Source organism: Lactococcus hircilactis, assembly GCF_009601015.1.
GTDB classification, from domain to species: Bacteria; Bacillota; Bacilli; order Lactobacillales; family Streptococcaceae; genus Lactococcus; species Lactococcus hircilactis.
Window position 1 is genome coordinate 115,344 of record NZ_WITJ01000004.1, and the last position, 57,671, is coordinate 173,014.

The 57,671-nt window shown below is 36.9% G+C and carries 56 protein-coding genes and 2 pseudogenes (1 of these 58 only partly in view); 14 read left to right on the plus strand and 44 right to left on the minus strand.

Translation table 11 applies throughout. From position 1 onward, the window contains the following. From gndA to GHI93_RS03625, 6 genes and pseudogenes are all read right to left on the minus strand, one after another. Positions 1–961 carry the 5' portion of an NADP-dependent phosphogluconate dehydrogenase gene (gene gndA / locus GHI93_RS03600; RefSeq protein WP_153495677.1) on the minus strand. The gene continues 464 nt to the left of window position 1, outside the view, so 961 of the gene's 1,425 nt are visible here — the first part of the coding sequence; its start codon is at positions 959–961; its stop codon lies beyond the left edge, outside the window. Between the two features lie 155 nt (positions 962–1,116). Next, positions 1,117–1,680 carry a YtxH domain-containing protein gene (locus GHI93_RS03605; RefSeq protein WP_153495679.1) on the minus strand — a complete coding sequence of 188 codons (564 nt, stop codon included), beginning with the start codon at positions 1,678–1,680 and terminating at the stop codon, positions 1,117–1,119. 106 nt (positions 1,681–1,786) lie between these two features. Beyond that, positions 1,787–2,179 (minus strand): annotated as a pseudogene (locus GHI93_RS03610) (DUF948 domain-containing protein); the annotation flags it as partial. Positions 2,180–2,351: 172 nt separating this feature from the next. Next, the gene (lgt, locus tag GHI93_RS03615) at positions 2,352–3,158 is read right to left on the minus strand and encodes a prolipoprotein diacylglyceryl transferase (RefSeq protein WP_153495681.1); all 807 of its coding nucleotides are present in this window, start codon (positions 3,156–3,158) and stop codon (positions 2,352–2,354) included. A 37-nt stretch (positions 3,159–3,195) separates the two neighbouring features. Continuing rightward, on the minus strand, positions 3,196–4,125 hold the full coding sequence (hprK, locus tag GHI93_RS03620; protein WP_153495683.1) for an HPr(Ser) kinase/phosphatase: 930 nt from the start codon (positions 4,123–4,125) through the stop codon (positions 3,196–3,198). Positions 4,126–4,150: 25 nt separating this feature from the next. Further along, complete coding sequence (locus tag GHI93_RS03625; RefSeq protein ID WP_153495685.1) at positions 4,151–4,330, minus strand: DUF3272 family protein; 180 nt, start codon at positions 4,328–4,330, stop codon at positions 4,151–4,153. A gap of 1,725 nt (positions 4,331–6,055) precedes the next feature. Between GHI93_RS03625 and GHI93_RS03630 the strand changes: the two genes are divergently transcribed. The 5 genes from GHI93_RS03630 (at position 6,056) to GHI93_RS03650 (ending at position 12,276) form a co-directional block, all read left to right on the plus strand. Next, positions 6,056–6,838 carry a replication protein gene (locus GHI93_RS03630; RefSeq protein WP_153495687.1) on the plus strand — a complete coding sequence of 261 codons (783 nt, stop codon included), beginning with the start codon at positions 6,056–6,058 and terminating at the stop codon, positions 6,836–6,838. Between the two features lie 540 nt (positions 6,839–7,378). Continuing rightward, positions 7,379–8,563 carry a hypothetical protein gene (locus tag GHI93_RS03635; RefSeq protein ID WP_153495689.1) on the plus strand — a complete coding sequence of 395 codons (1,185 nt, stop codon included), beginning with the start codon at positions 7,379–7,381 and terminating at the stop codon, positions 8,561–8,563. Positions 8,564–8,571: 8 nt separating this feature from the next. Next, the gene (locus GHI93_RS03640; protein WP_170272379.1) at positions 8,572–9,669 is read left to right on the plus strand and encodes a zinc ribbon domain-containing protein; all 1,098 of its coding nucleotides are present in this window, start codon (positions 8,572–8,574) and stop codon (positions 9,667–9,669) included. A gap of 11 nt (positions 9,670–9,680) precedes the next feature. Then, positions 9,681–11,057, plus strand: coding sequence for a hypothetical protein (locus GHI93_RS03645; protein WP_153495692.1), 1,377 nt, complete (start codon positions 9,681–9,683; stop codon positions 11,055–11,057). A gap of 619 nt (positions 11,058–11,676) precedes the next feature. Further along, a complete protein-coding gene (locus GHI93_RS03650) occupies positions 11,677–12,276 on the plus strand; it encodes a tyrosine-type recombinase/integrase (protein ID WP_153495694.1) in 600 nt (199 codons plus the stop codon). Positions 12,277–12,323: 47 nt separating this feature from the next. On the opposite strand, the gene GHI93_RS03655 is transcribed toward GHI93_RS03650, so the two are convergent. After that, a complete protein-coding gene (locus tag GHI93_RS03655; RefSeq protein WP_153495696.1) occupies positions 12,324–12,920 on the minus strand; it encodes a helix-turn-helix domain-containing protein in 597 nt (198 codons plus the stop codon). A gap of 370 nt (positions 12,921–13,290) precedes the next feature. Here GHI93_RS03655 and GHI93_RS12805 point away from each other — a divergent pair, with 370 nt between their 5' ends. The 3 genes from GHI93_RS12805 to GHI93_RS03670 all read left to right on the plus strand — a co-directional run bounded on the left by GHI93_RS12805 (position 13,291) and on the right by GHI93_RS03670 (position 15,536). Beyond that, entirely contained in the window at positions 13,291–13,812 is a 522-nt protein-coding gene (locus tag GHI93_RS12805; RefSeq protein WP_246177011.1) for a DUF3173 family protein, read from the plus strand. A gap of 12 nt (positions 13,813–13,824) precedes the next feature. Then, the gene (locus GHI93_RS03665; RefSeq protein ID WP_153495698.1) at positions 13,825–14,940 is read left to right on the plus strand and encodes a tyrosine-type recombinase/integrase; all 1,116 of its coding nucleotides are present in this window, start codon (positions 13,825–13,827) and stop codon (positions 14,938–14,940) included. A gap of 149 nt (positions 14,941–15,089) precedes the next feature. Beyond that, positions 15,090–15,536 carry a GtrA family protein gene (locus tag GHI93_RS03670; protein WP_153495700.1) on the plus strand — a complete coding sequence of 149 codons (447 nt, stop codon included), beginning with the start codon at positions 15,090–15,092 and terminating at the stop codon, positions 15,534–15,536. A gap of 16 nt (positions 15,537–15,552) precedes the next feature. Here GHI93_RS03670 and GHI93_RS03675 read toward each other — a convergent pair whose 3' ends face one another. Further along, positions 15,553–16,473, minus strand: a complete 921-nt coding sequence (locus GHI93_RS03675; protein ID WP_153495702.1) for a YihY/virulence factor BrkB family protein — start codon at positions 16,471–16,473, stop codon at positions 15,553–15,555. Between the two features lie 23 nt (positions 16,474–16,496). Then, positions 16,497–17,354 carry a methionyl aminopeptidase gene (locus GHI93_RS03680; RefSeq protein ID WP_343030307.1) on the minus strand — a complete coding sequence of 286 codons (858 nt, stop codon included), beginning with the start codon at positions 17,352–17,354 and terminating at the stop codon, positions 16,497–16,499. Between the two features lie 333 nt (positions 17,355–17,687). Between GHI93_RS03680 and GHI93_RS03685 the strand changes: the two genes are divergently transcribed. Continuing rightward, a complete protein-coding gene (locus GHI93_RS03685) occupies positions 17,688–18,131 on the plus strand; it encodes a flavodoxin (protein WP_153495704.1) in 444 nt (147 codons plus the stop codon). Positions 18,132–18,276: 145 nt separating this feature from the next. Here the strand turns inward: GHI93_RS03685 and GHI93_RS03690 are convergent, their stop codons facing one another. Continuing rightward, the gene (locus GHI93_RS03690) at positions 18,277–18,867 is read right to left on the minus strand and encodes a TetR/AcrR family transcriptional regulator (protein ID WP_153495706.1); all 591 of its coding nucleotides are present in this window, start codon (positions 18,865–18,867) and stop codon (positions 18,277–18,279) included. Positions 18,868–19,043: 176 nt separating this feature from the next. Here GHI93_RS03690 and GHI93_RS03695 point away from each other — a divergent pair, with 176 nt between their 5' ends. Continuing rightward, a complete protein-coding gene (locus tag GHI93_RS03695) occupies positions 19,044–20,594 on the plus strand; it encodes an MDR family MFS transporter (protein WP_153495708.1) in 1,551 nt (516 codons plus the stop codon). A 96-nt stretch (positions 20,595–20,690) separates the two neighbouring features. Here GHI93_RS03695 and GHI93_RS03700 read toward each other — a convergent pair whose 3' ends face one another. From GHI93_RS03700 to GHI93_RS03710, 3 genes are read right to left on the minus strand one after another with little or no spacing between them, the layout of a single operon-like run. Continuing rightward, positions 20,691–21,029: an inorganic diphosphatase gene (locus tag GHI93_RS03700; RefSeq protein WP_153495710.1), complete on the minus strand. Its 339-nt coding sequence runs from the start codon at positions 21,027–21,029 to the stop codon at positions 20,691–20,693. Then, the gene (locus GHI93_RS03705) at positions 21,017–21,784 is read right to left on the minus strand and encodes an HAD-IIB family hydrolase (protein WP_153495712.1); all 768 of its coding nucleotides are present in this window, start codon (positions 21,782–21,784) and stop codon (positions 21,017–21,019) included. The genes GHI93_RS03700 and GHI93_RS03705 overlap by 13 nt, the downstream gene beginning before the upstream one ends. Positions 21,785–21,793: 9 nt before the next feature. After that, positions 21,794–22,531, minus strand: coding sequence for a TrmH family RNA methyltransferase (locus tag GHI93_RS03710; protein ID WP_153495714.1), 738 nt, complete (start codon positions 22,529–22,531; stop codon positions 21,794–21,796). A 173-nt stretch (positions 22,532–22,704) separates the two neighbouring features. On the opposite strand from GHI93_RS03710, the gene GHI93_RS03715 reads away from it, so the two are divergent. Next, positions 22,705–22,995 (plus strand): acylphosphatase, encoded by a 291-nt coding sequence (locus tag GHI93_RS03715; protein ID WP_153495715.1) that lies wholly within the window; start codon positions 22,705–22,707, stop codon positions 22,993–22,995. A 98-nt stretch (positions 22,996–23,093) separates the two neighbouring features. Here GHI93_RS03715 and GHI93_RS03720 read toward each other — a convergent pair whose 3' ends face one another. The 13 genes from GHI93_RS03720 to GHI93_RS03780 all read right to left on the minus strand — a co-directional run bounded on the left by GHI93_RS03720 (position 23,094) and on the right by GHI93_RS03780 (position 32,797). Continuing rightward, positions 23,094–23,696: a lysozyme family protein gene (locus tag GHI93_RS03720; RefSeq protein ID WP_153495717.1), complete on the minus strand. Its 603-nt coding sequence runs from the start codon at positions 23,694–23,696 to the stop codon at positions 23,094–23,096. Between the two features lie 122 nt (positions 23,697–23,818). Next, complete coding sequence (gene glyA / locus GHI93_RS03725) at positions 23,819–25,066, minus strand: serine hydroxymethyltransferase (RefSeq protein ID WP_153495719.1); 1,248 nt, start codon at positions 25,064–25,066, stop codon at positions 23,819–23,821. Positions 25,067–25,142: 76 nt separating this feature from the next. Next, positions 25,143–25,745 carry an L-threonylcarbamoyladenylate synthase gene (locus GHI93_RS03730; RefSeq protein ID WP_153495721.1) on the minus strand — a complete coding sequence of 201 codons (603 nt, stop codon included), beginning with the start codon at positions 25,743–25,745 and terminating at the stop codon, positions 25,143–25,145. A gap of 10 nt (positions 25,746–25,755) precedes the next feature. Beyond that, positions 25,756–26,076, minus strand: a complete 321-nt coding sequence (locus tag GHI93_RS03735; protein ID WP_153495722.1) for a hypothetical protein — start codon at positions 26,074–26,076, stop codon at positions 25,756–25,758. A gap of 14 nt (positions 26,077–26,090) precedes the next feature. Next, a complete protein-coding gene (locus GHI93_RS03740) occupies positions 26,091–26,531 on the minus strand; it encodes a GNAT family N-acetyltransferase (protein ID WP_153495724.1) in 441 nt (146 codons plus the stop codon). Next, positions 26,528–27,349: a peptide chain release factor N(5)-glutamine methyltransferase gene (prmC, locus tag GHI93_RS03745; protein ID WP_153495726.1), complete on the minus strand. Its 822-nt coding sequence runs from the start codon at positions 27,347–27,349 to the stop codon at positions 26,528–26,530. Before prmC ends, GHI93_RS03740 begins: the two co-directional genes overlap by 4 nt. A gap of 47 nt (positions 27,350–27,396) precedes the next feature. Further along, positions 27,397–27,648, minus strand: coding sequence for a hypothetical protein (locus GHI93_RS03750; RefSeq protein WP_153495728.1), 252 nt, complete (start codon positions 27,646–27,648; stop codon positions 27,397–27,399). A 32-nt stretch (positions 27,649–27,680) separates the two neighbouring features. Continuing rightward, on the minus strand, positions 27,681–28,754 hold the full coding sequence (gene prfA / locus GHI93_RS03755; RefSeq protein ID WP_153495729.1) for a peptide chain release factor 1: 1,074 nt from the start codon (positions 28,752–28,754) through the stop codon (positions 27,681–27,683). Positions 28,755–28,836: 82 nt separating this feature from the next. Further along, positions 28,837–29,274 (minus strand): hypothetical protein, encoded by a 438-nt coding sequence (locus GHI93_RS03760; protein ID WP_153495731.1) that lies wholly within the window; start codon positions 29,272–29,274, stop codon positions 28,837–28,839. A 20-nt stretch (positions 29,275–29,294) separates the two neighbouring features. After that, positions 29,295–29,864: a thymidine kinase gene (locus GHI93_RS03765; RefSeq protein WP_153495733.1), complete on the minus strand. Its 570-nt coding sequence runs from the start codon at positions 29,862–29,864 to the stop codon at positions 29,295–29,297. A 295-nt stretch (positions 29,865–30,159) separates the two neighbouring features. Further along, the gene (locus tag GHI93_RS03770; protein ID WP_153495735.1) at positions 30,160–30,390 is read right to left on the minus strand and encodes a non-oxidative hydroxyarylic acid decarboxylases subunit D; all 231 of its coding nucleotides are present in this window, start codon (positions 30,388–30,390) and stop codon (positions 30,160–30,162) included. Next, positions 30,383–31,822: a non-oxidative hydroxyarylic acid decarboxylases subunit C gene (locus tag GHI93_RS03775; RefSeq protein ID WP_153495736.1), complete on the minus strand. Its 1,440-nt coding sequence runs from the start codon at positions 31,820–31,822 to the stop codon at positions 30,383–30,385. The genes GHI93_RS03770 and GHI93_RS03775 overlap by 8 nt, the downstream gene beginning before the upstream one ends. Before the next feature lie 96 nt (positions 31,823–31,918). Then, on the minus strand, positions 31,919–32,797 hold the full coding sequence (locus GHI93_RS03780) for a LysR family transcriptional regulator (protein ID WP_153495738.1): 879 nt from the start codon (positions 32,795–32,797) through the stop codon (positions 31,919–31,921). A 118-nt stretch (positions 32,798–32,915) separates the two neighbouring features. Between GHI93_RS03780 and GHI93_RS03785 the strand changes: the two genes are divergently transcribed. Next, positions 32,916–33,482, plus strand: a complete 567-nt coding sequence (locus GHI93_RS03785) for a flavin prenyltransferase UbiX (protein WP_153495740.1) — start codon at positions 32,916–32,918, stop codon at positions 33,480–33,482. An 8-nt stretch (positions 33,483–33,490) separates the two neighbouring features. After that, a complete protein-coding gene (lpdD, locus tag GHI93_RS03790) occupies positions 33,491–33,898 on the plus strand; it encodes a prenylated flavin chaperone LpdD (RefSeq protein ID WP_153495742.1) in 408 nt (135 codons plus the stop codon). 171 nt (positions 33,899–34,069) lie between these two features. Here the strand turns inward: lpdD and GHI93_RS03795 are convergent, their stop codons facing one another. The 5 genes from GHI93_RS03795 to GHI93_RS12995 form a co-directional block, all read right to left on the minus strand. Continuing rightward, entirely contained in the window at positions 34,070–35,857 is a 1,788-nt protein-coding gene (locus tag GHI93_RS03795; RefSeq protein ID WP_153495743.1) for a sortase family protein, read from the minus strand. Positions 35,858–36,012: 155 nt separating this feature from the next. Beyond that, positions 36,013–36,711: a pilin N-terminal domain-containing protein gene (locus GHI93_RS03800; RefSeq protein WP_153495745.1), complete on the minus strand. Its 699-nt coding sequence runs from the start codon at positions 36,709–36,711 to the stop codon at positions 36,013–36,015. A 21-nt stretch (positions 36,712–36,732) separates the two neighbouring features. Then, positions 36,733–38,607: a SpaH/EbpB family LPXTG-anchored major pilin gene (locus GHI93_RS03805; RefSeq protein WP_153495747.1), complete on the minus strand. Its 1,875-nt coding sequence runs from the start codon at positions 38,605–38,607 to the stop codon at positions 36,733–36,735. Positions 38,608–38,943: 336 nt separating this feature from the next. Next, a complete protein-coding gene (locus GHI93_RS12990) occupies positions 38,944–39,150 on the minus strand; it encodes an LPXTG cell wall anchor domain-containing protein (protein WP_211368877.1) in 207 nt (68 codons plus the stop codon). A gap of 140 nt (positions 39,151–39,290) precedes the next feature. Beyond that, entirely contained in the window at positions 39,291–39,542 is a 252-nt protein-coding gene (locus GHI93_RS12995; RefSeq protein WP_211368875.1) for a hypothetical protein, read from the minus strand. Between GHI93_RS12995 and GHI93_RS13000 the strand changes: the two genes are divergently transcribed. Further along, positions 39,533–42,403, plus strand: a complete 2,871-nt coding sequence (locus tag GHI93_RS13000) for a coiled-coil domain-containing protein (protein ID WP_211368876.1) — start codon at positions 39,533–39,535, stop codon at positions 42,401–42,403. The two genes, GHI93_RS12995 and GHI93_RS13000, sit on opposite strands and share 10 nt — an antisense overlap. A gap of 245 nt (positions 42,404–42,648) precedes the next feature. Here GHI93_RS13000 and GHI93_RS13270 read toward each other — a convergent pair. The 13 genes and pseudogenes from GHI93_RS13270 to secE all read right to left on the minus strand — a co-directional run. After that, positions 42,649–43,803, minus strand: a pseudogene (locus GHI93_RS13270) (lectin-like domain-containing protein); the annotation flags it as partial. Between the two features lie 442 nt (positions 43,804–44,245). Then, complete coding sequence (locus GHI93_RS03815) at positions 44,246–45,298, minus strand: glycosyltransferase (protein WP_153495748.1); 1,053 nt, start codon at positions 45,296–45,298, stop codon at positions 44,246–44,248. Beyond that, on the minus strand, positions 45,291–46,370 hold the full coding sequence (locus GHI93_RS03820; protein ID WP_246177012.1) for a glycosyltransferase: 1,080 nt from the start codon (positions 46,368–46,370) through the stop codon (positions 45,291–45,293). Before GHI93_RS03820 ends, GHI93_RS03815 begins: the two co-directional genes overlap by 8 nt. Before the next feature lie 6 nt (positions 46,371–46,376). Continuing rightward, positions 46,377–47,150, minus strand: coding sequence for an accessory Sec system protein Asp3 (gene asp3, locus GHI93_RS03825; RefSeq protein ID WP_170272380.1), 774 nt, complete (start codon positions 47,148–47,150; stop codon positions 46,377–46,379). Beyond that, on the minus strand, positions 47,143–48,738 hold the full coding sequence (gene asp2, locus GHI93_RS03830; RefSeq protein ID WP_246177013.1) for an accessory Sec system protein Asp2: 1,596 nt from the start codon (positions 48,736–48,738) through the stop codon (positions 47,143–47,145). Before asp2 ends, asp3 begins: the two co-directional genes overlap by 8 nt. Further along, a complete protein-coding gene (gene asp1 / locus GHI93_RS03835) occupies positions 48,735–50,309 on the minus strand; it encodes an accessory Sec system protein Asp1 (protein ID WP_153495754.1) in 1,575 nt (524 codons plus the stop codon). Before asp1 ends, asp2 begins: the two co-directional genes overlap by 4 nt. After that, positions 50,306–51,535, minus strand: coding sequence for a preprotein translocase subunit SecY (locus GHI93_RS03840; RefSeq protein ID WP_153495756.1), 1,230 nt, complete (start codon positions 51,533–51,535; stop codon positions 50,306–50,308). The genes asp1 and GHI93_RS03840 overlap by 4 nt, the downstream gene beginning before the upstream one ends. A gap of 24 nt (positions 51,536–51,559) precedes the next feature. Continuing rightward, the gene (gene secA / locus GHI93_RS03845; RefSeq protein ID WP_153495758.1) at positions 51,560–53,926 is read right to left on the minus strand and encodes a preprotein translocase subunit SecA; all 2,367 of its coding nucleotides are present in this window, start codon (positions 53,924–53,926) and stop codon (positions 51,560–51,562) included. Between the two features lie 21 nt (positions 53,927–53,947). Continuing rightward, positions 53,948–54,151 (minus strand): hypothetical protein, encoded by a 204-nt coding sequence (locus GHI93_RS03850; protein WP_153495760.1) that lies wholly within the window; start codon positions 54,149–54,151, stop codon positions 53,948–53,950. Positions 54,152–54,210: 59 nt separating this feature from the next. Next, the gene (locus GHI93_RS03855; RefSeq protein WP_153495761.1) at positions 54,211–55,536 is read right to left on the minus strand and encodes a glycosyltransferase family protein; all 1,326 of its coding nucleotides are present in this window, start codon (positions 55,534–55,536) and stop codon (positions 54,211–54,213) included. A 1-nt stretch (position 55,537) separates the two neighbouring features. Beyond that, positions 55,538–57,004 carry a glycosyltransferase gene (locus GHI93_RS03860; protein WP_153495762.1) on the minus strand — a complete coding sequence of 489 codons (1,467 nt, stop codon included), beginning with the start codon at positions 57,002–57,004 and terminating at the stop codon, positions 55,538–55,540. A gap of 155 nt (positions 57,005–57,159) precedes the next feature. Further along, positions 57,160–57,438, minus strand: coding sequence for a preprotein translocase subunit SecG (gene secG / locus GHI93_RS03865; protein ID WP_153495763.1), 279 nt, complete (start codon positions 57,436–57,438; stop codon positions 57,160–57,162). Between the two features lie 43 nt (positions 57,439–57,481). Continuing rightward, a complete protein-coding gene (gene secE, locus GHI93_RS03870) occupies positions 57,482–57,658 on the minus strand; it encodes a preprotein translocase subunit SecE (RefSeq protein WP_153495764.1) in 177 nt (58 codons plus the stop codon). Positions 57,659–57,671: the final 13 nt, after the last annotated feature.

Here is a 57,671-nt window from a genome sequence, read left to right on the forward strand (position 1 = left end):
CAATCGCTTCTTTTTTATCCCCAGTAAATGGAACTTGTGGACCTGAGAGCACTTTACTTGCTTTTTCACGTTCATCTTTAAACGCTGAAATAAAACGTGCAAAAACAGATTCTGTGATTAAAGGCAAGGAAACCCCAAGATCGAGTGCTGATTGTGAGGTCCATTTTCCTGTTCCTTTATTTCCAGCACGATCAAGAATCTTATCAACAATAAAGCCATCGCCAAGATCATCTTTGCGTTTCAAAACTTCTTTTGTGATTTCGATAAGGTAACTATCTAATTCCCCTTTGTTCCATTCTTCAAATGTCGCTTGAATTTCTTCGTTTGACAAGCCAAGCACGCGTTTCATGAGATCATAAGATTCTGCAATCAACTGCATGTCTCCATACTCGATTCCATTATGAACCATTTTCACAAAGTGTCCAGCACCATTTGGCCCCATATAAGCAACACAAGGTTTGCCATCTTGAGGGGCTTTTCCTGCGATTTGCGCAAAGATTGGTGCGACAAGATCATACGCTTCTTTTTGTCCGCCAGGCATCATTGATGGTCCTAAAAGCGCACCTTTTTCACCACCAGAAACTCCTGTTCCAATGAAATTAATGCCAGAATCAGCAAGTTCTGCGTTTCGACGCATCGTATCAGGATAGTGAGTATTTCCTCCGTCAATCAAAATATCGCCTTTATCTAAAAGTGGCAAAAGTGATTTAATCGTGGCATCTGTCGGAGCACCTGCTTTAACCATGAGCATAATGCGACGCGGTTTTTCAATCGCTCCAACAAATTCTTCTAGTGTTTTAGTGAAAATAAACTTTTTGTCTGGATGTTCTGCCATTACTTCTTGTGTTTTAGACGTTGTCCGATTATAGATGGCTACCGTATAACCACGAGATTCTACGTTAAGGGCAAGGTTTTTTCCCATAACAGCCATTCCGACAACACCAAAATTTGCTTGTGTCATAAAATTCTCCTTTTTAAATTTTTGGATATCTCTATTATAACGTAAATTTCTTACAATTTCCTTAATGAGAAATGAAAATTATTTTAAAATCACATAAAAAGCCATTCTACCCGATTCATTACTCCACAAAATGATCTGTAAAACAGCTTTATTTTTTAGTTTTCTTGTTGGGAAGCTTCTGTCTGCGCTTCTTTTGGCGCTTTAGCTTCGCTAGAAACATCTTCACTAATTTCTTGTGTGGTATCTTTCACATCATCAATAAGATCATCTGCTTTATCTTTGAGCGTTTCGGCAGTTTGATCTTCCGTGTTTTCCTCTTCATCCTCGAATAATTCATCGCTATCCGCTTTGATTTCATTGATTTTATCGACGATTGCGTCTCGTGTGGCATTGAAAAAAGCAATGACTGATTCTTTTGAAAGTTCACCTGAATCTACTTTTTCTTTAATAATATCTCTTTTATCCAGCAAGAAATCTTTTGCCTTTTCCGCAGAGATTTCACCTGAATCAAATTTATCTTTGACATCATTAAACTTTTCAGATGAATAATCCATCGCATTTTCTTTCCATTGATTCAATGCTTCTTGTGGATTTTCTTTAAAGTCATCAAAGAGTTTTCCTGCATCTTCACGCAATTCTTGACCTTTTTTAGGGGCAAGAAACAGCGCTGCTGCCGCGCCAACAAGGGCACCAATAATTAATCCTGATTTTTTAGACATGTTTGACCTCCGATTGTGTTTCTTTCATTTTAATGGTTGAGTTCTTTTGATTTTTTTTCAATGTTGCGTCAGATTTTTTTTGATTTTCTTTTGAAGAAATCGGCTGTTTGGATGTGTTTTTTCTGACAAAGAAACGCTTTGCCGTTTTAGCCGCAAGCACAGCAGAAGTTGCTGTTTTTGTTGTTGAGGAATGATTGACACGAGCTAATAAGCGACGCGTTGAGCCATTCACATCCGAAATACTTTCTGATAAGTCCGCAACTGCTGTAAATAATGGATCAATTGTTGCTACTTTTGTATTGACATCCTCAAGTAAGGTATTTCCTTTTGCCATCAAATTGTCCGCCTGATGAAGCAATAAGTCCACATCGCTTGAAACAATTTTAATGGTCCGATTTGCTTCTTCGATCGTTTTTGACACCTTCACCAAAACAATCACCAAGAACAAAACGAGTATCGCAAATGCGATTGCAATAATCATCAATGCTATATTTCCCACATGACCCTCCTTTTTAAGCTCACAAGCTTAGATTATAACCTTTTGAAAACGATTATATTTTAACATTATTATAACAAAAAATTCATTTATTTGATAATAATTTTATTTTTTTATCATAAAAAGCAGTCAGAACTGGCGTAAATTTTTGATTTTTACACTTCTGACTGCTCTTTTATTCATATTTTTTAACGCGTCTAAAAACAACTAAGGTAATTCCAACAAGGATGAGAATGAGCGACAACCATTGAGATACACGCGCTGGCCCTAACATTAAACTATCCGTTCGCATGCCCTCCACAATAAATCGAACACTGCCATACCAAACCAAGTAAAACGCGAAAATCTCTCCGCGCTTAAGTGCGCTTATCTGATGTCTGAAAATCATGATGATTAAAAATCCTATGAAATCTCCGATACTTTCATATAAAAAAGTTGGAACACGATAATGCCCATCAATGAACATTTGTTGTTTAATAAAATCAGGTAATCCATTGAGCTGTGAAACAATCTTACCATAAGCTTCTTGATTGACAAAATTTCCCCATCGTCCCATTGCTTGTGCTAAAATCACTCCAGGAACGGTAATGTCTAGCAAATCAAGTGGATGAATCATCCGATAATAACAAAAAACAAAAAGGACAAGCGCACCAGCAATCAAGCCGCCATATATTGCACCTCCACCATCCCAAAGCGCAATAATTTGACTGGGATGTTGACGATAATAAGACCATTGAAAGGCGACATAATATGCCCGAACACCAACAAGTCCCAAAGGAAACGCCAGTAGTACAAAATCAATCACATCATCAACTAAGATGGGCTGACCGTCGGCCTTCTTTTTTCGCTTTGCTTCACGGCACGCTAGCAATACAGCAATTGCAGCACCGGCAACAATAAATATTGCATACCAATGAATCGCAAAAGGACCAAGTTGCAGCGCAATCTTATCCAATGCTAAAAATGGAAATAATGGAGTCATAACTTCTCTTTTTCTAATTTTTGATGGAAGAATTCAATTATTCTTCACTGTTTTTTTCGATTAAATGAGAAAGACGATTCTCAAAAGCTTGTGTCGCATCAAATCCCATTTGTTTCGCACGGAAATTCATGACTGCTGCTTCAATGATTACAGAAACATTTCGCCCTGTTTTAACAGGGATTCTGGTTTGTGCTAATTCAACACCAGCAAGTGAGATGGAGGTGCTCCCATTACCAAGTCGATCAAATTGTTTATCCGTGTCATAATTTTCAAGATAAATCGCCATGTCAATGTCTGTTGATTCCTTTACAGCACCTGCACCAAATAACGTCATCACATCAATGATTCCAACGCCACGAATCTCAATCATATTTTTTAAAATTTCAGCTGGCTCACCTGACAAAGTGAACGCATCTCTGGGATAAACATCCACTCGATCATCAGCAACGAGGCGATGTCCGCGTTTTACAAGCTCAAGCCCTGTTTCTGATTTACCGATTCCGCTTGCGCCTTGAATCAAAACACCAACACCAAAAATATCCATCAGAACACCATGAACGGTCGTGCGTTCAGATAATTTTTCATCAAGAAAAGTCGTCAAAATAGAATTCAATCGGCTCGTTGATTCACGTGACTGTAAAAGAACAATGTCTTGCTTTTTAGCAGCAGCAATCATCTCTTTAGGGATCTCAAGCGTTCTTGCAACGATCACGCAAGGGGTAACATCTGCCATGACTTTTTTGAGTAAATCATACCGATTGTCCCCAACGATATCCATCATATAGGACCATTCTTTCATCCCGAAAAGCTGGATGCGCTCTGGCGTAAAATACTCAAAATAACCTGCCATTTCAAGTCCAGGTCGCATAATATCAGAAGTTGTGATCTCTTTTGACAATGCAGTTTCAGTAGAGTAAATAACATTAAAATGGACTTTTTTAATCAAGTCACTGACGGGAACTCCCATGATTTCTCCTTTTGAAAAATAGTTTTTATAACAATCCGCTTTTCTTCATAAACTGATCGAGTTTATAAGATACGGTGAGACGACGAATGAGGAACAATGCAAAAAAGCCAGCAAAAAGCCAATTTTGTCCAAAAAGACAAATTGAGAAAAAGATGGCTTCAATCGCTGTTCCAATGATAAATGATAAAAATCTTTGTTTAGGCATAGCACTATCATATCTTATTTTTACTGTAAAAGTCAATTATTAAAATTAATTCTCATCTTGTGATCAAAAAAGGGCTCAACTGATCTAAAGAGTAGCGACAAAAAAACATTTTATTTGCTATAATAAAAGCATTTCTATGCTGTTTGTAAATCAAGAGGAAAAGCTATCAAGAAAAATAAAACCTACCTGATTTAGGACAAGAAAGACGAATTAAAGTAGTCTCTTTTTGGAGATTTTTTGGCAACATGGCATTAGATAAGCTATCACTAAGCGTGATGGCTTTTCTTATGCCCTAGATAATAAGAAAATAGTGCAAAAAGTACAGAATATCAACTACTTTCCCTATCAATAAGCTATGAACTAATGGACAACAAGTATGATACCTATTTGTAACCAGTAAATAGGCTGTTCATCTCTAGATAATTACACTGTTAACAAGACCAATTTTTGAGGAGGCAACTTGTCAAATCAAGGTGCTTTCTATGTGTATTTCATTTTCATATTTTTGAGATGAAAATAAATTCACCCGAAATCAAGGTGAAGAATCAGATACCCTACACATTATTTTTATTTCAAGCACCTACTTTTACTAGGAATTTGCAAAATAATTGTGTGTGCATACAGGACAATGTTTACTTGTTCAGCTTGACAGAATAAACTCATTTAATTTTCATCAGAGATAAGATGAAGTGAGCAGATACCAAAAGAGTACCATCAAATAATAAATATAGAACACCTTTAAGGTTAATACCACCTAAACAAATAATGCGGCTCTACTTGTTCTTCTCCTTGTAGATAAATCATTGTTCTATAGGTAGAGGGATATTTTTTATAGACTTTGATAGTAAGATGAGGCTTGATAAGTGGAGTAGCAATAACTCGCTTTTAAGTGTAGGTATTACAGTTCACAGTAACAAGCTTTGGGGTACTTAGCTAAACTGATTTTCTGCTAGCATAAGCTTACGAGGGGATAGCTAAGCTGATTTTTATTAGACTATACGTTTAGAAGGGTCAAGATACCAGTACGAATAATTTAGATAAGAAAAGGGCTAAACAAGAAGAACATCAAAAGACAGATAAAAATATTTTAGCTAGATGATAGCCACCATCAGATAAATACACGATAAAAAAGTCAGCTATCCATTTATATGAGCTTTAACCAGACAAACTACGAAAAATCATAGTCAGAACCCTAAGCCAGACTGATTTTAGTCAGAGTCAAATATCAATTAAAGACGTTTAGAACCCCCACCCTAGATAAGTCAGTATTTTGCTTCTTTGCTTAAGTACCTTCGATAAAAATTTATGGAGTAAAAAAAAATTTTTTATTTATTTTTTCTGTAAAGTCCGCATAGTTAGACTGGATAAACATATAGGCTAATCTATTTTAAGAGGATATAGCTATCAAATAGAGATGGGAACATAGCAAAAGCAAAAACACCAGAACTCGAATGAACCCAGTCATACCAAGGCTGGAGGGGCTTTTGTTTTCCGAAATACTCTGATAGAATAGAGTTATGGAAGAGATTCATATCAACTCCTAGGTTTAGCCGAACTTTGTATCTCCGCCCTGTCAAGACCTACGACCCCCAATATAGATATTGGACGTGGTTAAAGATGGCTATCAAGCCAGTTGTTAACAACTCAGGGGTACTTTTCTAAGTATTAAATCGAGCAGTACAAAGGAAACAAGATAGTTTAAACTAATTGAAAAGGGGAATTTAAATGGTAACAAAGAACAACAAAAAAAGTGCAACACCAAGATGCCATAATTGGGGGCTCATAGTCTACTCTGAGTCAGCACCTGAGAATTGGAGAGACATTCTCAAAGAGGAGGGTGTACCTTTTGCTTATATCCTTCATGATAAAGATACAAAGATTGATGAAAATGGTGAGGTAGTACTTAAAAAACCTCATTATCATATTATACTTAAATACCGTAATCAAAAATCTTATCAACAAATGATGGTACTTACAGGAAGACTAAGAGCACCTAACCCTATGCGAATAGAATCTTTAGTAGGATACGCTCGAGACTTTCTGCACTTAGATGAGGAAAGTAAATATCAATTCAAATACCGTATCTCAGAAGTTCATGTATTTAGAGGTTTTGATTTTCAAGACTTGGTAAAACCCAACAAAACAGAACTTCATGACATTCTGAGAGATATAAGGAGTATTATAAGAAATGAAGGTATAACAGAAATCAAAGTATTGTATGATTACTTAGATGAGATAAACCATGATTACAGTAGGGTTTTAGATAGCAAATGCTACCCTATTGATCGTTATATCTCAAGTTCAAGACACAAACCTAAATCAAACCCCAAAGACGTTACACCACAGCTAAAGGAGGAGATACCGACTAGCAGTAACATGATACCTAATGCCTGTAGCTTGAAAAAGTCTAGACAGATTGAGGAGAGTAAGGCATTTGCACTTAGCCAATTAACAGAAGAGGACTATTTTGACCTATATGAAGTACCTTACTTTAACTATAGTTGTTAAAACCAAGATAAAATTAGTATGACTTAGATAGTCCCTAAAATTTAAGCACTTTAACTAGAGATTAAGTTCTTGGGTTTTGGATAAATAATACCCTAATCTCTAATGCCTATTTTCAAGAGGTAAACAAAGTTTTATATGACTTGTATACCTTAATACCCCTAGCTGATATATCAAACATCAGTAGGGGTATTTTTATATCATCTTTATCAAACACCAATCGTCATAGATAGCGAAGTTCCCCAACTCAAACCAGACAAAACAAGGTCTCTACTAGCCTCATCAGAAACAAAAAGCTTCTAAACCCGCACTATTCCCGATTTTCCACTTTGAAAACACTCCCCAAACCGACCATTACTAACTTAGCCCCACCCCAAACCGATGAACAAAAAGCCAATTGGGGGTCGTAGGGGGGTGATACTGTATTCGCTTACTTTAAATTATTGTATACTGGGTGTTATTCTGAAAAAGTTTGCTTTCTTATCTCTAATATAAGATAATAGTCAATGTGAGGAAAGGAGGTACGAAAGGAAACATACATAAATGAAAAAATTGGCAACAGGTCTTGTTGGTCTTGTTGGTCTCGCTACTCTCTTACTAATATTGAGCGGGTGTACCAAGAAACCTGAGGCGACAAAACATTCCTCTTCAAAGGAGAGTGTTAAAACTAGTCAGACTTCTACTAATAATTCAAAGCCTAAAGTCACCTTGACAACTAAGGAACTGGTCGCTACGATATACATAGAAAGTTATATGGCACAGCATTCAACTAAAGATATTCCAACTGCTGTAAATGAGATACTAAAACAACCTGAGTTTATGATTACAACTCCCCTCAATAATACCTTCTTAGCTAATGAACACATTGTATTAGTTGGTGGTGACTTAGGTACGACTATTACTATAACAGATGATAAAATTCATGTTCAGAGTTATAATGGTAATGAACAATTTAGTGATAAATATTACTCAGCTAAAGAACTGACTAGTAAATATACTACCCATGTAGATTTACTAAAAAAAGTTGTTACACTCTCTGATAAACACGTAGCTGAACGCAATAGTCTAACAAATGAAGAGTTGGCTTTATCAGCCTATGTTAAAAATTATGTAACCACTAATACAGAAATTAGTAGTTTCTTATCTGAAGGGTTAAGCAAAGATTTTTCTGTAGGACTTCAAGATAATTCTTATCATTTTAGTCAAGGTACAGGAAGCTCTTCAGAAGAAATCACAGTTTCTGATAATCGTGTTACCTGTATTGTACATAATGGAGCTACTCAAACTGATACAGTTAATTTTACCAAAGAAGAACTATCTAAGCTTTTTTTACAGTACAAACAACAATTGGATAATCTATTAAGTATTGGTAAAGATAACTATACTAAATTCGTTGATAGTCAGACCACGGCCACGTCTTCTACAGTAGACACAACCAAGCTATCAGAAGAACAAACTAAAACTTGGGTAAAAAACTATTTGCTACAATCGGGTGATATAGATAAGACTACCTTTGATGAGTTTACCAGTATTGGAACGTCTTTAGATGATGAAAATTGTCTGCTTTTATCACCACGAGGAAGATCTAAAGGCAATACGACGAATGACTCTTCTCTAGGATATTTTCGTATTAACTCAGATGGCGAACTACAGAAACAGAATCTATCTGAAGTTGATGGATATGGTGACTGGAAAACAGTCAGCACCACTTACTTAGGTTCGGAATGAGGTGTCTTATGTCAGAAATAACAACAATAAAACACCCAAACTCATGCCCTAATTGTAATATAGAGCTCTCTGATGAGACTAAATTCTGCCCTTCTTGTGGACAATCACTTACTGATGGTGCAAAAACATTTCCTGCTCTAAAGACGTCACTTACTTCTATATTAAAACAATTGAAGCCTACTAAAGAAAAAGTAGGGTATCTAAAGAGGTTTATAAAAAACAATTTTGAATTGGTGCATACTCTTTATGGGGTACTTTTTATCATTACGCTCTTCTCTTCCAAACGAGGATTTGAAAGTTTTCTAATATTATCAATTGTTAGCTATGTCTTGAGTGTACTTAGCAAAGGTGAGGAAATACAAGCCAATAAAAAGCTTACCTCTCTTTTTGCTAATACCTATACTCAATCTGGTATAGCTTTAAAGAATTTTCAAGCTGAATCTACTAAAATAGTAGGGCAATCTAGTAAAATTGTGGGAGATTTAGCTAAACCAGTTACAGATGAGGATAATGAGGAAGTATCAATAAATACTGATGTCTTAAATGACTTTTTTAGTAAGGAGAGTACTCCCGCTACAAATGAGACACAATCCAATAAACGAGGTTTTAGTGTAGCTAGTATTTTTCTGGTTATCTCTTGTCTTCTTGCATTCTATGGCATAATTGGTACCGGGTTCTTTAAGATGATGAACGGAAGTCTTTACGAAACTATAGGACAAATCAGTCGATATGGTGGGTACTTAAACAGTGCCAACGAGTTTCTTGGAGGTCAATCAAGCAATACTTCAAACATGATTCAATATGTCGGATATGCTTTGGTAGCTATTCCTATTATTACATCATTATTTGGTATCTTATCTTCTAAAATTCTACATGTCCTTGGTGTAATCGCTTCACTGATTGAGTTAGGCTTCTTCTTATTAGTAGGTTCTTATATCGGCGAACAGGCAAGCCAGCTCCTTGGCGGATATTCTGATAGCTTTATGGAAGTACTCTTCAATAACAAGGATAGCATAATTGGTTTTCCAGCTTATGCTTTACTGATTGGTTCTATAGGTATGGTTATCTTCTCTATAGGTAGATTGATTATTCCGCATAGAAAGTGAGAAAGATAAGAATGATAAAGAAAAGAAAAATAATCTATACCCTACTTGGGGTACTATTGATAGCTATTTGTGCAGGAGGTTTGTTCTTTTGGATAAATAAGAAGCAAGCTACTCAAGACTTATCTAAAAGCAACTTACCCAAGAATTATATAGAGTTAGATAAAAACTACAATAAAGCACAACGTATTATTAAATATGTTAAACCTTATGAACCTCTGCTTACAGCAGCAGCTCTTATCCCAAGTGATAACAAATCTGGAATTTATAAAGGTGATAACAAGTCGTTTGAAAAAGATGTAAAGGAATATGTAAAATCGCACTATCAAGAGGTCAAAATTAAAGGGTTAGATGATAAAAAGAAACAGGACTTCCTTAGTTATTGGATGTTGTTTTATCTTGGGGAATATGGTTTTTCAGCGGATAGCAATGACTATATGGGTCAATACAGTCGTAAAGGTGCAGATATAGAATCAGGTTTAACAGCTAAAGAATTAAAAAGTTTGTCAGAGTTTGTCACGCGTTTTGTATTAGAGGTTCTTAATGATAAATTAAAAGATGAAATAGGTAATTCTACTGACTATGATAGTATTGCCCAAGTCATGGGATATGATAGAGAAAAAACTATATCGGAGTATGCTAAGTATTCCAAGAAGGATAATTATAAAAGTACATACTTAGATAAAAAATTTGGTAGCTCTATGGTTTTAGAAACTTTACTATGTACTCCTGAGTTTCATTATTATTATGATGAAACAAATGATAGTGTTATCATGAAGGCTTACTTCACTCTTCCTAAATCTGGGGAAGTTCATGACTATATCAAGGACTCAAAGACTAGTCTTTTTGATTATGTTCCGAGCATGACTTTCTATTTTGACTCTCAAGGTAACGTATCTCTAGATAAAAAAGGAGGAATGAAAATAAAAGTAATTAACTCTAGTTCTAGCCCTCTAAACTTACCAAAGTTTACTCCTAATAATTTAGATCTTGATAAGCTCCCTACTAAAGAATATGTTACTCAGTTGTCAAATCAATTATTTAATATTAAATATGAACAAGAAGATACTGTGTTTGCTAATAGCTACCCTATTGGTGGAGATGTCGCAAAACAACTCCCTCATTATGAATCTTCTGACTCAGATGATGAAGAGTCTTCTGAGGACAAAGAGCTTGATAAAAATTCTGTAGTATCATTTAAAGATGAGAATAGTGGTTCTTCAACTATTGTTACTTCTGATAATGTTTTGCCAGAGTATGATAGTTTTACTAAGGACACTGCTAAGTATTTAGTTATGGCAGATAATGTAAGTTATACACTAACTTTTAAAAATAAAGTGTTAACTAATATTGAAAAGATACCTAGCGATGTATTTTATGGAGGATTCTAAATAAAACGGCTATTACAGCTAAAAACAGTACTGAGATACTAAATCAAATGAACAATACAAAATAAATAAACCACTCTTCCTCACACGAACAGGAGTCTTTATCTAAGAAAGACGACTAAGTGTTAGGAAACGCATGATACAGGGCTTAATGAGGTTAGGGAGTGCCCCGAAACGTGCAAAAAATACGTCATTTAGGTCGTTAATCGACTTGCCTATCTGAAACCCCTGCCGAGGAGAAATAGTCCTTAAATCGCAAATTTGAATCCTTTCTGATATGCACTAGCTAGCCCTAGTTAAGTACATAACATAAAGAAGTCAAACCAAAGAAAGTCCAACAAATAGGGGTATACCTCTGTTTGTTGGACTTTTTCTATGTCTTATGTATGGTAGATGCTTACCAGAGAACTGTCTAGATAAAATGGGTTGTCAGATAGTACTCAATCGTGGTTTAGGAGTTGTTAAACCTAAACCAGATTAAAATAAAAGTAAACAGGAGCCCTTATTAGATAAAGACTCCTCAAAAACCCTATAGCGACAAGGCTAGGCTTCTTTGGTTGAATAGAGTAGGGGCAATTTTTCTGCTTGTCCTAAAACTAACCAATCAAAGGAGACCATACCCATGGCAAAAAGACAGAACCACAATGTACAACCTATCAAGGACTCGAATGTGCTCAAACAAGTCCAAGACACACTCTTACATAACTTTCAAGCAGGTAGACGGAACTATACCATCTTTCAACTCGGTAAGGCGACCCTTCTTAGAGTGAGTGATGTACTCTCTCTTGAATACTCTGATGTCTTTACCACTGATGGGGTACTGAAAGAGCGAGCATATATCACAGACCAGAAAACAGGTAAACCAAATACGCTTTACCTCAAGCCTCTCGAGTCTGATTTAATGCTCTATCATGAGTGGCTAGTAGATAGTGGTATGATGAGTCATTGGCTTTTTCCCTCTACAGCTAACACGAAGCAACATATCACGAGAAAGCAGTACTATAAAATCATGACTAAGGTAGGTGACCTCTTGGGTATTAACTACTTAGGTACACATACTATGCGAAAGACTGGAGCATATCGGGTTTATGAACAGACAAACTATAATATTGGCTTTGTCATGAACCTATTGAACCACTCAGACCAAAAAGCAACGCTTGCTTATCTAGGTTTAGATGCTGTAACAAGAGAAGCCTTACTTGATACGATTAACTTTGGATAACATAAAATCCCCCCTTTGGTATTAAAGGAGGGATTTTTGTGAACTGGTCAACCAAAAAATATCATTGTTATTCCTACACCAATAAAGAAGAGGTCTAAGATGACTAAAAGTGCGGTTGTAATGATTTTTCCGAATTTGTTGTAAGGGTTGATACTTATACCGTATCCAAATACTTTGGGTACCCAGAGTGGAGAGTTGGGGATGCCCTCATAATATTGATAAACAATCTTACCGAATTTAACAGCTGTATGAATTAGCACAATACATAACAATAAATCAAAGAGGGTAAAAGATTTTAATAGTATCTTGTTGTTGGACACTAAGGGAATGAGTACTACTGAGGTAAGTACAATTAACGCAGTTAGTATAACCAATAAGACAGAATATTTCTTGTTAGCTTTCTTTGTATTAATTAGTTCATAATCTTTTTGGACTTGGTTCATGAGTTGTGCATCTCCTTTGATAATATCGAGTGAAAAATCGTAATATTTACTCAACTCTACAAGCATGGGGATATCTGGAAAATTCTTCCCGTTCTCCCAATTTGATAGGGACTGCCTAGTAATGTATAGAGTATCTGCGACTTCTTGTTGAGTTATCCCTTTTTTCTTTCGTTCTTCTACTAAAATGGTTGATAATTCCATAATTGTTCCTTTCTTACCCCATTATGATATATTAAAAGCGATTTAATGTCTAGCAAATATTTCTTGCATACTGGTATAATGCGGTAAAGGTTGTGACTGTAAACTGGGTTGACACAGACTGTAAACAGCTTCCTTTTCTCTAAAAGGAGACTTTTCTTTTTGTCAGGTTTGACCTGTATCTTTTAAATTGGTAAGTAGAAGTAACGGGAGGAAGTTAGTTCCTCATTCTCTCAATGCTTATTCACATCTAGCTCACTTTTGGGAATGCTTACTTGAGTATCTGCTTCTCTAGATGAAGTTATTTCTTTATATTTGAGATGAGGCTCTAAATTAAAAATAATAAGTATAACAATAGAATGGAGAACAACACATGGTACAAAATCCAACAATGACAAAAGACGACCTAATTGCCCTAGGGTATGGTAAAGGTGAATCTGCTACCTATATCGCCAAAGGAAAGCGCTTGATGGTAGATAAAGGGTACAGCTACTACAATAATCCACGTCTTGCCCGTGTTCCTGTCTATATCCTAGAAGAACTCTTTGGCTATGATATCCCAACTCCTCTTATCAAGGTGGCAGATGTCGTTGATAACCGTCAGACAGTAAAAAACCCTGTGCTGACTAAATATGACCTACTCTACTTGGGGTACGGTAATGGACAAGTAGAGTCTCTCATGCACCAAGCTAAGCAAATCATGGTAGAAAAAGGCTTTGATCACTATCTAACTAAGACCGTCTCCCGCGTTCCTGCCTTTGCATTTGACAAGATACTAGGTTTTGTACCTCCAGCTATCCCAGATGCCCAAGCAACAGTTAAGATGATGAGGGACAAACGTGCTAAGTCAGCGCAAGCTGTTAGATTACGTATCCTAGCTACTAAAAACGACTAAGGAGACCGAAAGATGACAGTAAGAAAAGATACCAAAACAGGACTATGGCAAGTTGATATCTCAGGGGGGATCAACCCTATCACAGGTAAGCGTAGACGTTACACAAAACGAAACATCAAAACAAGACGAGAAGCGCTAGAACTCGAACCACTGCTTAGAGTTAAGAAATTTGGTGACCTTTCGGCGATTAAAGGAGGCACACTTGATTTACTCTATACCTTAACTCAAGAAGATGATAAGATGAACCACTGTAGAGACACTTATCTTCATACCCAAGAGGTTTACTATAGGAAGCACTTTGAGGGGTACTTTAAAGAGGCACAGATAGATAAAATTACCCACAGAGAGATTGAAATCTTTAGGCAAACCCTCATTAATCAAAGACTAGCTCCCTCAACTGTTAACCGTTTAATTGCCCAACTAAGCAAGCTCTTTAATACGGCAGTCAAGCATGGGTTTCGTGCAGACAATCCATGTACTGTCTTACGTAACCTCCCAGAAACCAGGAACAAAATGAATTATTGGACGGTTGATGAATTTACTCACTTCCTCTCTCTATTTGAGGTAGAGGAATACCCCTATCAACTCTTCTTTAAAGTGGCATTCTCTACAGGTATGAGAAAAGGAGAGCTCCTCGGGCTAACATGGGAAGATATTGATTTAACAAGGCAGACAATACAAGTTAGTAAGACGCTTGTTAGATTACCCAATGGACAGCTAGACTTCCACCCTCCTAAGACCAAGGCAGGGTATCGCTCTATTACAATTCACAATGCTCTAGCCAAGGAACTTAGAGCATGGCAGAAACAACAGCACCAACTGCTCTGTGAATTCTATGAAGATACAAAAAGTTTACAGGTCTTTCAGTTTATCCCTGAACTTCTTAATGAATTCAGAATTAAACGTGCCTATGACAAGGTCATAAAGCGTACCAATAAGCTGAAGAAGATACGTATACATGACTTCAGACACTCCCATGTGGCACTCCTGATTAACAATGGAGAAGATCCCTATGTGATTAAGGAGCGACTTGGACATGCTTCTATTAAAACCACCTATAACACCTATGGACATCTCTATCCCAATAGGCAACAATCACTTTCGGATAAGCTAGATGGTTTATTCTAATTGTGGCGACTTTTACCCATGGATTGGCGACTTTCTTATTTAATTCCTTACCTTTTTCCACTTATTTGAGCACCTGTCTACTGTTGGTATATGAACATATAAGACAAGCCGTCATGTAAATAGTGAAAAGACTGTGCTATAATAAAAGCATGAAAAAAATCACGCTTTTTATGAACACTGAAGCTTTTAAATATCTTGTTTTTGGTGTCCTTACGACAGTTGTTTATTATCTTTTTATGTCTTGTAGTTTGGTGCTTTTAGGCACTATATCTGGGCGTGCTTCGCTTTCTGAGGGGATTGGGCAAATCATCAGTATTATTTTTGCGTTTTATACAAATAAAAAGTGGGTTTTTGAGCACAAGAGTACGCACGTTTGGTTTGATTTTTTTAATTTTGCTGCTGGACGCTTGATTTTTATGGGATTAGCCATTCTTTTAAAATGGTGGTTTGGCGACGTTCATCCTGAATTTTTGATGCGTATTTTCCATTTGAATTTTAATCAAACCATGCTTTTATTTTCCTTGATGATTCAAGTGCTTAATATTATCCTCAACTACTTTTACTCTAAATTCTTAGTTTTTCGTAAAAAAAAATGAACGTGCTGTTCATTTTTTACTTGGTGATGTCCTTGATCAGCGTGACGATTTCTCCGCGTCGTGTTTCAAATTGTCCTTCTTTTTTATTTTGATAGGTGGCATTCAGGATGGCTCCGATAATCAAAATGCGGGCAATAAAGATAAACCAGATCATGAGTGCAAAAATCAATAATGATCCAATCAACTTGAAGTCGTTAAGTTGGCGGAGTGAAAAATTGACGTATTGTGCGATGATGTTCATGAACAAAACTAAAACGAGTGTTGAAAAGATTGATCCTGGAAGGATGTATCTGATTTTTTTTATTCTGACGTTTGGTAAGAGGTAATAAAGGAGTACGAGGCTTAAAAATGTAGCTAATCCAACTGCAGGCAAGGTCATGCTGTGCAGGGTTCGATAGAGGTCATCATTAAACGGGAGCAGTTGATGGACTTGTGCGAGAATAATTTGTCCAAAAGTGGAGATGGCAATCGAAAAATACAAGCACAAAAAGATGGCTAATCCAGAAAGCATTCCGATGATTCGGCTCAAAATAAAATCGCGATGTTCAGAAACTTCATAAGATTTGTTCATGGCCATCTGTAGGGCAGAAAGTGCGCGCGAAAAGGTCCATAATCCTGCAATAATGGAAACCCAAAGTAAGCTTGTGCTTGGGCTTGAGAGGACATTTTCAATCACTGGAGCGATCCCTTTGTAGAGTTGGTTGGGAAGGTTGGATTCTAAAAAGTCAAGGACTGTACTGACATCAATATGAAAAAAAGGAAGGGCATTTCCAATGATCAAAAGCATTGGAAAAAGCGATAGCAAAAGGTAATAAGCTACCGCGATAGAAGATAAACTCATTTCTGAGCTTTTAAAAAAACTGATGAAGGTATTCACCCATTGTAACACTGGAGCGATACTTTTTTTTATCGTTTTTAATTTTCCTTTTTTTTCCATGAATCACACTCTAATTTCAGTCATCAGTAAGTTCTTTCTTCTCCTTGTGAGGTGAGGATACGTGGACCATCTTTGGTGATGACAAATTGATGTTCGTATTGGCAAGAAAGACCACCATCTTTGGTGGTAAAGCCCCAACCTGAGGTTTCATCTTCTTTAACTTCCCATGTGCCGGTATTAATCATCGGCTCAACAGTAATGACCATGCCTTCACGAAGTCTAAGTCCGCGCCCTGCTTTACCAAAGTGGGGAATGAGAGGTTCTTCGTGCATGGTTGGTCCAACACCGTGACCACACAGATCACGCACAACGCCATACCCTCGTTCTTCTGCGTATGTTTGGATGGCTGCTCCAATATCTCCGATGCGGTTTCCTACTTTTGCAGCTTCAATCCCGCGGTAAAGACATTCGCGTGTCACATTCATCAAGTCAGTCACTTCTTTTGGTGCTACACCAACGGCGTAAGCCCAACATGAATCTGCCACACCGCCTGTGAAGCCTTCCATGATTTTTTTCATTTTTTTGGTGTCATTAAAATCAACTTTTTTCATATCAGCATAGTCGTCTTCAATCAATCCAAGCACCATATCCACTTTGATCAAATCTCCGTCTTTTAAAATTTGGTGGCGTGGGAATGCGTGTGCGACTTCATCATTTAAACAGCAACAAGTGGCATAAGGATAGTCCATCATTGCTCCATCTACTCCGATTTGCATCGGGATGACATTTTTTTCTTTACAGACTTTTCTGACATATTCTTCAATCTCCCACATGTCAATCCCTGGCTTAATTAACTCGCGCAATCCGATATGGATGCCTGCTAAAATAGCGCATGAGCGTTGCATTTGTTCGATTTCACGAGCAGATTTGAGTGTAATCACGTTTGTATCTTCTTTCTTTTATTTTGCTTATTTTTTTGAAGTGACGCATACTTTTAATGAAAACTGGGTTTAAACTTGTTCAAATAGTATTTATCAGTTTATTTGCCAAGTTACTTTCAGAAAATCATGAGCCTTTTCAAAATCTATTTTCAATCTAAATACACTTTATTTTACCATAAATTGACGCTTTTTTTCTATCCAGCAGTGTTTTTATGACGGCTTATTGTTTTTGACAGTGCAAAATTCTCTTTATTTGATTTAAAATGATGTTTTTTTTGTCAAAAATTGATATAATTTGATTCATAAGAGATTTAAAAGATAAGAGGAATATGTATGGCTTTAGCAAAAATTGTTTATGCAAGTATGACAGGAAATACAGAAGCGTGTGCTGATATTGTCGCAGATAAACTTGAAGCACTTGGTTTTGAGGTGGAGTGCGATGAGTGTTCATCTGTTGATGCGTCTGATTTTGAAGATGCGGATCTTGTGATTATTGGAACTTATACTTATGGCGATGGCGAATTACCTGATGAAATCGTGGATTTGTATGAAGATTTGGAAGATGTGGATTTAAGTGGTAAAATTTATGGTTGCTTTGGATCTGGCGATACATTTTATGATGATTTTTGCATTTGCGTGGATATGTTTGAGGAACGCTTAGCGCTGACGGGAGCCACGAAAGGGGCTGAATTAGTCCGTGTCGATTTGTCTCCTGAGGATGAGGATGAAGCGCATTTGGAAGCTTTTGCTGAGCAATTGGCGAGTCATTTTGAGTGACAGCTATTTCTGTCAGTACTGACAGCTTTTTTAGCAGCTGATTTAGTGATGAAAAACGAAATATTTGGTGTTTGTTTTAAACTTCGCATCAAAATAGACGGGGGCAATACTCAAAAAATTTCTGTCAGTACTGACAGAAATTTTTTTATTTTTTATAAAGTGGAAGGAGGATGTCATCAATCAACTCAATTAAGTTTTCATCAGATATGGGGCGATTTTCGACAAAGATATGATATCTTGAAAGCTCAAATGGGAGGAGTTTTGCGGCGCGAGCAATTTTTTCACGTGCTTCTCCACGTTCTTGAGCGCGCGCTAAAATGCGCTCCATAATGATAATATTACTTTCAATAACGCCTGGTAACAATCCATCCATTCTGTGCTTTCCTTGGGCTTGTTCAAAGTAGATGAATGAGAGAAAGTTTTTCGGAAAAAGAGCAGCATTTTCTCTGAGATAGGTCATCATGGCAAGCAAATCTGTCCTCATTTGACCCGTGTTAAATTCTTGATCCATCACTGTTCCGTGCCATTTTTGATTTTTTTGAACATGTGCTCGTGATGCTTCATAAATCAAATGAAATGTATTATCAAAGTACCGATAAAGCACGCTTCGGGTGGTATTCGCTTTTTTGGCAACATTTTGGAAGGTGACGGCTTCGTATCCTTCTTGCTCGAGGATCTCGACGGTCGCATCATAAATGGCAGTTTTGAGCGCTTCTCCTCTTCTTCTTTGTGGCATTTTTTCTCCCTTTGATCGCCTTTTTTCTTAATTTATATTATAGCATATTTTTTTTGGCAACTGTAAACTTTTTTAGATACAACTTGCACTTTATTCTTGACAAAAGTTTTTCTAAGTATTATAATTCTTTATGTAATTTAGATACATAATGTATCTAAAAGAAAAGAGGATAAAGCATGGCAAAAAAAGAAAAAGAAAAATTGCCAAAAGAATTGACGCGAAATGCGTGGGTTTTAGTCGTTGGTGCGATAGCGCCGATGCTCGACTCAACCATGGTCAATATTGCGATTAAGGATCTGCAACTGGACCTCCACACGTCGCTAAATATGATCCAGTGGGCAATCACGGGTTATGTGCTCGCACTTGCGGTGGCGGTGCCGGTGTGTGGATATTTGGTCAATCATTTGGATGGAAAAAAAGTGCTTCAGTGGGCGATTGCAGCGTTTGGCGTGTTTAGTTTGCTCTCAGGACTTGCGTGGAACATTGAGAGTTTTATTGTTTTTCGTGCGATACAAGGTTTTGCGGCGGGGTTCATTACACTGCTCATGACAACACTTCTCATGCAAATCACACCAGCAAATAAATTAGGACAGCTGATGGCAGTCGTTTCAACACCGATTATTTTAGGGCCAATCGTAGGTCCTGTACTTGGCGGCGCCATTGTTTCTGGGGCAAATTGGCACTGGATCTTTTATGTGAATATTCCAGTGTGTCTGCTTGCGGTCATTTTGAATCATTTCTTATTGGATTCTTTTAAACCATTTAATCCAAAAGCAAAACTTGATTGGTTTGGCACATTTCTTCTTGCTGCAGGATCGATTGGTTTGATTTATGGAATGATGAAGGGTTCTGAGAATGCACAACATTTCTTTAATGCTCAAATGATCACTTTTGTGGTGCTGGGACTTGTCATGTTTGTAATTTATGGCTTTTATAATCATTTGCGTCACAATGAAACGGTGCTTCCTTTGCGATTTTTTAAATCTAAACATTTTACTGCGGCAAATATTGGGATTTTTCTTGCTGGGATTGCTTCAAATGGGCCAATGTTACTCTTGCCACTCTTTTTTCAAAACACAAAGGGATTCACGGCGGTTGAAGCTGGACTTATGCTGATTCCACAAGGGTTAGGGATGCTTGTGGCACGTCCAACAATCGGAAAATTGATCGATCGGATGGGCGCGCGCCCGATTGTCCTTGTATCACTAGCGATTTCTTTGGTCGGCACTTTCCCATTTGTTTTTGTGCAGAGTCATTCCAGTTTGTGGTGGATCGGTGCGGTTTTATTTGTTCGCGGGATTGGGATTGGTGGTCTGCAAATGCCAATGATGACGGACATTTTCATCGGATTAGAAAAGCAGGATATTCCTGGTGCTTCTGTCGGGCAGCGGATCATTCAAAATGTCGGTTCCAGCTTTGGATCAGCGGTCGTTTCTGCGATTGTGACGGCGGTCATTCTTTCTGAAAATCTGAGTCACAAAGTCACACTTTTTGCCAATCATTTGACAACGGTTGTCAAAGCGCATGCAGCAGCAACTCATACTGCGCCAAGTGCTTCTGCGATTACGAATATCAAAGAACAAGCGACACATTATGGGCATCATTTATTAGATTTGGCACAGCTCAACGGCTATCAAACGGCGTTTCTTGTGAGCTGCGTGGTGCTTGTCATCATCGCATTTCCTGCCTTATTTTTATCCAGTAAAAAATCAAAAGTATCAGCTTAAAGTGGATTTTATCACGTTTTGCGTGATTTTGATAAAAAATTTTCTGTCAGTACTGACAGAAATAAAAAGAGCATTTTCTCAAATGAAAATGCTTTTTTATTTGAAAAGTTCAACAGTGCTATCAAAATAACGCTCTTGAAAATAGACCGCTTGTTCGATTTCTTCTTTTGTGAAGGTTTCGTCAGCACCACTTAGGACCCACTTCTCTTCCACATCGTCTTTTCGGTGAATGATTGCAATAAGTTTGCCCGTAAATGTGTTGAGCGGCACTTGATTTTCAGGACGTGATGAGAGAATGTAAACGTCCTGTTCCTCACCATCTCCTGCGATAATGCCTTCAATGTAACCGTAATTGATCGGATAAGTCGTCCCGTGATGAACGGTGCCAATTGGGCGATCAATAATGGCTGTGAAATTCAAATTTAATTTTCCCATGCTTTCTCCTTGAGTGATGCAATGGTCTTTCGTATCGTTTTAATGTTTTCTGGGATAAATAGTCCCGTAAGGTCTCGCAACTGCGGATTTTCTCCGACAATAATGGCATTTTTAGCCTGCATTAAAAGTGCTCTATCATTTTCATCATTACCAAAGACAACGGCCTCTTTTGGGTTAAAAAATCTTTTAAACGCCGTATATTTATCGATTCCTTTAGCAGTAATGTCAAGACTTAGACTTCCCCTATGCCGAACGATTTCGATTGGTAATTTTTGGATTTCACTTAAGATATTTTCATATTGAGAAGACGGAAGATTAAGTAAAATCGTTTTTACTGGAGATTTTATTTTATCAAGTGGAATATTTTTTGCCAAATGTAGTGCATCTATTTTATCGTTGATTTTGGAAAGTGCATCATTTCGATTACGCATGCTATAATCCCAGCTGTCATCAATGACAAAATCCAAATCCCAACGATTGATGACAGATTTAATACACTCAAAACTTTCATGATCAATCGATTTGAGGACTTTTAGTGTCTCATTTTCTTTGACAATTGCACCATTTCCTCCAATAAAAAAATTTTCAAAAAAATCTTGCTTCAATAATGGCATCATGTCTCGAATTGGACGTGCAGATGCAAAAACAATAGTGTAACCGTGATTTTCTAAATCTTTAATCGCTCCTATTAGCGATTTTTCAATTTTTTTACCATCGAAACAAATCGTCCCATCTAAATCAAAAACGACAATCATTTTTTCTCCTCACAATGCAAACATCAAAATCCCTGCCGCTACTGCGACGTTGAGTGATTCAGCTTGTCCTGGCATTTCAATATGCACCAGCTGATCTGCATTTTTCACCGCAAAATCAGAAACACCATTGCCTTCGTTGCCCATTACCAAAGCAAAACGATCCATTTTTACAGCTTTATAATTGATTGAATTTTTTGACAACGTACTCACAAGAAGTTCTAATCCCGCATCACGCACGAATCCAACCAGATTTTCAAACGTAACACCATCAACCACTGCGAGATGAAAATGACTGCCTTGCATCGCACGCATCACTTTTGGACTATAGATATCAGCGGACGCATTTGTCGTAAAAACGGCATCAAATCCTGCTGCATCAGCTGTTCTGATCATCGTTCCCACATTTCCTGGATCTTGGACATCCTCCAAAATCAAAACTTTTCCCATCTCAAAATCATCAGCTTCCATTTTTTTGACAATGGCGACAATTCCTTGTGGTGTATCACTGCTCGCGAGACTTCTAAGCACGTCAGCACTGACAGCAATAAAAGAGAGGCCAGCCGGTACTTTTTCAATCTTGTCAGTACTGACAAAAATTTCGACAAGTTCAGCTTTAGCTTTTAGTGCTTCCTCAAGCAAATGAAATCCCTCAATGAGGTAATTTCCCGATTGTTTTCGCCCTTTTCGGGTCAATAATTGACGGGCCGATTTTATTTTTTTATTTTCTTTTGATGTGATGATTTCCATGCTCTTATTTTATCAGAAAATGATGAATCTTGCTTTATTTTGTGCTATAATATCACTATAAAAGCGTTTCCAAATCATCAAACGAATGCAAAAAAGATGTTACTGGTGAAAAAAGCGAAAGGCTGCGCTTTATTTTTTGATGCTTTTTTAATGATTTATTTCAGGAGGTGAAAATGTTTAAAATAAAAATGACCGTTTATGGACGCGTTCAAGGGGTCGGTTTTCGCTATTTTGTGATTTCAACTGCCGAGCAGTGTGGTGACATTTACGGACGTGTCTGGAATGATGCCGATGGAAGTGTGGTAATTTTAGCACAAAGTCAAACGGCACAACGTCTAAATCAATTTGAAACGCTGATCAGACAAGGTCCCAAACGAAATCCTTTTGCAAAGGTCACTTATCTGGAACGCATTCCAGCTGCGTTTGATGATTTCACAGACTTCAAATTGACATACAATACCTAAAAATACTGTCAGTACTGACAACGCACAAAAACGCCCAGATTCATCCTGACCTGAGCGCTTTTTTCTCTAAAAATTTCTGTCAGTGCTGACAATTTATTTCACCAATTCAAATAGCGCAAAAGATACATGTTCATCCGCACTTCACGCGCATAAAACATATTCCCACCATTAACATACAATTTTCCCTGATTATACCACAACGACTCAAACGTGAGATGATAATACGTCTCTTTCGTCCGATTTCCAAGACTTGGCGCAACAACATCCCTAGAATAAGCTTTCGATGCTGCAATCGTATTTTTGTGACCGTGTTGGGCAATATAATCCACATAAGCTTTTCCATAATTATACGCTTGAACACCTGTCCATACGTCCACATCTTTTTCATTCGCATACGAAAGCACTTTCGTCAAATTTGAAAGTCCCTGCTCAATACTTTTTGAAGTGGTTCCAATCGTATCTTTTTGACCCGACAAGCTCTCACTTGACTGCATCACATCAATACTTTTTCCCTTTGTTTCTGTATAAATAATCGCAAGTGCAAGATTTGTATCGCCTTGCAATCCCTGCTTTTTAAGACTTGCTTCAACCGCTGACTTATAGGCCATCACATGCTTAACATTTTCGTGAGCACGGTACACGTAAAAACCTGCAAGTACAACGAGTACAAGCACGACTAACTTCACGAATTTTCTTATCATATCACTTACCTGGATGCTTTCTGATAGTACTTTTTTTCCTCATTTCAATAAGGAACTTAAAAAATTATAACAATCGAGAGTCATACTATCATTAGATTTTTTATTTTATTTCCAGTCTTATTTTAATACAAAGGGAATTGTTTTGTCAAGTCAAGTACTTGATTACGTACTTCTTTTAGTACTTCATCTTCATCATGATGTTTCAATGCACGCGTCACCAATTGCGCAACTTTACGCGCTTCATTTTCTTTGAATCCACGTGATGTGATTGCCGCACCACCAATACGAACACCAGATGTTTTAAATGGCGATAACGTTTCATTTGGAATTGCTTCTTTATTCAACGTGATAAAAACAGTGTCCAACAAATCTTGTGCTTCTTTTCCATTAATTCCTAAAGGAAGCACTTCCATGTTTAACAAATGATTATCCGTTCCACCTGTAATCACGTGCAAGCCAGCTTTTGTGAATTCATCAGACATCGCTGCTGTATTTAAAATGACTTGATCAATATACGTTTTAAAAGCAGGATCCAGTGCTTCTTTAAGCGCAACCGCTTTTCCAGCAATCACGTGCATCAAAGGACCGCCCTGTAAGCCAGGGAAAATCGCAGAATTAATCTTTTTGGCCAATCCTTCATCATTTGTCAAAATTAAACCACCACGCGGACCACGCAAGGTTTTATGTGTCGTTGTCGTTACGATATCTGCATAAGGAACTGGGCTTTGATGCGCACCTGTTGCAACTAATCCCGCAATATGTGCCATATCAACCATCAATTTTGCCCCAACGTGATCAGCAATATCACGGAATTTTTCAAAATCAATCTCCCGTGAATACGCAGAAGCTCCTGCGACAATCAATTTAGGATGCGTAGCGATAGCTTGTTCTAAAATCGCATCATAATCGAGCAATTCAGTTTCAGCATTAACGCCATAAGAAACAAAATGATACATTTTTCCAGAGAAATTCACTGACGCACCGTGCGTCAAATGTCCTCCAGCGTTCAAATCCATTCCCATGACAGTGTCACCCGGCTCAATCAAAGCCATATAGGCTGCTGCATTCGCTTGTGAGCCTGAGTGGGGTTGAACGTTCGCAAATGCTGCTCCAAAAAGTGTTTTAGCACGTTCAATAGCGAGACGCTCAATCACATCTACCACGTCAGTTCCACCATAATACCGCTTTGAGGGGTAACCTTCGGCATATTTGTTTGTCAAAACAGAGCCTTGCGCAGCTAAAACAGCTTTAGAAACAATATTTTCAGAAGCAATCAACTCGATATTCTTTTCTTGGCGGGCTTCTTCGTCATGAATGGCCGTCCAGAGTTCAGGATCGAAAACTTCAAAATCAGCTTTATCAAAAATCATTAGTAACTCCTCTTTCTTTAATAATTCTATTATATCATGCGGATGAAACAGACAAAAATTAAAGTTTCTAAATTTCTTATTTTATGCTTTTAAGTTCGGGAATAGCAGACAATAACTCCACTTTTGTGATTGCCCCTTGTCTTAAAATCTTAGGAACATCACCCGTTAAGTCAATGATCGTCGTATCTAATCCCGAAATAGAATCGTCAAAAATTTGCACCGCCGCATGCATCAAAATTTCTCTGGTCAAATCTGTTGAAAGACGTGGACTTGCTTGACCTGTGAGATTCGCAGAAGGCCCTACTAATACGCCGACACCTGAAATAATTTCTTGTGTTGCTTGTATTGATGGCATCCGAAATCCTACCGTACTTTTTCCACTATGAATCCACTCTGGTACTTCAGGTGACGCTTCTAAAATAATCGTCAAAGGTCCTGGTAAAAAGGTTTTCACCATTTTTTCAAGATACGCGGGTTGATTTTTTGAGTACTTCAAAATCGTCTCAAAACTTGACACATTCATGTTCAATGCTTTTTCGGTTGGACGCCCTTTGACCGCATACAATTTTTTTACAGCCGCTTCATTGGTTGCATCTGCAAAAAGTCCGTACACCGTTTCTGTCGGCAAAATCGCGAGTTCCCCTGATTTTAGAGCAGTTATAGCGGCATTGATTTCCATGATTTTCTCCTTAATTTTTTCTTTTTTCTTTATTTTTTTCAGCATCCAAAAGTGCCTGTTGAACCTGTTTTAATGCTTTTTTTTGATATTCTACATCCGCTAAAATCTCCTTTGGCACATGATACGGCTGCCGAAAAATGATGCCAGAAAGTCCCCGAAAACTTCCATCAACTTCAAGAACTTGTGTTTCAAAGCGCTGAGACTCACGGGCGACAAAGTCATACTTTTCTTGAGCAACATCCACTCGCCCACAAGAAAGCTCTTCTTTAACATCCAAAAGCTCACGTCTTAAAATATCACTCATCATTCTAAAATCATCTTCAAGCTTCATCTTACACTCCATTTTCATTTACAGTATTTTCTTAGAAAAATCTTATCTTTTAATTGAATCCCATTTTCAAAACAGGGAGAATCATACGCTTCAATAAAATAATTTTTTTCAGTTTTAAAAATTTCAAACCCATTTTTTTGATAAAAATCAACATTACCAGAAACATCATCTGTCCCTAAAATAAGCCATTTTCCCAATGAATTTTCACAAGCAAATCTGAGCAATGCGCTTCCAAACCCTTGCTTTTGAAATTCAGGTAAAATAGACAAATTTTCAAGTTCGATTCCATTATTTTTTTCCTGTAAAATCATGGCTCCTATCTGTTCAGATTCATTTTCTAAAATAAAAAGTCGTCCAGAATAAAGATAGGTCTCAAGATGTGCTTGATTTTCATCCCCAATCAATAGCAACTCAAGATAGCGCGCATGATTTGTTTTGATTTCAATACAATTCATTTCACACTCACCATTCGATCTTTTTGAAAATAATCTTGATGCACCGTGACCACTTTATTCGGGAAAGCTGCTTCAAATATAGCTTTGACAGCTGCTCCTTGCTGATAACCGATTTCCAAATAGATTTTTCCATTTTCTGTCAGTACTGACAGCGCTTGTTTTGCGATTTTTTCATACATTTCAAGCCCTTTATCTGCTGCAAAAAGGGCCATTGATGGCTCATATTTTCTTACAGAATCATCAACCTCATTCGCTTTTGCAGGGTCAATGTACGGTGGATTAGACACAATCAGATCGAATTTTTCTTCTGTCAGCGCTGACAGAACATCAGAAACCAAAAACCGAACATCCAACCGATGCCGTTTTGCATTCTCACACGCCACTTCAAGCGCTGCTTTTGAAAGATCAACAGCAGTGACTTTCCAGTCTGGACGTGCGTTTACCAGACTCAACGCAATCGCGCCAGAGCCTGTTCCAATATCCACCACGCGCAAGTTATGGCACGATTTTGACGTATCTTCCAAAATCATCCGAACCAATTCTTCCGTTTCTTGTCTTGGAATCAATACATTTTCATTGACCGTTAATGTCAACGCCATAAATTCCGCCCATCCCACAAGATATTGAGGCGGTTTTTGCGCTTTGAGCGCTTGAGTCACTGTTGTCAGTACTGACAGCTCCTCATCACTGATGGATTTCCGCATCAAATTCAGCCAAGCCAACTTATCCAAATTTCGTTTGCCTCGCATCACAAATTCAAGTTCAAATGGTTCAATTAACTCTGCTTGAGCCCGTTTGACAGCCTCCATCCACAACATTATACAAATTCTCCTTTTACCGTGCTCCTCTTACTGGATCAATCCGCCTAAAATCCCCTTGATTTCCAATAAGCTTCATCCAACTTTTCCTGATAAGGTCGCCCCTGCAGCATCACTCGATTTTTTATTTCAAGCAATTCCGCTTCTTTCTCACGCGTCAGCTCCGTTTGCAAAAAAGCAAGCCATGCTTCTTTTGATAATCCGTAGCGCCGACGATAGATTTTCTCAATCTGAAGCGAATCAGAACCGTGATTCACAAGTTCCACTTGCGGTCCACCAATCCAATGCAAAACCCACATCTTCTCACCTCTCTTTACAACAGCACAATTTCTTATTGATTCAACGCTTCTAATTTCTTGGTTTGATCATAAATGATCAGTGCATCAATCACCTCACCCAAATCTCCAGCAATAATCCGATCAAGTTTTTGAATGGTCAATCCAATGCGATGATCCGTCACCCGATTTTGCGGGAAATTATAGGTTCGAATCCGTTCCGAACGATCTCCCGTTCCCACCGTTGATTTTCGCTCAGTATTTTGCTTATCCAACTCAATCTGCTGATAATAATCAAACACTTTCGTATTGAGCAATTTAATCGCCTTATCTCGATTTTTCTGCTGCGTGCGCTCTTCTTGCATCTCAACTTTAATTCCCGTAGGCAAATGCACCATCCGCACCGCTGTCGCAACCTTATTGACATTTTGTCCACCAGCACCTGACGCATGATAAATGTCCGTGCGAATTTCATTCGGATCAATCTGATAATCAAACTCTTCTATCTCAGGCATCACCAAAACAGTCGCAGTTGACGTATGCACGCGTCCTTGTGTCTCCGTCACCGGCACACGTTGCACCCGATGCGCACCACTTTCATACTTCAACTTTGAATAAACCGAACTTCCAGAAATCAACGCCGAAACTTCCTTGAATCCACCGATTGACGTTTGATTCGCCTCCATGATTTCAAAACGCCAGCCCTGACTTTCCGCAAAATGCTGATACATATTCAGTAAATCTGCCGCAAATAATGCCGCTTCATCGCCACCTGCAGCACCGCGCACCTCCAAAACAATATTTTTTTCATCATTTGGATCCTTTGGTAAAAGTAAAATTTTCATTTTTTCTTCCAAAATCGGTTTTTGAGCTTTCCCAAGTGCCAACTCTTCCTTGAATAAACCTCTCATCTCCTCATCAAGGCCACCCTCATTGAGCATCTCCTCACTCTCAGCAATTGCTTCCAATACTTTTTTATACTCCTGATACGTTGCTACCGTCTCACGCATCCCCGCCTCTTCACGAGATAAAACCATAAACCGTTTCGTATCCGCTACCACCTCAGGATCACTCAGTAATTCCCCCAATTCCTCATAACGGCCGATCATTGATTCTAATTGGTCAAACATTTTTTACCCTCTTTACTTTAATCATTATTTCTTAAATCAATTTATAAAAACGTATTTCATTATTATTATATTACAAAAAAAATTATTTCTTCTGCTGCGTCATTTGCTTTGTCATCTCAACAAACGAATCCCATTGTGATTGATCCTCAAGCATCGATTTTTTAAAAATAGCCACTTGATTTTTTCCTTGAAAAAAATAAACACAAGCATTCATCACCAGCACTTTTTTGGGTTGAAGTTGAAGTTTCAAAGCTTCTTGAGTAACATACTGATCAATCTCCGTTGGCTGAAACGTTTTTAACGCACTTCTGACAAATTTCCACTCCAAATAAAAAACAGCCAATACAATGCAAACCACTGCAATCGCAAGTGAAACCAAGATATTTTTTTGCATTACTCCATTAATCACAGCAAAAATAAGCAAAATGATTGCAACACCACCTTGCAAGACTCTCACCGTCCGATTCAATAAAACTTCATAATCTTTTGCCTCAATTGTTCCCTTAAAATGATACCACATTACACCTCTCCTTTAATCAATCATCGCTCAGGATTAAAATAATGTTTCCGACAAACAGGAATGTAAGTCTCGTTCCCTCCAATTTGTAACTGTTCTCCCTCATAAACGGGTTTCCCATCAATTGTCCGAATCACCATCGTTGCTTTTTTGCTACAATACCAACAAATCGTCTTGATTTCCTCAATCTTATCCGCCAGTAAGAGCAACTGCTCTGATCCCTCAAAAAGCACATTTCTAAAATCATTTTTCAACCCAAAAGCCATCACTGGAATATTAAGTTCATCCACAACACGTGCAAAATCATAAACGTGTTTTTTATTTAAAAATTGCGCCTCATCAATCAACACACAAAAAGGTTTTTCTACCACATTTTTGACAAAATCAAAAACCTCCATGTTCTCATCAATCGCAACAGCCGCCTCTTTCATTCCAATCCGACTTTCCACAATCCCAAAACCAGCACGCGTGTCCAAACTTGACGTCATTAACAAAACTGGTTTTCCCTGCTCCTCATAATTATGAGCCACCTTCAAGATCTCAATGGATTTTCCCGAATTCATCGTTCCATACTTAAAGTATAACTGTGCCATAATCTCCTCATTCCCTCATTTTTCATTAATAAAACATTTTATTTTTACAAACCCCAAAAATACTTTTTCACTCAAAATAACCCATCTCATACATCCCATTTTCATCTGATTTCAATGCCATCCACAATTAAAAATAAATAAAATACACCTCTAATTATAGCATATTTTTCTATACTTTCCTCTTTCCTTTTTACAAATCGAAAAGAAATAAAAAAATCCAAGTCCAAAGACTTAGATTAAAAAATTAATATAAAATTCACCCTTTTTATCCTAACATTCTGATGCCTCAAAAAAGTTATAATTGTGGTGGAATAGGAGGAATGTTCTCTAAATGAACAAAATCTTCTGGATTTAATTGAAAGCGAGAATCATAGTGATCTGGCTGTGTAATATTTTCTCCCTCAGTATTTCTCCAAGAAAATGTACACGTTTCACATAAATAAACTTCCCAAACATCCCCAACTGGTGATTTTGTAAGTAAACTAATTTCTTTTGAATGACATCTCGGACAGATAAGATTAATCATTTTTCTCTCCTTTTCTTAATTGTTGCACAAGATTTCGAATGATCTCAGTATATTCATCTGATTTCTCAGGCGTTCCTAGTAATTCAGTATCTCTCGCAATATCTGGTGCAACAGGTGTTGTCGCATCAATCACTAATTTCGTATGCATTCCAGCAGGTTCAGAAGATGGATCAAGTGGCATCCCTGGAGCAAAAAGAATCTTAAAGACATCTTTATCCGGACGAACACGTGTTGTAATGGCCCACATCACTTGCTCCAAATTAAACGGATCCACAAACTCATCAACAACGATCACAACTTTAGTATAAGGCATTCCATGTGGCGTTGATAAAAGCCTCATTGCCACTGCTTTACCATATCCCCCAAAGCGAGATTTAGTAGAAATAATGGTTCCAATTCCATGAGTGTACATCGCATTAACTGCTTGAACTTCTGGAAAATCACGTTTCACTTGTTTATATAAAGGCAAACTTGTATTTAATGCCATCAAATAATCAATTTCAGTCCAAGGCATTCCAAGATAAAGATTCTCAAAGATTGGATTTTTACGATGCGTAACTTTTGTAATTTTAACGATTGGTTGAGAACGCGCACCAGAATAACTTCCAGGAAATTCCCCAAAAGGCCCCTCAATTTCTCTTTCTCGAGGCATAATATATCCCTCAAGAACTACTTCACTACGCGCAGGAATATCTAAAAGACCAGATTCACTTTTTGTCAATTCAATCGGTTCGCCCTTTAAAGCTCCAGCAAAATCGTATTCTGATTGTGCATATTCAATTGGAGTACTTGCCATGAAACTAAGCACTGGATCATTTCCCAAACAAATCGCAATAGGAAGGGGTTCATTTTTTTCTTCAGCATGACGCAGATGAACCGCGATGTCATGAAATGGAAGAGGTTGAATTCCTACTTTATCTTTTCCCTTCACCTGAATCCGATATGTCCCTGCATTTTGTTCATCATAAGAATCAGGATGATTAGGATCACGACTCACAATCAACGCCTTCGATAAATAAAAACCAGCATCAAATTCATTAATCCTAAACAATGGAAGAATATCAAAAAGATTAATCCCCTTATCAATCACCACTTCTTTGACTGGAGCATCCTTTTTTTCTACCCAAGTCGGCTTGATCGGATAGCGATTCCATATCTTTTCTAATTCAAAAAATTGCGCTCTGACAGGAGTATCCTTTGGTAATCCTAACATTAAAGCATGATTCTGCCATGAGCCATGAACATTAAGCACAACAGGATTTTTATACCCTTTCACATGCTCCACAAAAACAGCCGGTGCACTCTCCACATTTGGAGCAGCACGACCAATTGCACTCAAATCTGGCTCTGGCATTACTTCATCTTTAATTCTTACGAGTTGATTCTCATTTTCTAACACCTTGAGAAATTCTCTTAAATCTCGATAACTCATTTTTTCCTCCTTTTTGCATCCGTAAATTAATTTACACTACAAGTATAGCTCAAAAAAAATAAATAAAAAAATATCATTTAAATATAAAATCAATACCTATAAAGTATTGATTTCTTTTAATGTGTCCAAAAATTTTTTTGAAGCTTTCGAGAGATAGCCATTTTTTCTCCAACTCAAAATAGGAGTAATTGACAATGGAATATCCCTTATTTGAAAATATTTCAATTCCGTCCCCTTAACCATCGTTATCGGCAAAATCGTTACCCCAATCCCTTTTTTTACTAATTCCATCAGCATCGTAGCATCATTGCACTCACACAAAATATGAGGCACCAAATGATGTTGTGCAAATACAGTCAATACTTCCTTAAAAAATCCACTTTCATCCTCCGGCTTCAACAAAATTAATGGTAATTTGGAGAGTTCTTCAATCGTTACCGTTTCATTAACCAACGGATATGACATCTGAGTGACCAAAACACAAGGAAACGTCCCCAAAAAAGTAGATTCCAAATTCGAAACTTCAGGGACTTCAATCGTCAACGCAAAATCAATCTCATGATTGACCAATTTTGAAAACAAATCAGTAGAACTCCCTTCAAACAGATCAAAAGAAGGATTTGAATAAGTGAGATGAAAAGAACGAATCGTTTCAAGAAGCAACATTGAGCAATAAATTGCGGAACCTCCCTTAATTTTCTCCGATAAGTTTTCCCCCAAATCCCTTACCTCATTTATTGAGTCTTCCAATTGAAACAAAATTTCTTTTGCTTTATGATAAAATAATTCTCCTTTTGGAGTAATCACAAGCCTTTTTTTATTACTTCGATCAAAAAGAACCTCTCCCAATTCATCCTCAATTAATTTTAATTGGCGACTCAGCGGAGGTTGAGCCATATATAAAGCAGCTGCTGCTTTTGAAATCGTTCCTTCTTCAACGATAGCAACAAAATAAACAAGTTGTTTAATTTCCATTTCTCCCCTTTAAATATACTTTTAAAGTATATTATTAACATAATATATATATTATCATTATACTACAAAACACGGTATAATAAACAATAGAAACACGATGAATCATCAAGGAGGAAAAATGAAACTCATTATTGCTATCACCGGAGCCACTGGCGCTATTTTCGGCGTAAGAATGCTCGATTTATTAAAAAATACAGAAATTGAAACGCATCTCGTCTTATCCCCGTACGCCACCAAAACAATAAAATTAGAAACAAAATATAACATTAAAGAAGTCGAAGAAATGGCAGATTACGTGTATGCCTATAAAGATTTAGGCGCAAAAATATCCAGTGGTTCCTTTTTAGTAGATGGAATGATCGTTGCCCCATGCAGTATGAAAACATTATCGTCAATTCGCATCGGATTAGCCGATAACCTAATCAGCCGAGCCGCAGACGTCATGCTAAAAGAAAATAAAAAACTCTTACTCATGACAAGAGAAACCCCGCTCAGTACCATACATTTAGAAAATATGCTCTATTTATCAAAAATGGGAGCAAAAATATTTCCACCCATGCCCGCATTTTATAATCTACCAGAAAGCATTGAAGACATCGTAGATCATCTCGTCTATCGTTATTTTGACCAATTTGGCATCCATCTACAAGCTGCAAAAAGATGGCAAGGACTAAATCAAAAATGAGGTAAACCATGAGATTTGAAAAATCAACAACTTATCGCATTAGCGCAGATATTCAATACATCAATAAAGACCTTCTCATCATTTTAACTGGAGGAAACGTTCCACATATTGGCACAGTAACCGTCAATGAAACCAATAAAATGAAAACCTACCAATTCCACAGTCATTCCGGACGCCACCACAAAGATAACGTTTTAGCTGAAATTATTTTAAAAGACCTCAATCAACACTTCAAAGGAAATTGCGTCATCCTCAGTGGAGTACACGTTGATCAAATTACAAAGCAAGAAATAAAAGAATCCTTCCTTCTCGTTCAAGAAATTGCACAAGACATCTACCACTGGATTGATGAACATCAACCACAGTCCAAAGACCCACTCTATTATAAAAACAATCATGAAATAAACGAAAAATAAAAAAACAAAACCACATTCAGAAATCAACTTTTCCAAACTAAAATTTTATGATTTTGAAAATAAAAAAAGCTGAAAATTTAATATCTCAGCTTTTTTAGGTTTAAAACCTTAAATCAAATCGGGATGAAAAACAATAATATTTCTCAAATTTGATTTATAACTTAACCTAACTCAAATTAAATTTAAAAATAAGATAGGAACGACTAACATTAGAACAACAGGGATAATCGTTTGAAGAGGATTATTCACCATCATCGCAGCTACCATGATAGCAAGACTTTCATACCAAGTATATAAATCCCCTGAATAGATTTTTCCAGCTTGAGCTTTTTTTAAAACTCCTTTGTGTTCAATACCTAAAGTTTTCAGTTGTGTCGAACCAAGTTGTTTTAATGGTTGAGTTTCGATAAGTTGCCCCTGAATCACTCGGCGAAAGGAGGTCCCCACTCGCCCTTCGCATCGAATGAGGGTAATAAGTGGGGTCGCCAAGGGGCTGTTGGGTTGCTTGATGTACTGTACTTCTGTATCTTTAACAACTTGGTTAAGCATAACTTTGTAAGTATAAACCTTACTAAAGTCTGAAACTGTAATCTTTTGTCCGATTTTAAGCTCACTAATTCTTCCGAGCAATACAGGCAACGAAACACCATAACCATTGGAGATATTATGTGACAAAAGAATATAATTTCCCTTTCCCATTTGCTCCGTGTCATTGAGTGTGGCAGCGCCATTAAGAAGATTTTCGTTATTCATTCCAGCAAGGATAGGAAGAGAAACATCAATTCCTGGGATTGAAAGTTTCCCAATCCCCCAGTTGTTCACCACCTGATTAAAATTAATCTTAGCATTTGCATAAGTCCCTACAGTAACAGAGGAGATATCAGACTCTGTATAGTTTCCACTTCTAATCTTTGAAAGATTATAATCTGCCAATTGTTCTGTTTGACCAACATTAATACTACTCATCTCACGTTGGCGTTGAATCTGTGTATAACCATAAATAGCAAATGCAAGAACAGCAACCATCGCAACAATCATTGCAACAAAGAGTGCTTTGATGATGAAGAATAAACGAAGCAACGCTTTTTCAGTCTTCGCACGACTCTCATCACTTGTCGCCTTGATATAACGTTTTCTCAAGCGACGATAAATCAAGTAAAGAATAAAGAATAGTACAAGACAAGCGATTAAAGATGCAATAACCACGCGAGTATAGCTAAATGTATCCCGTGGATGTACTGCTTCTTTTTGTGCTTGCGCAAAAGGAATCCGAACCCCATTGACCAGTAATCGATAAGTATTGACCCCAGGTGGTGTACAAGTCAACAAAGTGACCATATCCTTATTGGGTACGATCTTAACTTTATCCACATCTTTAGGGAGAACTTCATCCATAGATTCAATCTTATAAGCCAGACGTTTTCCTAAAATATTAATATAAAAAATATCTCCTACTTGCAGATTTCGAACATTGGAAAAAAGAACCTGATTTTCTAAGCCAGAGTGACCAGAGATGACCGCTCGAGTATTTTTTCCTCCAATAGGTATTGAACTGGGTTCAAAGTGTCCCAAACCTTCACTAAGTGTTAACTCATTAGTGCCATGATAAATTGGCATTTTTTTGATACTAATCGCAGGAACATCAAGAGTTCCCATAATTCCAGCTAAGTTGGCAATTTTTATATACTTAAGACTTGGATAAGGGACAATCCTTCCGGTTTGTTCTGCTAAAATATCAGCGTTATATTCACTCGCCAGTTTGAGTTGCTGATTTAATTTTTTTTGCCCAGTATGATCTAAAACTTTATCATAATTTTCTACCGCGACCGAGCGTTGCCGACTTGCTAAATAATCACCTACAATAGGGTAAGTTAAGGCACCAATCCCTGAAAAAATGAGAAGGAGAGCTAAAATTAATAGTGGAGAGAATCTTCTTCTCTTTTTTTTGGCATGAGTCATTCTCTTTACCTTTACCTTTCCCTCCTTTTTTGACTTTGTATGAGACTGAAAAATGGGAGGAGAAGTGTTAAAATAATTTTAACATTTTCCAAATTTCAATCCCTTACAAAATCAACTTTTCTGTATTTTCATACAAGAAAAGTCGATCATGTGATTCACTTTAATAGTTTCGGCTTGATACCAATTGTACCAATCATTCCGACAATAATCACACCAACCAAAAGGCCAAAGAGTGGACTTTCAGAAGGAAGTGTTCCTGCGGTATGAGGAATTCGTGTAATTTCTTTATCCTTACTTGGAGGTGGCGTTGTCACTGAAGGACTCACGACACCAGATTTTGGATAAATGAACACCTGATTCAAACTTTGACCATTACTCAATCCCATTGGAAGCTGAACAATGACTGGAGCTGCAGGATGCAGTAAAGTTTGACTAGATAACTCAGTCACACGATAAATGCCTTGTGGTAATTTAACCGTAGCTTGACCATTGGAATCCGTCGTAATCGTTTGGCTTGTACTTCCTGGTACGACTTGAAAAGGATTACTCGCATCGTTACTAGGAGTCACTTGTTCAATCCGATAACTCACGCCCCCAAGGGGAACGAGAAGATTTCCGTTTTTATCCTTTGCTTGTTCTTGGGTTAGAGCCGATCCAACAGGTTGCTGAGGTAAGGTCGTCGATGATAAATCACTTTCAGATAACTTATATTTAATAATGGTTATCGAATAATCATCAGAACCGCTTCCTGACGGCACTGCTGTATCTGCATAACTCAAACTCCCAAAAACTAAACTTAGGAGAAAAACGGCTGATAAAACAAAGAGCTGTATCACATTCTTTTTTCTAATCAATCGTTTTCTCCTTTCATCTGATTAAACGGTTTTGTTCCCTTTGCGTTTTTTATCTACAACAACGATTGCAGTACCACCTGCAATAGCAACTAAAGCAAATGTAACCATTGCTGTTGTGCCACGTCCACCAGTAAATGGCAAGAGTGTCTTAGGCGCATCTTCATAAGTATAATCAACGGCACCACCAGCAGTAGTATTCGTAACAGTAACCTTTTGTGGACTCTTCAAAAGTTCATATCCGTCAGGAGCTTTTGTTTCGACAACATAGTAATCACGAGACCAAGTATCATCAGATGTTCCGACAACATTATCAGCACCAGCACTAACGAGATCCAAAGGCAAACCTTTAAAGTTAGCGATTCCATCAGCACCTGTTTGTCCGCTAGTCAAGAATGTTACACCAGAAGGAAGTTGAGGTTGCGCACTAGTTGATGGATTAGCCCAAACATAAGAATTACCATCAGAAGCAAGGAACTTGTTCGCATTTGCATTGGCTTCAGACGTTGCAATCATGAATTCTGCACCTGCCATAGGTTTTTTAGTATCTTGAGCTTCCTTTAAGATTTCAATTCCGCCATCTGCATAACCTGGGGTTTGAGAAGGTGGTGGTGTTTGTGTTACAGGTTTAGATCCTGGGGTTTGATAAGTAACATCAAACGTATTTGGAATCACGCCATCCCAACCTGCTTCAACAGTAGTATTGATATGAGTTGAAATCTTATCACCAGTAACGATAGTGTAAGTAGAACCATCAGCTAATTTAACAGAGCCTGTACCTACTGCTTGAATACCAGCAGCTGTCAAAGTTGCATAAAAGTTTCCATCAGCATCAGGAGCAGTCAAAGTATAGAGTGAAGAGTCAAATTGATGGTAAGTTCCATCAGAGCTAACAATACCCATTGATGATTTAGCTGCATTGTAAGTTAAATCTTTGTTCAAAGTATCATGAACAGTATAGTTGGCACTTGCAGGAGCAGTTGCCGCTGTTGTTCCATCAGCTTGGAAGTAATTTCCACCAGAGAAGTACATCGGATCACCCTTTGCAACAGCAAAGTATGCAGGTGACTTATCTGCGTTATAGAGTTGATTACCATTAGCATCTACAATAGGAATTTGAGTATCTTTCGTAGCAAGATCATACAATCCTGTTGGGATATTTGTATCCAACTCCCATTCAAAAGCATTTCCTGCGACTAATGAGTCAAATTGTTTCCCATCAATCGTTTTTTCTGGATTTAAATCATTTGCAATAACGTTTTTTGGTTGAGCATTAACATCATAAATCAAACCTGGATTTGAAGTATCACGTGACGTCTGTGGCACTTGAACAAAGAATGGATTCGTTGGATTAACAACGGTAACAGGATTGTTAGTAGTTGGATCTGTTGCCTTTGAATCATCTCCTTCAACAACCATGTAAATACCATCAGGCATGCTGTTGAGATCACCAGTAACGTTTGAGGATGGTTTTTGTGAGCCATCAGGTGAGCCTAAACTCCACTCGATTTGACCATTAGCATCCGTAGTTCCAGTACCAACAAGTGTTTTGGTGTAATCTGTGCCTTCTTTTTGAACAGTTGGATCTGTCAAAGCAGCATCACCGATAGCAGTTACTTTATAGAGGTTAAATACAACACCTTGAAGTGGCGTATTAGTTACGCTACCATCAAAGTTACCCGTACCATTATCTCCATGATCATTTGCTGTTTTAGCTTGATATTTAGTGATTGTAATCGAGCGCATCGTGCTTTGATCAGCGACAGGATTTGAGTTAGTTGCAGCATGAGCCACTGGAACGCTAATAATAGCTTGTCCGACTACAGGGCTTCCCAAGACGAGTAGAGCAGAGCACACCAAGACGCGCGAAAGGACTCTTTTTTTAGTAGATTGCTTCATAAGGTTCTCCTATTTTTTTTAATTCACATCACTCGCCTCATCAAAACATTTGAGCCATCTAATGTGAGTAAATACATTACACTGTAATAATAAGTTTTTTTCCTTTTTTAGTCAAGATTCATTTAAGCTAGTTTTTCTAACTGTTTTAGTCTATTTTCATCAATATCTTTTATAAAAATTCTATATTTTTAATTACAATTAACTAAAACCACCTATTTTATTTTTTTCTACTTTTTCTCGTTTACACTTCTGCACAGCAAAAATAAAAACAAAAAAACGATAAGAAATCATTTCTTATCATTTTTTGTAAGCCCTCGATAAAAGAGCGGTAACACATTAGTTTTTCTTCTTTTTCTTTACTCCAAGAGCGCCAAGCATTGCTAAACCAGCAAGCATTCCACCAACACTAGACAAAGAATTATCTTGATCCCCAGTCTTTGGCAAAGTTCCCGTGTGATGAGAAGGATATCCCTGATGATGCCCAGATTCGCTATCAGAAACAGAATCCGAATCACTCATACTATCAGAAATCGAATCACTCATACTTGAACTATCAGATACAGAATCACTAACTGAATCGGATGTAGAATCGCTATCACTTACAGAGTCGCTGATTGAGTCAGATGTTGAAGCACTATCTGATACAGAATCACTAACTGAATCTGACGTCGAAGCACTATCACTTACTGAATCTGAAATTGAATCAGATGTTGAAGCACTATCAGATACCGAATCACTAACTGAATCGGATGTTGAAGCGCTATCCGATACAGAGTCACTAATTGAATCGGATGTAGAATCGCTGTCGGATACGGAATCACTAACTGAATCGGACGTTGAAGCGCTATCGGATACAGAGTCGCTGATTGAATCTGATGTAGAGTCGCTGTCTGATAAGGAATCACTAACTGAATCAGATGTGGAATTGCTATCACTTACGGAATCAGAAATTGAATCGGATGTCGAAGCGCTATCAGAAACAGAGTCTGAAATTGAATCGGACGTCGAAGCGCTATCTGAAACTGAATCAGAAATTGAATCAGATGTAGAATCACTATCTGATACAGAGTCGCTGATTGAGTCAGATGTTGAAGCACTATCAGATACCGAATCACTCACTGAATCTGACGTTGAAGCACTATCGGATACAGAATCACTCACTGAGTCAGAAATAGAATCTGACGTTGAAGCACTATCACTTACTGAATCAGAAATTGAATCAGATGTTGACTCACTATCTGATACAGAGTCGCTGATTGAGTCAGATGTAGAATCGCTGTCGGATACGGAATCACTAACTGAATCGGATGTGGAGTTGCTATCACTTACAGAGTCGCTGATTGAATCAGACGTCGAAGCACTATCGGATACCGAATCGGAAATTGAATCAGACGTTGAAGCGCTGTCGGATACGGAATCACTAACTGAATCGGAAATAGAGTCGGACGTTGAATCACTATCTGATACAGAGTCACTGATTGAGTCAGATGTTGAATCACTATCAGATACAGAATCACTAACTGAATCGGATGTTGAAGCGCTATCGGATACCGAATCACTAACTGAATCGGATGTTGAAGCGCTATCCGATACAGAGTCACTAATTGAATCGGATGTAGAATCACTGTCGGATACGGAATCAGAAATTGAATCAGACGTCGAAGCACTATCGGATACAGAGTCACTAATTGAATCGGACGTTGAAGCGCTATCGGATACCGAATCACTCACCGAATCGGATGTTGAAGCACTATCACTTACAGAATCACTCACTGAATCGGATGTTGAATCGCTATCTGATACAGAATCACTCACTGAATCGGATGTCGAAGCACTATCAGAAACAGAGTCTGAAATTGAATCGGATGTTGAAGCGCTATCCGATACAGAGTCACTAACTGAATCAGATGTGGAATTGCTATCACTTACAGAGTCACTAAGTGAATCTGATGTAGAGTCGCTCTCTGATACGGAATCAGAAATTGAATCGGACGTTGAAGCACTATCACTTACTGAATCAGAAATTGAATCAGATGTAGAATCGCTATCACTTACAGAGTCGCTGATTGAGTCAGATGTTGAATCACTATCTGATACAGAATCACTCACTGAATCGGATGTAGAATCGCTGTCGGATACGGAATCACTAACTGAATCGGACGTTGAAGCGCTATCGGATACGGAATCACTAACTGAATCGGACGTTGAAGCACTATCACTTACTGAATCTGAAATTGAATCGGACGTGGACTCACTGTCAGATACTGAATCTGAAATTGAATCAGATGTTGAAGCACTATCCGATACAGAGTCGCTGATTGAATCGGATGTTGAATCGCTGTCGGATACGGAATCAGAAATTGAATCAGACGTCGAAGCACTATCGGATACCGAATCAGAAATTGAATCGGACGTTGAAGCACTATCACTTATTGAATCAGATGTTGAAGCGCTATCACTTACAGAGTCGCTGATTGAGTCAGATGTTGAATCACTATCTGATACAGAATCACTCACTGAATCGGATGTTGAAGCGCTGTCGGATACGGAATCACTCACTGAATCTGACGTTGAAGCGCTATCCGATACAGAGTCACTGATTGAATCGGATGTTGAAGCGCTATCCGATACAGAGTCACTAATTGAATCGGATGTAGAATCGCTGTCGGATACGGAATCACTAACTGAATCTGACGTTGAAGCGCTATCCGATACAGAGTCACTAACTGAATCAGATGTGGAATTGCTATCACTTACAGAGTCACTAAGTGAATCTGATGTAGAGTCGCTATCGGATACGGAATCTGAAATTGAATCGGATGTTGAAGCGCTATCTGATACGGAATCACTAACTGAATCTGATGTCGAGTCGCTATCGGATACGGAATCTGAAATTGAATCGGATGTCGAATTGCTATCACTTACTGAATCACTAACTGAATCGGACGTTGACTCGCTATCAGATACAGAATCAGAAATTGAATCGGACGTTGAAGCACTGTCACTTACTGAATCAGAAATTGAATCAGATGTAGAATCGCTGTCGGATACGGAATCACTAACTGAATCTGACGTTGAAGCGCTATCCGATACAGAGTCACTAACTGAATCAGATGTGGAATTGCTATCACTTACGGAATCTGAAATCGAATCGGATGTTGAAACACTATCTGAAACTGAATCAGAATCACTGATGGAATCGCTGTCAGATACTGAATTGCTCGTGCTATCACTTACAGATTCGCTATCTGAAATAGAATCAGAATCACTGATGGAATCGCTATCGGATACGGAGTCACTGGTACTATCACTTACAGATTCACTATCTGAAATCGAAGCTGAATCACTGATGGAGTCGCTATCGGATACGGAATCACTGGTACTATCACTTACAGATTCGCTATCTGAAATCGAATCAGAATCACTGATGGAGTCGCTATCGGATACGGAATCACTGGTGGATTCACTCAAGCTATCGCTCAGTGAGTCACTCGTACTTGAACTTTCCGAGTCACTTAAACTATCACTATCTGAAAGAGAGTCGGAGTCACTTGCACTCTCGCTATCTGAAATTGAATCCGAATCACTCAATGAGTCACTATCTGAAACAGAATCGCTCGTTGAATCGCTAAGTGAATTACTATCAGAAACTGAGTCGCTCGTCGAATCACTTAAGCTCTCACTATCTGAAATTGAATTAGAATCGCTTAAAGACACGCTATCAGAAATTGAATCGCTCGTCGAGTCACTCAGAGAATCACTCAAGCTATCACTTGTAGAATCACTGATGGAATGATCATCTGAAATTGAGTCGCTCATACTATCGCTTAGGCTGTCACTCGTCGAATCACTAGTAGAGTTGCTGTCCGAAAGGCTATCGCTCATACTGTCACTTAGGCTATCACTTGTAGAATCACTGATAGAGATGCTATCAGAAGTGACATCACTCAAGCTATCACTCAAACTATCCGAAGTGGATTCGCTCAAACTATCGCTTTGGCTATCTGAATCAGAAGCAGCATCCCCTTTAGTATAAACATAGATGACATTTTGATCATTGGCAGTATAATTTCCTGACGTATTTCCGTTTACCGTTTTATAAGTATAACCAGGAATTACAGGAGGTGTAGCTGCTGTCCAAGGATCCCCAATATCCCCTTGAGTCGTTGTATCTGGAGCAATTGTATTTCCATTCACATCCTGATAATGTACAATAACTTTCCCTTGAGCAATCGTATAATTAAAACTATTTAATTTAAATTGTTGAAGATTATAGTATGATCCCGTAGATCCTGCAATCCCAAAAGACATAGAATTATTACTACCAAGCATAACTGAAATATCCTTTGACCATGTTTTGCCATCATAATTAACAGTCATTGTTTTTGTACTACCATCAAAATGAACCGTTATTGATTTAAAAACATTATTAGATGGTTGGGATATTTGTTGGGCAGAATTTGCAACAGTAATAGCCCTTCCGGACGTTCCATCCACAAATGCACCAAAAGCTGCTGGTTTCCCATTATCCGCTGTAGCAAATTGTGAAGGATCAGCATCAGCGTAAGCTTCACTATTATTATTGTAGTAGGTATCAAGCTTAAAGCCAAATGCTCCCTTGACCCCACCTATTCCCATGGGATTTCCATATGCACCAATAACACTGGTATCTCCTGGTTGAAACAAGAAGCTAATCCCATCAGCACCACCCTGGCTTGCACTCTTATTCCCAAGATTGACAGATCCTTCTAAAGTGAACGATTGAGACATGTCAATCTTTGTGTTAAGAAGAGTGTTGCCAACACTATTTCCAGCATTAGGAGTCAACGTAGCAAGACCTGAACTATCAATACTAGCTACTCCATTACTTTTAAAATTTGCTGCATAATCTGAACCATTTAATGTGACCGTACGAGAACTCGCAGAACTTGCTCCCAAAACGGTCGTGCTTGCCGGAATCGTCGTTTTATTTTGATTCACGAGCAATTCCGATCCGTTTACCTCTTTAGCCTGAGTATCGCCCGTACTTGTAGTGTCGGCTGTAACGATCATTGGGACAGCCACTCCTCCACCACCAAGAACACTCATCACCCCAGTGATTGTTGAATAAACCCACGTTTTTTTTCGTTTGTAAGACCGATATCGTTCTTTTTTATCGGAACTTAACATTTTTTTGATGTTATTTTTTCTTGACATTAATTCCTGTTACCTTTCTTTTGGCGCTTTAGTTTTTTTAATTCTTAACTCTGGTTTCTCAGCTGCCAAGATAGTGATTGAAAGAATTTTTGATGATTTATCTAATTTGTAGCGACCTTAACTAGATGTACCGTATTGATGGATAATTTCATCACTCATCTCCCATTTTTGCGGAGAATAGAATTATAGCTCCTTTTCAAAAATTCTTTTGGAATATTTGGAATAAGGGAGTTTCTCATGAAAATATAAAAGCATGGTTACAACGTTATATTTTCAATCAAATAACTATCTTCTGTATTCATAAAAGCAAACCGTATTCATGTAAAAAGTAACCCACAGTGACTATTTTCTTCAATACTCACGATATTAATCACTTTTTACTTCAACTCGACTCAGATTGCTAAACTCTCATCACCCCCTTTCAATTGCAGATTCTCCACTATTAAACTAAATCATCTTTAAACCCTAATTCTAAAGTTCTTAACATTGCCATCAATGCCCTTTTGATAAAGAATCCCTCTGACACAGCTTCTTGCCAATACCTAACATTGTCCACCATCTTCTGATAATCCTGAGCAGTTATAGAGGAAAAAATTGCATCCATGTCATTTAAATCATCTACGACTAGTCCAATGCCGTGTTTTTCAACCATTGACGCATGATAGGTTTTACTAGGAACAATCACAGGAATCCCTGCTGCTAGATACATCGATAACTTAGTAGGATTATTAAATTGGTTATAATAAACAAAATTCATATTCGATTTTTCAATGAGATTTTCTGTCACTACCACCCCAAATCCACCATCAAGACGAGAAACAATCTCATCACTGGGCTGACGTCCCAACCATGTTACACTTCCACTTTCCAAAACATTTTTTTCAACATGCCGATCATAAATATAAAGCGGCGTTGCTGCTCGATAAGTCGTATCAATAATGTCTCGTCCACCCACATAATAGAGTTGCTTTTTAAATTGTTTTTCTTGTCTTGGTCCACTATAGAAATAATCCCAGAGTTGCATTGGAATCATGGGGACATGCACTCCATCTTCTTGTAATTTATGAGCTTCTTTTCCGTTTGCCACGATCAATAAGTCAAATTTTTTGAGCTGATTCAGCCAAAAATCGTTTTTACGATCGTATTCTTCCTCTCCTTTTGTAAACATCCAGGTCGGAATATCATGAATCAAAGCAACCATTCGAACGCCTTCTATTCCCTTAATCGTATCAAAGAACTCAGCTTGAAAATTAAGCTGTGTCCACATTGGAAACTGTACAACAACTAAATCACCTGGTTGAATAACTCCTAAAACAGCTTCACGAATGTGAAGGCGTCGGTTGGCATTATTACTAATATTGGGATATCCAGTAATATTTAACTCTTGAAAACCTAACGTTTGAGCTGAACGGGCGACATTCTTACTTACAATTTGAATTGCATCATATTGCTGCTGATAATTTGTGGCATTGAGTCGTGTTATCCAATTAGTCATTATTAACCTCCTGATGAATTAAAGTATCCGTAAAACCGAGATTAAGCACACGAATGGCTTCTATTGCCGCACCTTTGGCAAAAAATCCTGATGTCACCGCGCGTTGCCATGGCTTAAGGTTGTCAAGCATTTGATAGTAAGCTTCCTCACTCACCCCATTGATTGCTTCCGCGAGATCTTCCAACTCGTCAATGACAACACCAACCCCTTGAGCTTTAATCCATTTCGCATGAGCCGTGTTAGACAAGCAAACAACAGGTAAACCTGATGCCAAATATAGTGAGAGTTTCATGGGATTATTGTATTCCCCATAGCGGTGCATCCCTTTATAGCTCCCGTTTTGTGGATAATACAAAAGACCAAAACCACCGTCCAACTTTGAAGGAATATCATTACTTTCCATTGGTCCTAAAAGGGAAACGTGGTCTGGAAAATCTTTGACCTGGTTGTTTGGACCAATAAAATTGATTCGTATATTAGAAGGTACCTCCGCAATCATGGCAGGATCGATTCCCGTCGCAACATAGAAAAGTTCTTTTTTATATTTTTTAGGAACGAGTGGTCCTTTATAAACAAAGTCCGACAAATGCATTGAAATCATTGGTGTTGTAACACCACCTTCTTGTTTTAAGCGTAAAGCCATTTTCGGATTCGCCGCAATAACAAGATCATATTTATTTAACATCCATAAAGAAGCGTCTCCAGTATAATCTCTATCACGATTATCTTGAAGCCAAGAAACAATATCCCAAACTAATGCTACAATTTTTGCATGCCGTACTGAGGTTAAATAGTTGATGAACTCTAGTTCAAACTCCGTATGATTTGTCCACAAAGGATATTGCACAATTACCGTATCCCCTGGTAAAACACAATTGAGTAAAGCTTCAAGGTATTCCCCCCTCGCTTCTTTTCCTACTTCTCGTAATTTTGCTGCATATATTCTTGGATAATGTAGTTTACGAAATCCTATTTCAAAAATAGATTGCGCAGCCATTTGATTTGCTATAATGCCTGATGCGCGCCGAGAAACGTAGTCGTTGTCCTCAACTTCAGTAATCCAATTCGTCACTTTTTCTTATCTCCTCTTCATTTTACTTGAATTCAAATCTTGTTTTATTTTTTCAATGGCTTCACTGGGTATCGTATAGAACCCCATCCCTGCTACCATATTTAATTGATATTCCCGATTCACTTGAAATTCAATAGTTAAGTCATTCACTAACTCCTCTAAATCTTTCCCGTTTGTAAAAACAAAAATCTGATTATAAGGCACATCTTTTTGAAATGAAATGGGGAGAATTGTCCGAGGACCACTATTTAATATGATATGAGCTTTTTTATTTGTGAATTTTCCACTCGTACGGGGATAAATCCATTCATAGTGCTGACTAAAATTTTTTTCTACAATAAATTCATTCTCTTGTGCTTCATTGATCATCAGATAATCAAAATTAATCCATTTATGCTTTAAATTAATCAGATGAATTTCATATTCGACCATCCCACTGGGAACGATAAAATTCAAACAAAAATCTGTGCTCATAAACCTTTGAATAATTTCATGTTCATCATCAAAAAAATCAATTTGAATCTGAACTGGTAAATCATTATCAGCTTCTAGCTTAAATGATAAATCATACTCCTTATTTAAAGAAAGTAATGGAAGCGTTGGTACATTTCCACTTGATAAATAATCTGAAGAAGATTTCCACGTACATATTATTTGTCCTGGAGATAACATTTCATTAGCATAATAAACCGACTGATTTTTGTTGAACCGTAGTGTAGCTCCATTTACGTAAGTCGCTGAAATATTTTTAGGCCAACGCATCAAAAACAATTCAGTCATCATTCTCTCCTCTCAAATCTACCTCTTCAATCTCTTCGTCAACTTTTAGTTTTCTATTATAATCAGAAATCAAGAATTGCTGGTACTGATTATAAAACCAACTTGTCACACCTGGGGTATTATCGTTATGCCGTCCTTCTAACCCTTTATGCAAAATTTTTGCTGTCGGATAGGTTTTCTTTAAATAATTGAATATTCGTTTAAATGGACGATCTGTATCGTGTAGCATATGGGCAATGATAAATGTCGTATCAGAAAAATCTGCTGCTTCAAAATTTCTCCAAAAATCATCATCTAAAGTTTTTGCACTATCGTGAGTCAACTCTCCCGTTAAATGAATGATCGTATCCATTGCTAAATCCCAATCATAAGGAGAGAAGATTCTTGAATTAACAGCTAATCCTCCGATATTAGCAAGGGGCTTCCCAACGATAATCGCATGGGGTTCTAATCTTGCACCGTAGTAAAATGAAGCATAAGTCCCCATAGATAGTCCCGATAAAACTAATTCATGTTTTGAAAAATTTAATAATTGTAGCTTTTGCTTAATTACACTCACAATTTGTTCTTCAAGTCCTTCACCTCTATAAAAAGCTCCTCCAACTAAGCGTGGATCATAAATCAAAAGGAATGGAGCCCCTAAGCTTCCCATCATCCAACGTCCTTCAAATCCTTCTGAAGGACGAAAACCTGAGAAATAAACATTCAATGGTGGCTTTAAATCTCCTGCATTAAAATAATATCCTATCTCCTCTTTCATATGATCTGTTTGGGTTAATCGACGTCCCCCCATGGCTAAAAAGTTATTTTTATCTAGTCCGTAACGAATATGAAGATCTCCAATCTCAACTTGACCATAACCTCTCACAAAGAGTCCAAAATTTACTGGAAATTCTGAGTGTCCTAGATCAAAAGATACTTGTTTATCTCGAAATTGCTCAGGGAAGAAATCCATATAGTCAAGATTCTCCCCCTCTTTACCATTTTTGAAATAAGCTCTCCAAAAATAAGAAATCTGATCTGAAGCATTCATTTCGGGGTAAAAATTAACGTGTCCTGCGGCTCCCCATTTATTTTTCCATAACATGACTTGTTTGAAGTCTGCTCCAAAATCTCCATCCAATACATACATTGCGACACCTTTTTTTGTCACTGTCCCCTCAAAATAAGGACTAATTTCAACCATACTATTATCAAGACTCGTCCCCCAAGGTTTAGTATAATTTTTATTTATATATTGAATCAGTGTTATTCCGTGATCTGATAAATCAATGATTTGTGTCCCCTTAAGCTTAAGTATTCTTAATTCCTCTTCGCTCGCTTTATTTAAACTTTCACAGAATAGTTGATGACTCGGCAATTTTGAGAGATCAATTTTATTTAATTGACTCATAACCTCATCGCTCAAGAGATAGATACTATTAGAATTATTGATCTGATCAATAGCTAAAGGCTGGATTTCCATTAACTCTTGATTGAGGTGATCAGTGACTTTAAGATGGCGGTATTCAAATTTTTCATCTAATTCTTCAATTCCTTCCAATTCCGTACCACCAATATGAAAAAGAAATCTTAAATCCTCACTCAATTCATCACTTCCTTCCATCTATTCAATAGTCCATCTGGACTATACTGTTCAATAATATCAACACTCTCAACTAAATTTTGATTCCATTTGTCTGTGTTTTTAAGATAACTTTCAACAGCTTCGATAACTCCATCATCTGTACCAATAATCATCCCATTCTTATTTTCAAATAAATAAGGAGATGGTCTTTTAGAGATAATGGGAATTCCTGAACTCGTTGCTAAGGAGTGATTAAAGAAATCACCTTTGTCTCTTTGATCAACGAAAATTCGCACTTTATTAAAATCTTCTGTCAAAGTTTTTACACTAGAAGAATGACGGTATGTGATCCCTTTAAAGAAAAGATAAGCTTCAATAATGCGACTGAATCCTTGTTTTTCCTTTTTTGAAGCATGAAATAAATCACGTAAAACAGGAGTCATTTCATCATTTTCTAGTGCCTCATAGTAATGTTTTACCAATTCAAACTCAGAAGATGTAAGTGTTGTTTCAAAATTCTTCAAAATGAATGCTTCTAGTATATCCTGAGAGTACTTTAAGTCGAGCGAGTTTTCGCTCTTTATAATGAGACAGACATCATGATAGGTAAGCTTTATCCGTAAAAATTCTTGAAAGATTTGCTTTATTTGTGCGTCAAACGAACTAATTTCCCAGTAAACAAACTGCTCTAAATATCTATTACTCTCCCCTAATGCTAATCGAGTTGGGAAAAAGGGCATATATTCAACTTTATTTTTCAAATTTAGTACATCAATATCTTTTAGAAGATATTGATCAGTAATGATTTGCTTTCCTTTAGTAATAAATTCCAAATTTTGGTTTATATTGCTGATGCATTCTTCTAAGTCGCCAGAAAAAATAGAAATTATCGACTCCGATGCTTTGATTCCTTTTGCAATCTCAATTAGCCAACGACTCGTCCCATCAATAACGATTCGATCCTTTTCAGGGTTAAAATGGATCAAAAAATGATTGACTAATTCGATACAGACCTCTTTAAATGACGCATAAATTTCTCGTAAAAAATACTTTCTATACACATCAGCAATTACAACGGTTTCATCATATTCAGTTAATATGAGTTGTCCCCCTTCATCAAGAACTTGCTTTTCAACAAAATTTCCTTTAGAATCAAAAAACTCTTTGAATAAAATGTATCCTTTTTCAGAAAATGTTTGAACTTCCTTTCCAAAATCTGAATAATAACATACTTGAGATACAAATCCAAATTGATTAAAGAAAACTTTTCCCTTAATCACTCCATCTTTTGACAATAAAACATTGGTCCTTGTATATGTTTTCTCATAACTTTTTGAAAATTGGAGATCATTCATCGTGATGGGTGCATAAACACAAGCAAATTGATGCGGGAGTATATCTAAAAAGCTTTCAATATTATTTGAATTATAAAATTCAAATCGATTCACATAATAACTCAAAAATGGAGTCATTTGTAAATTAATAATCTTTGTATCGATTTCCCCAGTATTAAAGAGTTTCGTCGTATTAAATATTATATTTGACTCTAGCTTTTCCAACTCGGTATTCCAATCGGTTAAAAAATAAATCATCTAAAAATCCTCCGATTCTTACCAAATAATTCAAAATTATTTTTATAGCGTAGAAATTTAACATCTTGTTGCAGGTTATCGTAAATTACAACAAGAACAAAAATCATTGCGAAATAATTTGACATGTTAGATATTGATTGATGTCCTGTTAGCAAACCTCCTAACAATGGAATTGTTACAATTAGTGGAAGAAAAAGACTTCCGATTCCCGATATAATCCATACTCGTTTATTGATATACCTTTTAGTCTCTGGCCCTGGAATTACTCCTATAATATAATCTCCAGATTCTTTTAAATCCTTAGATATTTGATCAGGCATAATATTAACAAATGAAAATAGCACGCCTAACAAATATAAAATAATACCATACGTCAAAATTCCGCTCAGTTGAGTGATGTCAAATAAAGACAATATAAAGTGATTTCGATAATGTACTAATTGCATAATATAAGCCGGGAAGTACATCATTGTCGTTGCAAACATTAACGGCATCGATCCTGCGATGAGTAGGCGAAAAGCAAGATAGGAATCTTTAGTTTGTTTATCAATTCCGATACGCTGAACGTCAAAATGATATTCCGCAAAATAAATTGCAATTGTTACTCCTACGAATAAGATACTGATAAGAACAAAAATCAAAAGTCGATCAAGATGGGATAAAATGCTATTATAATTTGCTGATAAACTTCCTGTGATTCCTTTCATAATTCCTGGGAGAATCAGAATAAATGGGCCCCCTAAACCATAAATTACATTCAAACTGGCTAACCATGAAATGAGTAATGCACCAACTACAAAGCACAACATTGTTAATAAAAATATTTCTAATGATGATAAAAAAGAAATTTTTGATATCACAGAGTCTTTAAGATTAAATGCTAACGGAATACTTTGTAAAACAGCCATGATAAAAATACTTACAATTTCAATACGTCCACGATCTTCTTGTGATATTTGTGATGAAAGGTCACGATTGGCAAATAAGCACACAGACAATAATATTGAAACCGTCATATAAGGGCCCATTCCTAAAGCCAATAGTGTTGGGCTCGAAAACAAACCTCCAGTCGTTAAAGATAACATCTTTTCAAGTGAGAAGTTTTCTCCTGGTAACCTAAAATTAATTGAATAACCAGGTACAGGAATTCCTTGTCCAATATAGAATAACATTAGGACAACAATGGTGAAAATTCCTTTTTTTATTAATTCACTGTATTTTTTCATATAAATCATGCTCCAACGCTCACCTTAAGGAAATTCGATATCAATGGTTCCATCTTCTTTCATTTTTAATTCTGATAGTGTGATACATCTAAAAATTGATGTATAAATTTGATCTTCCATTTCGAAGAAATGGTGACGCGCTTCACGACCAAATTCGTTCACTGGTTTGTGCTGTGCCATACTACGACCATTAACTAAATTTTTTAATTGCTGTAGATAATCAAGCTGCTCAACCCAAGCACTGTCGATTGCTCTCAAAATGATTACTTTTTTAAAATAACGCAATTGAATAGGATCTTTAATGCGATGAAAGGATTCAAGAATGTATTGATTTGCTAATCTGTGCAAGTACTCTTGTATTTCTTTTTTATGATGCATTTGATTAAGATTACGTTCGATTTCATTTAATAAATAGTCACTTTTAATGTTGTTGAAAATAAAATCAGAAATATTTTGAAGAGAAAGTACTGTATTATTAACAAAATTTGAAATCATTTGTTGAGCGGATTGAATGATAATTTCTTCTAAATAATTTTCGTTTTCAGACATCACTTTATTTCTTGCTTCATAGATTCGATTGCGCTGATCACTCAAGATTGTATCGAAAGCTAATGTATTTTTTCTGGATTGAAATTCAGCATTACTCAATTTCTTTTGGGCCTTATCCATAACTCTTTTCAAACGATACTGATGGATTTTATCTTCTGAAGAGCGCTCTCCTTCAAGAATCTTATTGCTTAAAGAAATACGTGCTTTTCTAACCCAATTGGGAGCATTCTCTATAATTACTTTGTCCTCAAGAGAAACATAGAAAACTGCCTCCCCTGGTTCCCCTTGACGCCCCGCTCTTCCTCTTAGCTGATTATCAATCCGTTTATTGTTCATTCGTTCAGTACCAATGACCTTTAGCCCACCATTCATTTTTGCTTGAGGTGTTAGCTTAATGTCAGTACCACGTCCAGCCATCGAAGTAGCTAATGTCACTGCTCCTATGCGACCAGCATCGTTTATGATTTGTTGTTCACGCGCTACTGTTCGTGCGTTGAGGAGATTGTGAGGAATTTTATTTTGTAACAAAACCAGTGAATATAAATCAGACATAGATACTGATCCTGTTTCAATTAAGACGGGTCTTTCTTCGAGAATTCCTTTTTTTACTGCCCTTATCGATTCTTCAATTTTTACTTGATTTGTTACGTAAATTTGGTCTGGTTTGTCTTCTCGTTGCGTAGGTAGATGAGTTGGAATCTCGATAACCTGTAAATGATAGGTTTCCATGAATTCTTTTTCATCTGTTTTCGCTGTCCCCGTCATTCCAGAAAGTCGCTTAAATTTTTTAAATAAACTTTGATAACTAATCGTCCCTAAAGTCTTTGTTTCATTACTTACTTCGACGCCTTCTTTCATTTCGATTGCTTGGTGAATCCCACCTTGCAACTTCACTCCAGGCATAGTCCGTCCATTAACAACATCAAGTAATAAAACTTTTCCATCAATAACAACGTAATCCTTTTCTTTTTTCTTTAGATAATTGGCTTGTAAAGCTAAAACAATGTGACGATAGAGATCACTATATTTTTTGCTAAAAATATTTTTGATATCAAAGTATTGTTCTACTTTTTCTAACCCCTTATCAGTAATCCAGAGCCGTCTTTTATCATCGCTATATTCAAAATCATCATGTGCTAAACTCTTTACAAACCAATCACAAATTTGATAATAATTAGATTGAACTTTTGGACTTCCAGAAATGACAAGTGCAGTTTGGGCACCATCTAGTAAAACAGCATCAATTTCATCAATAATTGCAAAATTAAATTGTGAAACCACTTGCTCAGATAACTCTGATCCTAGATTATCAAATAGGTAATCAAACCCTAACTTTGAGTGTGTCGTATAGATAATGTCAGAGTTGTATAGGTGCAGTTTTTTTTCTATGTCTTGGTCTTCATCCCCTGCTCCAATTCCGACACTTAAATTTAACCATTCAAATACTTTTCCCATCTCTTGACCGTCACGCTCAGCAAGGTATTCGTTAGCCGTAATAAGAAAATTTCCTTTTTTACCTTCTAACGCTCTAGCATATAATGGCATTGTAGCAACCAATGTTTTTCCTTCACCTGTTTTAATTTCAGCAATATTTCCAAAAAATAGAGCGAGTCCACCTAAAATTTGAACATGATAAGGAGTTAATCCAAGCACGCGCTTATCAGCTTCGATAACAACAGCAAAAGCATGTGGTAGGATATCAACGATGGTTTTTCCATCTGATAACAGTGTTTTTAAAACCTCTGTTTGTTGCTGTAAGACATCATCGGCCATAACACTATAAGCTGGTAATAATTGTTCTATTTTTGTTGCCAATTTTTCATATTTTTGCATTTTTAACATTTTTTGACACTGTCCTAACTATTAATGTGTTAAAAAAAATTTAATGGCTTCAAATCCATTGACCACTAGAGCAATTAATGTCACCGATAGTAGAACCCCAAAAAAGACGGGTCTAACATAAGATAAAATAGGTAATGGTTCTTTTTTTTCAATTTCATGTTCTAGCAACGCTCTTTCTTGCTCAAACCCCGTTTCAATTTTTGATTTTAAAAAATCTTTTTGCATCAGCTTACCCTCTACACATTTCTATATCTCTCTTTAATTCGTGATTTATTTGAACTATTTTAGGAAATCTCTAGTGTCGTTTGATACTCTTGAACCGTTGATTTTCTTCCATTTTTCTCAATCATTTTCGTGAGGAGCTTGTGCCAGTTCGTACGATTTGTCAGGAGATATGACAAATGATTGCATAAATCACGCGTGTCATCAAAAACTAATCCCTCAGCCCCTTTTTGTGCAACTTCTCGATATGAAAATATCATCATGTTTTGCTGATAGGCTTTCTCAAGGATATCGCCGACTTTTAATCCGCGGTTGATATCCAAATAAATATCCGCTTTTTCCATTTCAATTCTTAATGTTTTCTCATTAATTGAAGGGATTAATGTGATATTATTAAACTCCTCTTCCATGTGGAGTAACTTTGTACTCATATTTGTGAAAGCAGCTATTGTAATTTTCAGCTCTGGAAAATTCATTAAAATATCTTTTAATCCGTGGATGTTATCACTATTCGTTAAAATCAGAGCATTTTGTCGATAGTGATTTGATCTTGAAAATTCGCCGATGTGCGATAAGTAATTCAATTTAAGCAGCGTTGTTGGAAATTGCTTTTTTACCTGATCCAATTGCTTTTCTTCCATGAAAACGATGCGTTTCAAAGTCGTTGGTTTTTCTAATTCAGCTCTCATATTTCCTGGCACATCTGTTCCCATTGCTTCTTGCCAGAACAGTGTTGTTTTATTTCCAATATTTAATGATCGACTTATAAATAACGGAAACGACAACGAGTTGATATAAATATCTGATGCGTTAATTTGTGCAGTTTTTAGAAAGTAAAGAAAAAATTGAGTCATGTTTTCAAAGTGATGAATGGAAGATTTATAAAATAATTGAATCGAGTGATGAATTGAATCTTCGACAATAATCGTTTTCCCTAAGGTGTCGTAATACTCATTTTTATAAGAAACATTCCCGCTAAAATAACTTGAAGCATAATGTTGACCTGCTGAATTATAACGATCTCTTTTAACCACTGTATTTGAGTTTTCTTCTGAAAACCAATCCACATGATCGACTAGTCTATACCCTTTTTTTCGATAGAATATTTTTCCAACTGATCGTTTGAGATACTCAATATTTGCGCTTCCTCCATCAATATGTCGGATATCGTAAAAAGCAGGAACCACAACTTGGTTAAAAAACAATCCTTCTTGTGTTTTACTTTCTCTTTGGTATCCTGTAAAGAATGTGAAGGGACTAATCCCATCTAGTGGAAGGTCTCCATCATAATGAACAAATAAATTTTTGCGCTCAATTCCTGCAGTTGTTAAAGATTTTATTAACTTTTTGGTGTCGTCATTATATCGATCAAAAATATTAATTTTCATCTCATTTCTTTCCTTTTTCTAATAAATTTTCCCAGCTTTTTGCCACGTTATTTTTAAGATAAGCTTTTGCTTTTTGTTTTGATATGTTTCGTCCACTGTGATCCAAGTGAGCTTCATAAAAAGAAATGATTGCTTTCGCAAGTACTTCGGGCATTTCGTTTAAACTGACTCTTTCAAAAAGGATTCCATTTTTACCGTTTTCAATAAATTCTCGGTTCCCATATTCAACATCGACACCAATCATCGGCAGCCCAGCTCCCAAAGCTTCAAGTAAAGAAAGTCCGAAGCCTTCAGAAGTAGATGCAGAAACATAGGCGCTATAACCACTATAAATTTCGTCCAAATTTTGATGTCCACACAACTTAACTGAGTCCTCTACTTCCAGTTTTTGAATGATTTCTTCTAATTTTTTTCTCTCCCCGCCTTCACCATAGATATCTAATGTTAATTCTGGAATCACTTCTTTAGCAATCGCTACTGCTTTTATTAAGACATCAATATGTTTTTCTGTAGCTAAACGACTAGCTGTAATTAAACTAAATGGCTTATAACTTCTTTTTCGGCTGATGCTATTGATGTAGCCAACTGGGATGGTCTTAATAGCTGTTTTTTTTCTTAATTGTTGGCTTAAAATTTGATTTTGGCGGTTTGTCGCAACAATAATTGCTTCAAAAGCATCTGCATGTTCAAAGATGTATTCATAATTGTTATTCCAAAGAATATGATTTCCTTTTGATAAACTTTCATTATAGTGCTCTGCATGGACTACTGAAAACAGTCTTACTTGATGAACTAAAAGAGGTAAAATTCCTTCCACAACATCTAATGGTCTGTCGATAATGACAGCATCCTTTTTTTCTAACTGAAGTTGTTGAAAAAAATATTGATAGAACGCCATTTTCCCAAATAGAATCTGCTGATCTATATAGGTTACTTTTATTTCATTCTTGTCATAAAATTGTTCATAACTTTTTTCACCTTGGCAATCATAAAACGTTCGCTTTACTAACTTTCCTTGGACATAGTCTTCAACATTATTAAGAGATTCATCATAGTGGCTTACATGAACTAAGCTTCCATTGACAATGTAATCCACGCGATCGATAAGATTAGGCTCTAAAAGCCAAAGTTTATAACGTTGTGTATTAGAAACTTTTATTTCAATACTTGATTCACTTTGACTTAATACTTCGTAATGTTCAGCTCCTAACGCTTCAATGAACATCTCGACAGTATAGGACGATTTTTGAGCAGTTCTGTGGCTCAAATAATTATAAATCCAAATGATTTGCTCGTTTTTATATCCTAATAAATCAGTATAAACAGTAATATTTTTCGATAAATAATTTAAGAAAATATAATAATCATTGTAATCAAAGTTTTCAAATAATTCTTTTCGATATTTTTGCGCATATTCTACACCACTAGATGCGAATCCGACTCCTTTGTTAACACTATAAACCTTCATTTCATTTTGTTTCCTTTCGACTTCTTTAGCTCCATAATTAAAATTTAAAGGGATTCATTATTTTAAAAAAGAGTCTGCATCTTTAAATAATCGTGAGACTTCTTTTAGGGGGGATAGAACTATTCCTTTTTTAGTTTCAAAATATAATGGTAAGTTCAATGATAGGCAAGATAGGCTAAAAAAATTCCTATAATAAGCCACAATATTCCTAAAATTCCAGTTACATATTGTAAAATGTATCGGATCCCGCCAGGTTTTTGAGTTTCAAAAAGGGCACTACTTTTATCTGAAGCTAGAAGCGATAACGCATCTTGTTGCTTTGAGGGTTGCAATAAAATGAGTAAAATAATTGCAAAACTGATAAGAATCAGTACATAAATTAAAAAACGATACATGACGTAATACTCCTGATATGTTGGTTGAATAAAATTCATAAAATGACGGATCCACTTGATGCTAAGATCAATTTTTATAAAATTATTTTGCGATTAAGTTGGTAAAGCTGTGTTGCAAGAACAAACTGGTTCCGCCTATAAATAGTGCAAATAAAATCGAAATCACAAGAACCGCCAGTGTTTCTTTTAAAATTTGTGAAAGCGTCGGCCAGACAATTTTTTCTCGTTCTTTTTGAGTTTTTTTAGAATGATGCGTCATAAATAGGATTTCC

Coding starts and splice junctions, on each gene's coding strand:
- GHI93_RS03605 (WP_153495679.1), bottom strand. CDS start 1,680: ATGTCTAAAAAATCAGGATTAATTATTGGTGCCCTTGTTGGCGCGGCA.
- lgt (WP_153495681.1), bottom strand. CDS start 3,158: ATGACTCCATTATTTCCATTTTTAGCATTGGATAAGATTGCGCTGCAA.
- hprK (WP_153495683.1), bottom strand. CDS start 4,125: ATGGGAGTTCCCGTCAGTGACTTGATTAAAAAAGTCCATTTTAATGTT.
- GHI93_RS03625 (WP_153495685.1), bottom strand. CDS start 4,330: ATGCCTAAACAAAGATTTTTATCATTTATCATTGGAACAGCGATTGAA.
- GHI93_RS03630 (WP_153495687.1), top strand. CDS start 6,056: ATGGTAACAAAGAACAACAAAAAAAGTGCAACACCAAGATGCCATAAT.
- GHI93_RS03635 (WP_153495689.1), top strand. CDS start 7,379: ATGAAAAAATTGGCAACAGGTCTTGTTGGTCTTGTTGGTCTCGCTACT.
- GHI93_RS03640 (WP_170272379.1), top strand. CDS start 8,572: ATGTCAGAAATAACAACAATAAAACACCCAAACTCATGCCCTAATTGT.
- GHI93_RS03645 (WP_153495692.1), top strand. CDS start 9,681: ATGATAAAGAAAAGAAAAATAATCTATACCCTACTTGGGGTACTATTG.
- GHI93_RS03650 (WP_153495694.1), top strand. CDS start 11,677: ATGGCAAAAAGACAGAACCACAATGTACAACCTATCAAGGACTCGAAT.
- GHI93_RS03655 (WP_153495696.1), bottom strand. CDS start 12,920: ATGGAATTATCAACCATTTTAGTAGAAGAACGAAAGAAAAAAGGGATA.
- GHI93_RS12805 (WP_246177011.1), top strand. CDS start 13,291: ATGGTACAAAATCCAACAATGACAAAAGACGACCTAATTGCCCTAGGG.
- GHI93_RS03665 (WP_153495698.1), top strand. CDS start 13,825: ATGACAGTAAGAAAAGATACCAAAACAGGACTATGGCAAGTTGATATC.
- GHI93_RS03670 (WP_153495700.1), top strand. CDS start 15,090: ATGAAAAAAATCACGCTTTTTATGAACACTGAAGCTTTTAAATATCTT.
- GHI93_RS03675 (WP_153495702.1), bottom strand. CDS start 16,473: ATGGAAAAAAAAGGAAAATTAAAAACGATAAAAAAAAGTATCGCTCCA.
- GHI93_RS03685 (WP_153495704.1), top strand. CDS start 17,688: ATGGCTTTAGCAAAAATTGTTTATGCAAGTATGACAGGAAATACAGAA.
- GHI93_RS03690 (WP_153495706.1), bottom strand. CDS start 18,867: ATGCCACAAAGAAGAAGAGGAGAAGCGCTCAAAACTGCCATTTATGAT.
- GHI93_RS03695 (WP_153495708.1), top strand. CDS start 19,044: ATGGCAAAAAAAGAAAAAGAAAAATTGCCAAAAGAATTGACGCGAAAT.
- GHI93_RS03700 (WP_153495710.1), bottom strand. CDS start 21,029: ATGGGAAAATTAAATTTGAATTTCACAGCCATTATTGATCGCCCAATT.
- GHI93_RS03705 (WP_153495712.1), bottom strand. CDS start 21,784: ATGATTGTCGTTTTTGATTTAGATGGGACGATTTGTTTCGATGGTAAA.
- GHI93_RS03710 (WP_153495714.1), bottom strand. CDS start 22,531: ATGGAAATCATCACATCAAAAGAAAATAAAAAAATAAAATCGGCCCGT.
- GHI93_RS03715 (WP_153495715.1), top strand. CDS start 22,705: ATGTTTAAAATAAAAATGACCGTTTATGGACGCGTTCAAGGGGTCGGT.
- GHI93_RS03720 (WP_153495717.1), bottom strand. CDS start 23,696: ATGATAAGAAAATTCGTGAAGTTAGTCGTGCTTGTACTCGTTGTACTT.
- glyA (WP_153495719.1), bottom strand. CDS start 25,066: ATGATTTTTGATAAAGCTGATTTTGAAGTTTTCGATCCTGAACTCTGG.
- GHI93_RS03730 (WP_153495721.1), bottom strand. CDS start 25,745: ATGGAAATCAATGCCGCTATAACTGCTCTAAAATCAGGGGAACTCGCG.
- GHI93_RS03735 (WP_153495722.1), bottom strand. CDS start 26,076: ATGAAGCTTGAAGATGATTTTAGAATGATGAGTGATATTTTAAGACGT.
- GHI93_RS03740 (WP_153495724.1), bottom strand. CDS start 26,531: ATGAATTGTATTGAAATCAAAACAAATCATGCGCGCTATCTTGAGTTG.
- prmC (WP_153495726.1), bottom strand. CDS start 27,349: ATGTTGTGGATGGAGGCTGTCAAACGGGCTCAAGCAGAGTTAATTGAA.
- GHI93_RS03750 (WP_153495728.1), bottom strand. CDS start 27,648: ATGTGGGTTTTGCATTGGATTGGTGGACCGCAAGTGGAACTTGTGAAT.
- prfA (WP_153495729.1), bottom strand. CDS start 28,754: ATGTTTGACCAATTAGAATCAATGATCGGCCGTTATGAGGAATTGGGG.
- GHI93_RS03760 (WP_153495731.1), bottom strand. CDS start 29,274: ATGTGGTATCATTTTAAGGGAACAATTGAGGCAAAAGATTATGAAGTT.
- GHI93_RS03765 (WP_153495733.1), bottom strand. CDS start 29,864: ATGGCACAGTTATACTTTAAGTATGGAACGATGAATTCGGGAAAATCC.
- GHI93_RS03770 (WP_153495735.1), bottom strand. CDS start 30,390: ATGATTAATCTTATCTGTCCGAGATGTCATTCAAAAGAAATTAGTTTA.
- GHI93_RS03775 (WP_153495736.1), bottom strand. CDS start 31,822: ATGAGTTATCGAGATTTAAGAGAATTTCTCAAGGTGTTAGAAAATGAG.
- GHI93_RS03780 (WP_153495738.1), bottom strand. CDS start 32,797: ATGGAAATTAAACAACTTGTTTATTTTGTTGCTATCGTTGAAGAAGGA.
- GHI93_RS03785 (WP_153495740.1), top strand. CDS start 32,916: ATGAAACTCATTATTGCTATCACCGGAGCCACTGGCGCTATTTTCGGC.
- lpdD (WP_153495742.1), top strand. CDS start 33,491: ATGAGATTTGAAAAATCAACAACTTATCGCATTAGCGCAGATATTCAA.
- GHI93_RS03795 (WP_153495743.1), bottom strand. CDS start 35,857: ATGACTCATGCCAAAAAAAAGAGAAGAAGATTCTCTCCACTATTAATT.
- GHI93_RS03805 (WP_153495747.1), bottom strand. CDS start 38,607: ATGAAGCAATCTACTAAAAAAAGAGTCCTTTCGCGCGTCTTGGTGTGC.
- GHI93_RS12990 (WP_211368877.1), bottom strand. CDS start 39,150: ATGAGTGATTCGATTTCTGATAGTATGAGTGATTCGGATTCTGTTTCT.
- GHI93_RS03815 (WP_153495748.1), bottom strand. CDS start 45,298: ATGACTAATTGGATAACACGACTCAATGCCACAAATTATCAGCAGCAA.
- asp3 (WP_170272380.1), bottom strand. CDS start 47,150: ATGACTGAATTGTTTTTGATGCGTTGGCCTAAAAATATTTCAGCGACT.
- asp1 (WP_153495754.1), bottom strand. CDS start 50,309: ATGATTTATTTTTTAACCGATTGGAATACCGAGTTGGAAAAGCTAGAG.
- GHI93_RS03840 (WP_153495756.1), bottom strand. CDS start 51,535: ATGAAAAAATACAGTGAATTAATAAAAAAAGGAATTTTCACCATTGTT.
- secA (WP_153495758.1), bottom strand. CDS start 53,926: ATGTTAAAAATGCAAAAATATGAAAAATTGGCAACAAAAATAGAACAA.
- GHI93_RS03850 (WP_153495760.1), bottom strand. CDS start 54,151: ATGCAAAAAGATTTTTTAAAATCAAAAATTGAAACGGGGTTTGAGCAA.
- GHI93_RS03855 (WP_153495761.1), bottom strand. CDS start 55,536: ATGAAAATTAATATTTTTGATCGATATAATGACGACACCAAAAAGTTA.
- GHI93_RS03860 (WP_153495762.1), bottom strand. CDS start 57,004: ATGAAGGTTTATAGTGTTAACAAAGGAGTCGGATTCGCATCTAGTGGT.
- secG (WP_153495763.1), bottom strand. CDS start 57,438: ATGAATTTTATTCAACCAACATATCAGGAGTATTACGTCATGTATCGT.
- secE (WP_153495764.1), bottom strand. CDS start 57,658: ATGACGCATCATTCTAAAAAAACTCAAAAAGAACGAGAAAAAATTGTC.